45 protein-coding genes (1 of these 45 cut by a window edge) are annotated in these 57,671 nt (G+C 73.4%); 33 read left to right on the top strand and 12 right to left on the bottom strand.

Annotated features, from left to right (window positions below; all coding sequences use genetic code 11):
• Positions 1 to 324: the end of an aminoglycoside phosphotransferase family protein gene (locus AB0M43_RS05865; RefSeq protein ID WP_363721551.1), read on the top strand. 621 nt of this gene lie to the left of the window's left edge; only the last 324 of its 945 coding nucleotides appear in the window; its start codon lies off the left edge, out of view; its stop codon occupies positions 322 to 324.
• A gap of 125 nt (positions 325 to 449) precedes the next feature.
• On the opposite strand, the gene AB0M43_RS05860 is transcribed toward AB0M43_RS05865, so the two are convergent.
• The 5 genes from AB0M43_RS05860 to AB0M43_RS05840 form a co-directional block, all read right to left on the bottom strand.
• Positions 450 to 1,412 carry a hypothetical protein gene (locus tag AB0M43_RS05860; protein WP_363721550.1) on the bottom strand — a complete coding sequence of 321 codons (963 nt, stop codon included), beginning with the start codon at positions 1,410 to 1,412 and terminating at the stop codon, positions 450 to 452.
• Positions 1,413 to 1,616: 204 nt separating this feature from the next.
• Entirely contained in the window at positions 1,617 to 1,778 is a 162-nt protein-coding gene (locus AB0M43_RS05855) for a hypothetical protein (protein ID WP_363721549.1), read from the bottom strand.
• A 23-nt stretch (positions 1,779 to 1,801) separates the two neighbouring features.
• Positions 1,802 to 3,103 carry a serine hydrolase domain-containing protein gene (locus AB0M43_RS05850; RefSeq protein ID WP_363721547.1) on the bottom strand — a complete coding sequence of 434 codons (1,302 nt, stop codon included), beginning with the start codon at positions 3,101 to 3,103 and terminating at the stop codon, positions 1,802 to 1,804.
• 95 nt (positions 3,104 to 3,198) lie between these two features.
• Positions 3,199 to 5,301 (bottom strand): hypothetical protein, encoded by a 2,103-nt coding sequence (locus tag AB0M43_RS05845; RefSeq protein ID WP_363721545.1) that lies wholly within the window; start codon positions 5,299 to 5,301, stop codon positions 3,199 to 3,201.
• A gap of 270 nt (positions 5,302 to 5,571) precedes the next feature.
• A complete protein-coding gene (locus AB0M43_RS05840; protein ID WP_363721544.1) occupies positions 5,572 to 7,647 on the bottom strand; it encodes an alpha-galactosidase in 2,076 nt (691 codons plus the stop codon).
• A gap of 100 nt (positions 7,648 to 7,747) precedes the next feature.
• Between AB0M43_RS05840 and AB0M43_RS05835 the strand changes: the two genes are divergently transcribed.
• From AB0M43_RS05835 to AB0M43_RS05815, 5 genes are all read left to right on the top strand, one after another.
• A complete protein-coding gene (locus tag AB0M43_RS05835) occupies positions 7,748 to 8,911 on the top strand; it encodes an ROK family protein (RefSeq protein WP_363721542.1) in 1,164 nt (387 codons plus the stop codon).
• Positions 8,912 to 9,066: 155 nt separating this feature from the next.
• The gene (locus AB0M43_RS05830; protein WP_363721540.1) at positions 9,067 to 10,326 is read left to right on the top strand and encodes a sugar ABC transporter substrate-binding protein; all 1,260 of its coding nucleotides are present in this window, start codon (positions 9,067 to 9,069) and stop codon (positions 10,324 to 10,326) included.
• A 5-nt stretch (positions 10,327 to 10,331) separates the two neighbouring features.
• Positions 10,332 to 11,291, top strand: a complete 960-nt coding sequence (locus AB0M43_RS05825) for a sugar ABC transporter permease (protein WP_363721539.1) — start codon at positions 10,332 to 10,334, stop codon at positions 11,289 to 11,291.
• A 2-nt stretch (positions 11,292 to 11,293) separates the two neighbouring features.
• On the top strand, positions 11,294 to 12,112 hold the full coding sequence (locus tag AB0M43_RS05820) for a carbohydrate ABC transporter permease (RefSeq protein WP_363721537.1): 819 nt from the start codon (positions 11,294 to 11,296) through the stop codon (positions 12,110 to 12,112).
• Positions 12,113 to 12,177: 65 nt separating this feature from the next.
• Positions 12,178 to 15,186 carry a carbohydrate-binding protein gene (locus AB0M43_RS05815; protein WP_363721536.1) on the top strand — a complete coding sequence of 1,003 codons (3,009 nt, stop codon included), beginning with the start codon at positions 12,178 to 12,180 and terminating at the stop codon, positions 15,184 to 15,186.
• Between the two features lie 315 nt (positions 15,187 to 15,501).
• On the opposite strand, the gene AB0M43_RS05810 is transcribed toward AB0M43_RS05815, so the two are convergent.
• Positions 15,502 to 16,509, bottom strand: a complete 1,008-nt coding sequence (locus AB0M43_RS05810) for a TrmH family RNA methyltransferase (protein WP_363721534.1) — start codon at positions 16,507 to 16,509, stop codon at positions 15,502 to 15,504.
• A gap of 269 nt (positions 16,510 to 16,778) precedes the next feature.
• Between AB0M43_RS05810 and AB0M43_RS05805 the strand changes: the two genes are divergently transcribed.
• The 6 genes from AB0M43_RS05805 (at position 16,779) to AB0M43_RS05780 (ending at position 25,050) form a co-directional block, all read left to right on the top strand.
• Positions 16,779 to 18,362: a GGDEF domain-containing protein gene (locus AB0M43_RS05805; protein ID WP_363721532.1), complete on the top strand. Its 1,584-nt coding sequence runs from the start codon at positions 16,779 to 16,781 to the stop codon at positions 18,360 to 18,362.
• Positions 18,363 to 18,400: 38 nt separating this feature from the next.
• Positions 18,401 to 18,775: a PadR family transcriptional regulator gene (locus tag AB0M43_RS05800; protein ID WP_363721530.1), complete on the top strand. Its 375-nt coding sequence runs from the start codon at positions 18,401 to 18,403 to the stop codon at positions 18,773 to 18,775.
• Positions 18,772 to 20,133 (top strand): permease prefix domain 1-containing protein, encoded by a 1,362-nt coding sequence (locus AB0M43_RS05795; protein ID WP_363721528.1) that lies wholly within the window; start codon positions 18,772 to 18,774, stop codon positions 20,131 to 20,133. Before AB0M43_RS05800 ends, AB0M43_RS05795 begins: the two co-directional genes overlap by 4 nt.
• 179 nt (positions 20,134 to 20,312) lie before the next feature.
• Complete coding sequence (locus tag AB0M43_RS05790) at positions 20,313 to 21,524, top strand: serine protease (RefSeq protein ID WP_363721526.1); 1,212 nt, start codon at positions 20,313 to 20,315, stop codon at positions 21,522 to 21,524.
• Positions 21,525 to 21,764: 240 nt separating this feature from the next.
• Positions 21,765 to 22,673 (top strand): hypothetical protein, encoded by a 909-nt coding sequence (locus AB0M43_RS05785; RefSeq protein WP_363721525.1) that lies wholly within the window; start codon positions 21,765 to 21,767, stop codon positions 22,671 to 22,673.
• Positions 22,674 to 22,935: 262 nt separating this feature from the next.
• A complete protein-coding gene (locus AB0M43_RS05780; protein ID WP_363721524.1) occupies positions 22,936 to 25,050 on the top strand; it encodes a hypothetical protein in 2,115 nt (704 codons plus the stop codon).
• A gap of 173 nt (positions 25,051 to 25,223) precedes the next feature.
• Here AB0M43_RS05780 and AB0M43_RS05775 read toward each other — a convergent pair whose 3' ends face one another.
• Positions 25,224 to 25,643, bottom strand: a complete 420-nt coding sequence (locus AB0M43_RS05775) for a hypothetical protein (protein ID WP_363721522.1) — start codon at positions 25,641 to 25,643, stop codon at positions 25,224 to 25,226.
• Positions 25,644 to 25,761: 118 nt separating this feature from the next.
• Here AB0M43_RS05775 and AB0M43_RS05770 point away from each other — a divergent pair, with 118 nt between their 5' ends.
• The 9 genes from AB0M43_RS05770 to AB0M43_RS05730 all read left to right on the top strand — a co-directional run bounded on the left by AB0M43_RS05770 (position 25,762) and on the right by AB0M43_RS05730 (position 34,863).
• Positions 25,762 to 26,901 carry a hypothetical protein gene (locus tag AB0M43_RS05770; RefSeq protein WP_363721521.1) on the top strand — a complete coding sequence of 380 codons (1,140 nt, stop codon included), beginning with the start codon at positions 25,762 to 25,764 and terminating at the stop codon, positions 26,899 to 26,901.
• Positions 26,882 to 28,537, top strand: a complete 1,656-nt coding sequence (locus AB0M43_RS05765; protein WP_363721520.1) for a substrate-binding domain-containing protein — start codon at positions 26,882 to 26,884, stop codon at positions 28,535 to 28,537. The genes AB0M43_RS05770 and AB0M43_RS05765 overlap by 20 nt, the downstream gene beginning before the upstream one ends.
• Positions 28,538 to 28,644: 107 nt before the next feature.
• A complete protein-coding gene (locus AB0M43_RS05760) occupies positions 28,645 to 29,409 on the top strand; it encodes a YndJ family protein (protein ID WP_363721518.1) in 765 nt (254 codons plus the stop codon).
• Positions 29,406 to 29,909, top strand: coding sequence for a DUF1990 domain-containing protein (locus AB0M43_RS05755; protein ID WP_363721517.1), 504 nt, complete (start codon positions 29,406 to 29,408; stop codon positions 29,907 to 29,909). Before AB0M43_RS05760 ends, AB0M43_RS05755 begins: the two co-directional genes overlap by 4 nt.
• A gap of 67 nt (positions 29,910 to 29,976) precedes the next feature.
• The gene (locus AB0M43_RS05750) at positions 29,977 to 31,194 is read left to right on the top strand and encodes a cytochrome P450 (protein WP_363721515.1); all 1,218 of its coding nucleotides are present in this window, start codon (positions 29,977 to 29,979) and stop codon (positions 31,192 to 31,194) included.
• 130 nt (positions 31,195 to 31,324) lie between these two features.
• Positions 31,325 to 31,579, top strand: coding sequence for a hypothetical protein (locus AB0M43_RS05745; RefSeq protein WP_363721513.1), 255 nt, complete (start codon positions 31,325 to 31,327; stop codon positions 31,577 to 31,579).
• The gene (locus AB0M43_RS05740) at positions 31,576 to 32,970 is read left to right on the top strand and encodes an L-serine ammonia-lyase (protein WP_363721511.1); all 1,395 of its coding nucleotides are present in this window, start codon (positions 31,576 to 31,578) and stop codon (positions 32,968 to 32,970) included. Before AB0M43_RS05745 ends, AB0M43_RS05740 begins: the two co-directional genes overlap by 4 nt.
• Positions 32,971 to 33,106: 136 nt before the next feature.
• Positions 33,107 to 34,099 carry a permease gene (locus AB0M43_RS05735; RefSeq protein ID WP_363722061.1) on the top strand — a complete coding sequence of 331 codons (993 nt, stop codon included), beginning with the start codon at positions 33,107 to 33,109 and terminating at the stop codon, positions 34,097 to 34,099.
• Positions 34,096 to 34,863, top strand: a complete 768-nt coding sequence (locus AB0M43_RS05730) for a TIGR03943 family protein (protein ID WP_363721510.1) — start codon at positions 34,096 to 34,098, stop codon at positions 34,861 to 34,863. The genes AB0M43_RS05735 and AB0M43_RS05730 overlap by 4 nt, the downstream gene beginning before the upstream one ends.
• Here AB0M43_RS05730 and AB0M43_RS05725 read toward each other — a convergent pair whose 3' ends face one another.
• Positions 34,864 to 36,315 carry a hypothetical protein gene (locus AB0M43_RS05725; protein WP_363721508.1) on the bottom strand — a complete coding sequence of 484 codons (1,452 nt, stop codon included), beginning with the start codon at positions 36,313 to 36,315 and terminating at the stop codon, positions 34,864 to 34,866. It abuts the gene before it with no gap.
• 126 nt (positions 36,316 to 36,441) lie between these two features.
• A complete protein-coding gene (locus AB0M43_RS05720; protein WP_363721507.1) occupies positions 36,442 to 37,386 on the bottom strand; it encodes a helix-turn-helix transcriptional regulator in 945 nt (314 codons plus the stop codon).
• A 289-nt stretch (positions 37,387 to 37,675) separates the two neighbouring features.
• On the opposite strand from AB0M43_RS05720, the gene AB0M43_RS05715 reads away from it, so the two are divergent.
• From AB0M43_RS05715 to AB0M43_RS05685, 7 genes are all read left to right on the top strand, one after another.
• Positions 37,676 to 39,223, top strand: a complete 1,548-nt coding sequence (locus tag AB0M43_RS05715) for a S8 family serine peptidase (RefSeq protein ID WP_363721506.1) — start codon at positions 37,676 to 37,678, stop codon at positions 39,221 to 39,223.
• 408 nt (positions 39,224 to 39,631) lie between these two features.
• Positions 39,632 to 42,658 (top strand): metallophosphoesterase, encoded by a 3,027-nt coding sequence (locus AB0M43_RS05710; protein WP_363721505.1) that lies wholly within the window; start codon positions 39,632 to 39,634, stop codon positions 42,656 to 42,658.
• A 253-nt stretch (positions 42,659 to 42,911) separates the two neighbouring features.
• Positions 42,912 to 44,291, top strand: coding sequence for an MFS transporter (locus AB0M43_RS05705; protein ID WP_363721504.1), 1,380 nt, complete (start codon positions 42,912 to 42,914; stop codon positions 44,289 to 44,291).
• Positions 44,292 to 44,415: 124 nt separating this feature from the next.
• On the top strand, positions 44,416 to 45,405 hold the full coding sequence (locus tag AB0M43_RS05700; protein ID WP_363721503.1) for a hypothetical protein: 990 nt from the start codon (positions 44,416 to 44,418) through the stop codon (positions 45,403 to 45,405).
• A gap of 140 nt (positions 45,406 to 45,545) precedes the next feature.
• The gene (locus tag AB0M43_RS05695) at positions 45,546 to 46,670 is read left to right on the top strand and encodes a hypothetical protein (protein ID WP_363721502.1); all 1,125 of its coding nucleotides are present in this window, start codon (positions 45,546 to 45,548) and stop codon (positions 46,668 to 46,670) included.
• Between the two features lie 142 nt (positions 46,671 to 46,812).
• Complete coding sequence (locus tag AB0M43_RS05690) at positions 46,813 to 47,310, top strand: NUDIX domain-containing protein (RefSeq protein ID WP_363721501.1); 498 nt, start codon at positions 46,813 to 46,815, stop codon at positions 47,308 to 47,310.
• A gap of 16 nt (positions 47,311 to 47,326) precedes the next feature.
• Complete coding sequence (locus AB0M43_RS05685; protein ID WP_363721499.1) at positions 47,327 to 47,992, top strand: HAD family hydrolase; 666 nt, start codon at positions 47,327 to 47,329, stop codon at positions 47,990 to 47,992.
• Here the strand turns inward: AB0M43_RS05685 and AB0M43_RS05680 are convergent.
• Together AB0M43_RS05680 and AB0M43_RS05675 are read right to left on the bottom strand one after the other, a co-directional pair.
• A complete protein-coding gene (locus AB0M43_RS05680; protein WP_363721497.1) occupies positions 47,986 to 49,137 on the bottom strand; it encodes a CAP domain-containing protein in 1,152 nt (383 codons plus the stop codon). The two genes, AB0M43_RS05685 and AB0M43_RS05680, sit on opposite strands and share 7 nt — an antisense overlap.
• Positions 49,138 to 49,285: 148 nt before the next feature.
• Positions 49,286 to 49,744: a DUF4440 domain-containing protein gene (locus AB0M43_RS05675; RefSeq protein ID WP_363721495.1), complete on the bottom strand. Its 459-nt coding sequence runs from the start codon at positions 49,742 to 49,744 to the stop codon at positions 49,286 to 49,288.
• Positions 49,745 to 49,792: 48 nt separating this feature from the next.
• Here AB0M43_RS05675 and AB0M43_RS05670 point away from each other — a divergent pair, with 48 nt between their 5' ends.
• Both AB0M43_RS05670 and AB0M43_RS05665 read left to right on the top strand, forming a co-directional pair.
• Positions 49,793 to 50,404 carry a TetR/AcrR family transcriptional regulator gene (locus AB0M43_RS05670; RefSeq protein ID WP_363721493.1) on the top strand — a complete coding sequence of 204 codons (612 nt, stop codon included), beginning with the start codon at positions 49,793 to 49,795 and terminating at the stop codon, positions 50,402 to 50,404.
• A gap of 85 nt (positions 50,405 to 50,489) precedes the next feature.
• Positions 50,490 to 52,310 (top strand): SIP domain-containing protein, encoded by a 1,821-nt coding sequence (locus AB0M43_RS05665; RefSeq protein ID WP_363721491.1) that lies wholly within the window; start codon positions 50,490 to 50,492, stop codon positions 52,308 to 52,310.
• A 38-nt stretch (positions 52,311 to 52,348) separates the two neighbouring features.
• Here AB0M43_RS05665 and AB0M43_RS05660 read toward each other — a convergent pair whose 3' ends face one another.
• The gene (locus AB0M43_RS05660; RefSeq protein WP_363721489.1) at positions 52,349 to 54,580 is read right to left on the bottom strand and encodes a helix-turn-helix domain-containing protein; all 2,232 of its coding nucleotides are present in this window, start codon (positions 54,578 to 54,580) and stop codon (positions 52,349 to 52,351) included.
• A 160-nt stretch (positions 54,581 to 54,740) separates the two neighbouring features.
• Between AB0M43_RS05660 and AB0M43_RS05655 the strand changes: the two genes are divergently transcribed.
• The 3 genes from AB0M43_RS05655 (at position 54,741) to AB0M43_RS05645 (ending at position 57,345) form a co-directional block, all read left to right on the top strand.
• Positions 54,741 to 55,196: a carboxymuconolactone decarboxylase family protein gene (locus AB0M43_RS05655; RefSeq protein ID WP_363721487.1), complete on the top strand. Its 456-nt coding sequence runs from the start codon at positions 54,741 to 54,743 to the stop codon at positions 55,194 to 55,196.
• 87 nt (positions 55,197 to 55,283) lie between these two features.
• On the top strand, positions 55,284 to 55,739 hold the full coding sequence (locus AB0M43_RS05650) for a DUF1801 domain-containing protein (protein WP_363721485.1): 456 nt from the start codon (positions 55,284 to 55,286) through the stop codon (positions 55,737 to 55,739).
• A gap of 460 nt (positions 55,740 to 56,199) precedes the next feature.
• Positions 56,200 to 57,345 carry a helix-turn-helix transcriptional regulator gene (locus AB0M43_RS05645; RefSeq protein WP_363721483.1) on the top strand — a complete coding sequence of 382 codons (1,146 nt, stop codon included), beginning with the start codon at positions 56,200 to 56,202 and terminating at the stop codon, positions 57,343 to 57,345.
• Positions 57,346 to 57,671: the final 326 nt, after the last annotated feature.

Below are 57,671 nucleotides of genomic sequence, written 5' to 3'. Positions count from 1 at the left end.
CTGTGGTCGCGCGGGAGGATCACTGGACTGACCGACTGGAACTCCATCCATCGGGGGGCTCGCGCGATGGACGTCGGGCACTGCCGGCGATACCTGGCGGCGCTCTACTCGCCCGAATGGTCGGAGCAGCTACGGTCGCTCTATGAGTCGATCGCCGGGGTGACCCTCGATCCGTGGTGGGACCTGTATGCCCTGCTGCACCATGACGACAGCCAGCCGAAGTGGATCCGTGGTCAGGTCGCTGGGCGCCATCCTGTCGATGTGCCCGGCATGACTTCCCGGATCGAGGTCGCAATCGAGACAGCGCTACGGCGCCTCGGATAGCTGCGGGTTCCCTGCTGATCGCCGATCCGGTTCGGGCATACCGCACAGACCCCTACACGAAGGCCGGGCGCATCCGCGTCAACCACCGGCTAACAACGAGACACCACACGAGAGCTCGGCCCGCCTCACCGGTACCTGAACGGTGGGATGCCGTCGTTGGTGACGGGGAGCCGTTCGGTCACGATCCTGGAGTTCGTCGACGGTTTCAGGTAGAGCTCCAGTTTCGGGTCGAACTGGTCGTGCGCTTCGCGGCCGAACAGGATGATCGCGGCCACCAGGTCCCGGCGGGGGACGGCCCCCACCGCCGCGAGCCCCGTCCGGGCGTCCCCGGCCTGTTGGCGGTCCCGTTCGTCGCCGGTGGCTTCCTGTACCCCGGAGGGACGCAGTCCGGCGTCGAGTGCCTGCCGACGGGCCTCCTCGAACACGGCGGCTCCCCGGCCGGTGGTCTCCGGCATGTAGAGGTAGACCCTGCGCTCCCGCGCGGCGTAGACGACGATCCACGTCCCCCCGAAGGCCATGAGCAGCACGAGCACGGGTCGGGCGTACGTGTCCAGCGACAGCAGCCATACCGCCACCGGCAGCGCCAGGGCGCACATCCCGCCCAGCCAGCCCAGGCGGGTGATCGGCAGGTCGAAGAACTCGCCCACCCACTTCCGCACGTAGCCGCGCTCCTCCAGCGGACCCCGCAGATCCTTCAGGGACTCCCTCATCGACATGTACCGGTCGGAGCGGCGCACGGTCGGGTCGTTGGCGACCTCCCACACCTCGCGCTCGGGCGCGGTGGCGTCCGCCGGCAGCGGCAGCACCGCGACCAACGGCAGCCGGCCGTCGTACCCCGACCCGAAGAACTGGACGTACCCCCCTGCCAGCAGCCCCGCTACGACCGCCTCCCGGATCCACCCCGACAGCACGCCCAGCGACAGGATGTCCAGCGACCCGGCCTCCCCGGGTTCGAGCACCGCCTCCTCGATCTCGCGGGCGTAGGCCCGCGCGACCAGTCCCGCGCGGAGCCTGCTGCGCCGGACCGCCGCGGCGCGGAACACCGGCACGAACAGCGTCACGTAGCCCAGGAACAACAACCAGGTCACCGACGAACCCCTCTCCACACCGGTCCACCGTGTACCGACCGTCCGAGCGCGCGTCTCCCCGTGGGCGGCCTGCGGCCGTGACCTGTCCTCCGGTGTCGAGCCTCGCACCGATCGGCCCCGGCCACCTGTCGGGCGTTTGCCGGACAGGTGGCCGGGGCCGCTGATCGCACGGCCCGGAGTCCGACCGTGGGAAGGAACGCCGGTTCAGCGGTACCCGTCGCGGGTGCGGGCGAGGCTGAAGACGCCCTCGCCGCCGAAGGAGGCCACCGCCAGCCGCGCCGGGTCGGTGGCCAGCAGCCCGCGCGGCAGGTCGGCGCCGTCGTTCCCGGGGGTTGTCTCCGGCCTGGACGGGCTCGGCCCGACCAATGACGAGATCGGCAGGACGCTACCTAGACCCGCCTGGCCCGGATCACCTCGTCGTCCTGGCTGATCGTCAACCCGGTCGCCCGACCGCCCGAGCCGAGCTGGAACTCGATGTCCACGCCCCAGAACGTCGGCGGCGACACCGACGTGTACGACTTCGGCTCCAGCGGCAGCGGCGGCTGGCCGGGCAGGGTGATCGACCAGCGCCAGCCGGTACCCGTCAAGGTGATCTTCTCGCCCTTGGGGGTCTCGTAGTCGCCGCCGTACAGCTTCGTCAGCTGCTCCATGTCCGCGCCGGAGGGCCGGTATGCGGTGGCCGTCGGCGTCTTGGGCGGGTCGGGCCAGCTCAGCTGGGTACGGATCTCCGGCACCAACCGGTCGATCAGCTGGCTGCCCTTGTCCGTGGCGGTCATCACCGCGATCGTCGGACCGGGCGCGACGGTGGCGGTGACCTCGCACCGGTAGCCCTCGTTGCTGCCGGTGTGGCCGAACCGCCGGCCGGCCCCGGTGCCGGCGAGCTCGACGCCGAGCCCCCAGCCGGGCAGCTGCTCGGCGAACAGCTCCTTGGCGATCTTGACGGGCAGCAGCGGGGGCTGGTTCGGGACCGGGCCGGTGCCGGCCAGCGCGCTCTGGAGCGCCGCCGCGAACCGGACCAGGTCCGTCGGGGTGCACCACAGCCCGGCGGCGGCCAGCTCCGGGTGCACGTTCCAGCCGTTGGGCACGGGAAGGCCCCCGGCGATGGCGGGCGCGGCGACGGCCGGTTCGGGCTGGGCGTACTGGGCGGAGAACATGCCGGCCGGCTTGAGGACCAGGTCGGTCACGAGCTTGCCGAACTCCGTGCCGGTGGCGTCCTGGAGCAGCAGCTGGAGGGCGGTGTAGCCCCCGCCGGAGTACCGGGGGACGAGGCCCGGCAGCCCGGTGACCCGCACGGCGGAGCTGTTCGCCGGCGCGAGCCCGCCGAGGATCTGGGGCAGGCTCGGCAGCGGGGTGTTGTGCCGGTAGCCGGGGAACGCGCGCACGGTCAGCGCCCCGCCGTGGCTGAGCAGGTGCCGCAGGGTGACGCGGACCGGCCAGTCGGCGGGCGCGGGCAGCTTCCAGGACCGCAGCTTGGCGTTGACGTCCTCGTCGAGGTCGAGTTTGCCCTGCCCGACCAGGACGAGGGCCGCGACGGCCGCGACCGGCTTGCTGATCGAGGCGGCCTGGAACAGCAGCGACGGGCGGCAGCTCTGGGTGGCGGTCTCGACCTGCCCGTTGACGAGGGTGGCCACGGAGTAGACGGGGACGGCGGGGTCGGTGGTTCTGGCGACGAGACTGGCGAGCAGGGTCATACGACCGACCCTAGAGCCAATGCTCCATTGTGGAATGTCGGATGGGGGACCGCGCGGTGGCCGGGCCCCCGGAGGGTGCCCGGCCACCGGTCCGGTCAGGTCGTGGTGACCGTCAGGGAGTCGACGAGGAAGTCCGTGCGCAGCGACGCGTCCTCCACGCTGACGAACTTCAGGGTCACCGTGCGGCCCCGGTAGCCGCCGAGGTCGACCGTGCGGGCCACGTACCCGCCGCTGGGGTTGGTGTTCGACCACGTGGCCAGGGTCGTGGTGGTCGTGCCGTCGACCACCTGCACCTTGAGCGTGTCGTACACGGTCGGCTCGGTCTCCAGCGTGACGACGCGCAGGTAGTAGGTGAGCGTGGCGGTCGCCCCGTTCGGGACGGCGAACGACTGGGACAGCGTGTCGGTGTTGGTGCTGCCGTTGCCGCCCATCCGCGCGTACCAGGAACCCGCCTGGGCCGGGTAGGTCGTGGCGTTCGTGACCACGCCGCCGGTGATCGTCCAGCTCGCCGTGCCGCTCTCGAAGCCGCCGTTGGCCGGGGCGCCGCCGGGCGGGGCGGTGCGGTAGTCGATCGTGTGCGTGTACACCAGGTCGCGGGCCGCCGCCGAGGTGCTCAGCCCGGTCAGCGGCCGGTCGTCGTTGAACTCCTCGCGGAACGAACTCGACCGGTACTGCCGCATGTTGCTGAACGTGCCCGCGGGCCCGCCGTCCACCTGCCGCCACAGGTCGATCAGGGCACCGGCCACCCGGCACTCGACCTGGTCGCCGTCCTCGATGTTCGTCCGGCTCGCCGGCTGCGAGGAGTCGAACGGCGTCGTGGACATCAGGTCGATGAACGCGCCGTTGGGCCAGTAGAACATGCCGTCACCCTTGGCGAAGCCGGCGACCGCGTTGGCGAACCCCTCGGTCCAGGCGCAGCTCGCGCCGCTGCGCTTGTGCAGGTAGTGCGGCGACGGGCAGTCCGACGGCGGCCACCAGCCGGCGTAGAGCAGGTCCATGAAGTGGTGCCCGGTCTCGTGCAGCACCAGGTGCTCGGAGTCCGGGTCGGCGTCCATCAGCGCCACGTACTTGCCGCTCGGGCTGAAGTACGTGCCGTCGGTGCTGCCCGGCTGCCAGTGCACCGTGACCCGCGAACAGTTGCTGGTCTCCCGCGCGGTCCAGCAGTTCGTGCCCGACGCGCGGATCCCCCACAGCAGGTTCACCGTGTCGAAGGCGTGCCAACCCCGCATCTGGGTACTGGCCGGCGAGGTCGTCCCGAAGTCCTGGTCCCCGGCCGGCACGTTGCTCTTCGTCGCCGTGGTCACCGTGTACGCGGTCGAGCCGGCGTTGTTGGTGACCCGCCACAGGGCCGAGTCGGAGGTGAACTTCACCTGCACCGCGTACATCTGGGTGACCGGCGAGGTGAAGCACAGGTTGTACTTCCCGTCCGTCCCGGTCAGCCCCGACGCGTACGTCACGGTGGACGCCGACGACGTCGACTTCCCGGTCACGGCCACCGGGACGTTGCGCCCGGCGAGCCAGGTACCCGCCGGGTTGGAGAACGTGAACGTGCCCTTCGCGCAGATCTGGCCGGCCAGCGCGGCGGAGGTCGACGCCGGGGCCAGGGCGAGGGCGGTGCCGTTGCCGACCGGGCGCGCGGAATCCACGGCCACGGCCGCCCCGTCGGTGCCGACGATGCCGGCGTGCGAGCCGCCCGCCCGGTCGCCGACGGTGAACACCGTCGTCGCGTGCGCCGCGCGCTCCGCGTCGGGCCGCGCGGCGTCGGTCAGGTCGGCCTGGATCTGGGCCGGCCCGGCGGCGACGGCGGTGACCCGCAGCGACAGGGTCCGGCCGCGGGTCGACAGCGCGAACGTCTGCTCGGCGACCTGGTCGAGGCCGACGGTGCGCGGGGCGGACAGGCCCGCGCCGGTGGTCAGCCGCAGGTTCGGGGACAGCCGGACGGCCAGCCTGGCGGCGTCGACCGGCAGCTGGGACCGCAGCCGGATCCGCAGGGTCGCGGACCCGCCCACGGCGGGCAGCCGGTCGAGGGTCACGTCGGCGGCGACGCAGCTGGGCGCGACCTCGCTGCGGTGGTCGGGGGAGGGGGTGGCGGTGCATACGGTGGGGGACGCCGGATCGGCCTGCGCCAGGGAGGCGGGGGCCAGGACGACCGCGAGGGCGAGTGCGACGCCCACGGGTAGCCAGCGGGAGGGTTGCATGAGGGGGCCTCTCTGCACGGTCCGGGCACGCCTGGACCGGTGAACCGTCAAGGAGGGGCCAGCTTCCACGAATCATCGATCAGACGCAATATCACACCTCAGTCGCCGGCCCGCCCGGACTGGGCGCGGGGCCGGGTCCGTCCTGCGGGGACCCGGCCGGGCACGCTGCTGAACTGCGCGTTCGCCCAGGATGTCCGGCGGCGGCGACTGTGGATGGTTGTGAAAAACTTGGCCGGCCCACCCGCCGGCACGGGGCGCCGGTGGTCGGCGTCAGACGCGCCGGAGCCGGACCAGCGCGCTGGAGTAGTCCCCCGGCGGCAGCGGCGGCACGAGGCCGTGCGTGCGGAGCGTGTGCCCGTGGTGCACCCGCCCGGTGTCCTCGTCCCGGTAGCGCGCGCCGGGTTCGAGCCCCGCGAGCCGCACCGCCACGGGCTGGTGCGGGGGCCGCGACGTCAACCGCCAGACCAGAACCACGACCCGGTCCCCACGCTGGTACTGCACCGCGTCGTCCCCGAGCCGGTACAGCTCCCCGTGCTGCACGACCGGCCGGATGTCCTTGTACGTGGCGATCATGGCCCGGGACGCGGAGAGGTCCGGCTCCGACCAGCGCAGCAGGTCGCCGCCGAGCCCGAGCACCCCGCTCATGGCGACGTGGAAGCGGAACGCCAGCGGTACCTCCCGGCCGGTGTGCGGGTTGGGGCTGTCGGTCACCCAGGCGGCCATGGTGCGCGCGGGGTAGAGCTGGCCGTAGCCGCGCTGGATGGCGATCCGGTCGACGGCGTCGGTGTTGTCGGAGATCCAGGCCTGGTCGGTGCGGGCGAGGATGCCGAGGTCGACGCGCCCGCCGCCCCCGGCGCAGGTCTCGATCCGCAGGCCGGCGTGCGAGGCGCGGAGCCGGTCGATGATGGCGTACACGTTGGTGATGTGGTCGATCCACAGCCGCTCGCCGTCCGCGCCCCGCTGCGGCCAGCCGGGTTCGGTGAACGCCCGGTTCATGTCCCACTTGAGCATCTCGATGTCGTGCTGGCCGACGAGCTCGTCGAGCCACTTGTACGCCCAGTCGGCCACGTCGTCGCGGGCGAAGTTGAGCACGAGCTGGTGGCGCATCGTGGTCCGGGTGCGGTGCGGCATGTGCAGCACCCAGTCGGGGTGCGCGCGGTACAGGTCGCTGTCGGGGTTGACCATCTCCGGTTCGACCCACAGCCCGAACCGCATGCCCAGCCGGCGGACCTCGGCGGCCAGCGGGCCCAGGCCGCGCGGGAACCGGGCGGCGTTGGGGGTCCAGTCGCCGAGTCCGGCGGACGCGTCGCGCCGGCCGCCGAACCAGCCGTCGTCCATGACGAACAGTTCGACGCCCAGGTCGGCGGCCACGGCGGCGAGCCGGCGCTGGTTGTCCTCGTCCACGTCGAAGCCGGTGGCCTCCCACGAGTTGTAGGTGACCGGCCGCAGCTCCCCGGCCTGGGGGAGGACGTGTCCGGCCTGGTAGGCGTGCCACTGCCGGCTGGCGGCGCCGAAGCCCCCGTCGGTGTAGAGGCCGGCGAACACCGGGGTGTGGTGCCGCTGGCCGGGGCGCAGGGTCCAGCTGATGCCCTCGTGCCCGGCCCCGCCGGTCCAGCTGGCCCGGCCGTCGGGGTCGTGGTGCACGGCGATCCGCCAGCTCCCGCTCCACGCCAGCGCGGCGCCCCAGACCTCGCCGTGCTCCTCCGTGGCGTCGCCGGCGTCGAGCATGACCCAGGGGTTGGCCTGGTGGCTGGTGTGCCCGCGCCGGCTGGTCAGCACGGTCTCCGCGCGGGCCAGCGGGACCCGTTCCAGCTGGCTCTCGGCGGACCAGCCGCCGGTGACGTGGCTGAGCCGGTAGCCGTCGCGGGGCGGTGCGGTCCAGGCCGCCGCGTCGCAGCGCAGCACCTCGATCGGGTGGTCGGCGCCGGTGTTGTGCAGGGTGGCCCAGCGTTCGATCACGTCGCTGTCGTCGTGCACCCGGTAGTGCAGGGTGATCTCCAGCGGGTAGTGGTCGTCGCGGAACCGCAGGGACAGCCGGCCGCCGTCGGACTCCTGGCCGAGATAGTGCCACTGCACGCCCCGGGCCCCGCCGTCGAACCGGACCTGCAGCGACGGCGGGCCGAACCGCGCGGGCCCCTCCGCCGGGTACTCCTCGTCGATGACGCCGTCGAAGCTGCTGTCCCCGCCCGACGGCACCGAAACGGACAGAGCCTGCTCGAGGGTGAGGCGCGGGCCCCAGGCGACGTGCCGGGGGCTGTCGTCGGGGGCGAGCCGGAGCACGTACCCGCTGGACGGGGTGCTCAGCAGCCACAGCCGGTTGTCGGGGTCGTGGACCAGGGGTTTCATGCTGCTCCTCACGGGGCGACGGGTTCGAAATCAGCCTATGTTTCGGGCTCGTGAAATTCAATTCTTGACGAAGTTAATTTATGTGCCTAGTGTTCGGCCTATGAGCCCCAGACGCCCGCCGATCACCACCCAGGCATCCACCGCCGTCTTCACCCAGGTCCTCACCCAGGGCCCCGTGTCCCGGGTCGACCTCGCCCGGCGCACCGGACTGTCCTCCGCCGCGATCACCAAGGCCGCCCGGCCCTTCCTGGACGCGGGCTACCTGGAGGAGCTGGTCGCCGGCGAGCGCACCGCCCCCGGTGCCGGCCGCCCCGCCAGCCCCCTGGTCGTCCGGGCGGACCGCGAGTTCTTCGTCGGCGTGAAGATCACCACCGAGGACCTGATCGGCGTCGTCGGGGACCTGCGGACCCAGATCCGCACCTCCGCCCACCACCAGCTCGCGGCCGGGGACGTCGAACACGTCGTCGGCGCCCTCGCCGAGCTGGTCCGGGACCTGCTGGCCCGCTCGCCCGAGTACCGCGAGCGCACCCACGTCATGGGCGTCGCGGTCTCCGGCGACGTGGACCGCGCGACCGGCATGGTCCGGTACTCGCCGTTCCTCGGCTGGCGCGACGTGCCCCTGGCGGACCTGCTCGCCGAGGCCACCGGCCTGACAGTGGTGCTGGAGAACGACGTCAAGGCGCTGACCGTCGCCGAGCAGTGGTTCGGCGAGGGCGTCGGCCTGTCCTCGTTCGCCCTGGTCACCGTCGGCACCGGCATCGGCTGCGGGCTCGTGATCGGCGGGAACCTGGTCGCCGGCGCGCACGGCGTGGCCGGCGAACTCGGCCACCTGGCCGTCGCGGCGGAGCCCGCCTGCCACTGCGGGGGCGCCGGATGCGTGGAGGCCATCGCGAGCACCGACGCGATCGTGGCCCGCGCCCGGCTCGTCACGGGCACGCCGTCGCTGAGCATGGAGCAGGCGGTGACGGGCGCGCGCGGGGGCGACCCGCTACTGCGGGGCGTCTTCGACCGGGCCGGGCACGCGATCGGACTCGGCCTGACCGCCGTGGCCAACCTCGTGGGCCCGGAACGCATCGTGGTCTCCGGGGAGGGCCTGGCGGCCTACGACCTGTTCGAACCCCAGATCCGCGAGACGTTCGCCCGGCAGGCGTTCGGGGCGGCCGCCGAGTGCGCGCTGATCATCCGGCCGCTGCCGTTCGAGGAATGGGCACGCGGTGCCGCCTCGGTGGCCGTCCAGAGCCTGTTCTCGGGCCACGACAACTAGCGGGCCGGTGATCCCCGACAACTGAATTGGGATCGCATCCTCCCAAAGCGGAGGTGTGACCGGCGGAAACGTCCATATCATTGCGGATGCCCCTGACCTGGGTGATCCGTAGAACAGACTCGCCCATTCTGGGTCACCTGAACGGAGAACCCCCCGTGAGTAGCACCTTTTCCCGTCGTCGTTTCCTCAGTACGTCGCTCCTGTTCGCCGGCGGCGTGGTCGTGGCCGGCTGCGGCTCGGACCCCAAGAAGGCTCCCGGGGTGAAAGTCACCCTGAACCAGTGGTACCACGCGTACGGGGAGAAAGGCACCCAGGAGGCCGTCAAGCGGTACGCGGCCGAGTACACCAAGGCCAACCCGGAAGTCGCGATCAATGTGTCGTGGGTGGCCGGCGAGTACGAGACCAAGCTGAACTCCGCGCTGCTCACCGACGCCGCCCCGGACGTCTTCGAGATCGGCGACTTCCGCCACCAGATGGTCAAGAACGGCCACCTGGCGCCGCTGGACGACGTCCTCGGTTCCGCCAAGGGCGAGTTCAGCAGGACGGCCCTGGACCTCGTCACCGTCGACAACAAGATCTACGGCATCAAGATGATCGACGACATCATGATGCTGTACTACCGCAAGTCCGTCCTCGCCGCCGCCGGGGTCACCCCGCCGCGGACGTTCGCCGAACTGCTCGCCGCCGCGAAGAAGCTGACCACGCCCAAGCAGAAGGGCCTGTTCGTCGGCAACGACGGCATCGGCGACGTGCCCTACCTGCTGCTGTGGTCGGCCGGGGGAGACCTGCTCGACGGGAACAAGGTCGCCTTCAACTCGCCCGCCGTCCGCGAGGCCATCGGCGGACTGCGGCAACTGCACGACGCCGGGGTCCTCCTGGAGGGCTTCAGCACCGACTGGTACGACCCGGGCGCGATCACCCAGAACGCCGCCGCGATGCACTGGTGCGGACTCTGGGCGCTGCCGGCCATCAGCAAGGAACTCGGCGACGACTTCGGGGTCGTGCCCTGGCCGGCCTTCACCTCCTCCGGCACCCCGGCCGCGCGGCTCGGCGGCTGGTACGAGCTGGTCAACGCCAAGGGCAAGCACATCGACGAGGCCAAGAAGTACGTGCAGTGGCTGTGGGTGCGGCAGGAGGAACTCCAGAAGGACTGGTGCGTGAAGTACGGGTTCCACGTGCCCCCGAAGTCCGGCGTCGCGGCGAAGACCACCGAGTTCTCCGCCGGTGCCGCCAGGGACGCGGTGGAGATCTCCCAGAAGTACAGCCACTCCTTCCCGTCCCTGTGGAACACCGCGACGGGTACGGCGTTCGGCGAGGCGGCCGCGAAGATCGCCAAGCAGAAGGCCGACCCGGCCGCCGCGTTGGCCGACGCCGCCACCCGGGTGCAGGCCGAGATCGACAAGCAGCTCGGCTGAACGACATGACGACAACGACCCGTCCTCCCCAGGTCCGGACCGTGGCCACCGCCACCCGGACCCGGCGGCGGACCGACAGATCCGCGATCCTGGCCTTCGTGGTCCTGACCGCGCCCATGGTCCTCGGGCTCGGGTTGTTCAAGTACGTGGCGATCGGCTGGAGCTTCCTGCTCAGCCTGAGCGAGGCCCGGGGCACCATCGACGTCGGGTCGTGGGTGGGGCTGGACAACTACGAGTTCCTGCTCCGCGACCCGGGGTTCCGGTCCTCGCTGGTCACCATCCTGCTGTTCACCGTGTTCATCGTGCCCGTGACCTTCGCGGGCGCCCTGGGGCTCGCCGTCCTCGTGCACCGGGTACGGCGGGGCCGGGCCTTCTTCCGCACCACCTTCCTGATCCCCGCGGCCGTGTCCTACGTCGCCGCCGCGCTGGTCTGGAAGATGGCCCTGTTCAACGGCCTGCCCGCGGGGATCGCCAACACGGTCCTCGGCCTGTTCGGGCTGGACACGGTCGCCTGGGTGTCCACCCAGGACCCGCCGCTGTACTGGGTCGTCCTGGTGACCCTGCGCCTGTGGCTCCAGGTCGGCTTCTACATGGTCCTGTTCCTGGCCGGCCTGCAGTCCATCCCGCCGCACCTGTACGAGGCGGCGGCGCTGGACGGGGCCGCCGGCTGGTCGATGTTCCGGCACATCACCCTGCCCATGCTGCGCAACACGTCCGTGGCGGTGCTCATGCTGCTGCTGATCAACGCGCTGCAGGCGTTCGACGAGTTCTACAACATCTTCAGCAGCGGACTGGGCGCCAGCGCCACGGCCCCCGTCCGCCCCCCTCTGGTCTACCTGTACGGCGTCGCGCTCGGCGACCAGAACTACGGCGTCGGATCGGCCGGTGCGTTCCTGCTCACCCTGATCATCGTCGTCGTCACCCTGGTCCAGGGCCGCGTGGTCGGCTTCGGGCGAAAGGACTGACCATGGCACGCGTCCTTGTCCGCTACCTCGGCCTCGGCGCGCTGAGCGCCCTGTTCCTGCTGCCGTTCTACGTCATGCTGCGCAACTCGCTCATGACCACCCGCCAGGTCACGTCCCCCGACTGGCAGTGGCTGCCCCTCCCGTTCACCTTCGACAACTTCACGGAACTGTTCACCGACCCGTCGGTACCCATGGGCAGTGCCCTGGCGAACTCACTGCTGATCGCCGTCGTCACCGCCCCCGTCTCCACCCTGCTGGCGGCCATGGCCGGCTACGCGCTGGCCCGGATCCAGGTCCCGGGGCGCGGCTTCATCACCGCGTTCGTCGTCGCCACCCTGATGATCCCGGGCTCGGTCACGTTCGTGCCGACCTTCGTGGTCGTCGACGCGCTCGGCGGAGTGAACACCCGGTGGGGGATCATCGCCCCGGGCCTGTTCAACGCCTTCGCCGTCCTGTTGTTCCGCAGCTTCTACCTGCGGTTCCCCACCGAGATCGAAGAAGCCGGCCGGCTCGACGGGCTGGGCCACCTGGGTGTCTTCCGGCGCCTGGCCCTGCCCAACTCCACGACCATGATCGCCTCCATGGGAGCGCTGTCGTTCATCGACAGCTGGAACGCGTTCCTGTGGCCCCTGGTCATCGGCCAGGACCCCTCCACCTGGACCGTGCAGATCGCGCTGTCGACGTTCCTCACCGCGCAGACCATCAATCTGCCCGGGCTGTTCGCCGGCGCGGTCATCACCGTCCTGCCCCTGGTGGTCATGTTCGTGGTGGCCCAGCGCTACATCGTGCAGGGCATCACCATGAGCGGCCTGAAGGACTGACCGCCCGCGCGGCCGTGAGCCGCGACCGCACCTCCCCCCTCATCGCACGGAAGGACTTCCCGGACATGAAACCGTTCCCCTTACGGCGCCGTCTCCTCGCAGGAGCGCTGACCGCCGGCCTGGTACCCCTCGCCGTCGTGCTCGTCAGCAGTCCCGCCAGCGCGGCCAGCTACGAGGCCGAATCCACGGCCAACACCCTGATCGGCCGCGCCGGGGTGCGCGACTGCGCGGGCTGCTCCGGCGCCAAGAAGGTCGGTGACGTCTACGGCGGCGGCGCACTGGAGTTCCGGGGCGTCTCGGCCGCCGCCGCCGGCGGCTTCCGGCTCCGGATCCACTACACGGCCGGGGACGCCCGGTCCGCGCAGGTCAGCGTGAACGGCGGCACCGCCGGCACGGTCTCCTTCGCGTCCACCGGCGGCTGGAACACCGTCGGGATCCAGGAACTCACCGTCCCCCTCGCGGCGGGTTCCAACGTGATCAGGATCGACAGCGGCACCGGGTACGGGCCCGACCTCGACAGCATCGAGATCGACCCGCTGCCGTCCGCGACGTCGTACGAGGCCGAGTCCGCCGCCAACACCCTCGCCGGCGGCGCGGCCACGGCCAGCTGCGGCGCCTGTTCCGGCGGCGCCAAGGTCGGCTACATCGGCGGCACCGGCACGCTGCGGTTCAACACCGTGACCGCGCCGGCCACCGCCGACTACCGGCTGAGGATCTCCTACGCGACCGCCGACCAGCGCCAGGCCACCGTCACGGTGAACAGCGCGGCGGGCGTACCGGTCACCTTCGCCCCCAGCGGCGGCTGGGACAAGGTCGCCACCACGGAGCTGACCGTCCGGCTCACCGCCGGCGGCAACACGGTCACCCTGGCCAACCCGTCGGGATACGCCCCCGACATCGACCGGATCGAGCTGACCGCGAGTGGCTCGACCCCCAGCCCGACGCCGACCCCGACCCCGACCGCCACTCCCACCCCCGGCGGTGGCGTCGACATCGCGGCGGGCAACATCCGGATCAACTACAGCCTGACCACGGGCCGCGCCGACGTCTACTACTCGGGGGTCCGCCGGATCACCGGCATGTACAGCGGCGCCGACGTCGGCTCGGCGTTCGTGTCCACGAAGGACGCGGGGGCCTCCTGCTCCTACGCCAGCCTGACCGTGACGTGCACCCGCCCGGGACAGCCGACGCTGAGGCAGCGGTTCACGTTCGACGGACCCGACCACTTCCTGATCCAGCTCGAGGCCTCGTCCTCGTCGGCCGTCAGCACCAACAGGATGATCCCGATGCTGGTGGACACGGCCGGCGGCGTCGACCTCGGCGTGACCGGCGACAACCGCGTCCTGCTGGTACCGGTCGACAACGACGCCTGGGTCCGGTACGAGGCGAAGCCGGTGGACACCGTCACCACCGCGCACCGCAGCTTCGAGGTCACCTCGTTCTACGACGACGCCAGCCGCGCCGGTTTCGTGTTCGGTTCCGTCGACCACGACACCTGGAAGTCGGCGACCGTGGCCGCCGGGGGTTCGGGGAAGCTCAACCGCCTGGAGGTCACCGCCGGCCTCACCGACTACCAGTACGACTACGGTTCGGCGGACAACCGGTACCAGTTCAACCGGGAGGAGCGGGCGCACCGCGCGCTGTCGGGTACCACCGTGTCCTCGCCCCGGATGCTGATCGGGTACTACTCCGACTGGCGCGCCGGCATGGAGACCTTCGCGCGGACCAACGCCAGGGTCGTGCCCTCGCGGACCTGGAACAAGGGTGTGCCGTTCGGTTTCAACTCGTGGGGCGGGCTGGGCGCGCGGGTCGCCGACCCGAACCTGATGACCCAGACGAGTGACTTCCTCGCCGACCAGGTGCCCGCGTGGCGCAACACCGCCCCCGGCGCGGCGGCGCCCTACGTCGGCATCGACTCCTACTGGGACGCGCTGCTGGAGCCGCAGTGGTCCTACGAGGACCCGAACACGAGCTGGGCGAAGCTGGAGAACTACGTCAGCACGGTGCGCGCCAACGGCCAGGAGCCGGCGCTGTACTTCCAGCCCTTCGCGCACTTCTGGCTCGAAGGTCTCAACGAGCAGATCGGCGGCACGAAGCTGTGCCCCACCTGCCCGAACCAGACCCTCAAGCAGATGGCGCTGAAGGTGAACGGCGTGCCGATCCAGCGGGACGGCGCCTGGGCCCTGGACCCGACCAACCCGGGGGTGCTCAACCGGGCGCGGCTGGCCCTGACCAAGTTCCGTGAGCTGGGCGTGCGCTACGTGAAGATCGACTTCATGACGCACGGCACGCTGGAGGCCGACGGCTGGTACGACACCACCGCGAGGACCGGGCTGCAGGCCTTCCACAAGGGCATGGGCCAGTTCATGGGCTACGCCGGCCCGGACATGTTCGTCGACGCGGCGATCTCCCCGCTGTTCATGGCGCAGTACGCACAGGCCCGCCGGATCTCCTGCGACGCGCACGGCAGCATGAACAACTGGCACGAGAGCGAGCCCGACCGGTACCAGAAGAGCACCGAGTACATGCTCAACTCGCTCACCTACGGCTGGTGGCTCGACGAGCTCTACGCCTACAACGACGCCGACCACATCCAGTTCGGCAACTACGTCTACCAGAACAACAACGCCCAGCTGATCGGCGTCTGGCCGGAGAGCTACAACCGGGCGCGGGTCACCTCCGCCGTCATCACCGGCGTGTACCTGATCAGCGACGACTTCTCGGCCGGCGGTAACGCCGAACTGAAGGTCCGGGCGAAGAAGTTCCTGCAGAACCCGCAGGTCAACGGCATCGCCCAGCTCGGCCGGTCCTTCCGGCCGGTGGAGGCCGACACCGGCTTCAAGGCCAACAACATGTACGTGCTCCAGGACGGCGGCACCACCTACCTGGCCGTCTTCAACTTCGACAAGACCGGGGCGCGCACGTTCACGGTCGACGCGGCCCGGCTGGGTCTCAACCCGGCCACGACGTACACCATGACCGAACTGTGGTCGGGAACGTCGGGCACCTTGAGGACCTCCACCCCGGTCAGTGTGCCGACCGAGGACGCGAAGATCTTCAAGATCACAGGCTGAGGGGGGTACTCCGCGCGGAGGCCCGCCTCTCGGACGGCCCGGCCGGTCACCCCCTGGGACGAGGGTGGCCGGCCGGTGCTCCAGCGGTGCTCCGACCGTCAGAGCCGGACGGGTACTCCGGCCCGCTGGACAGAGGTCGGGGAGGTCACCTCCTCCCTCCCCGACCTCGCCGGTCCCGCCCGGGCCGCCCGGGCCCGCGACCGGATCGGAGCCACTTCCCGGAGCGCTACCGCGCCACCGTCCCGCCCACCGCCCACACCGCACCCGTCGTCCACCTCGCCCGTGCCACCGGCGCGGGCCTGGTTCGCGTCCGGGTCAGCCCGACCGTCCGTGCCGGCGGACCCGCCCGCCCCGGATCTGGGGGCGGCCCGGGCCCGGCCGTGGTCCGCGACGTCGACGGGGATCCACCCGGTGGGTCGGGGCGCCGTGCGCCGTCGGGAGCCGGATCGCCGCGCCGCGCCGCGTCGCCCGGTCGGGCGGTTCGGCCATGAGGTGCCCCGGGCCGCCGGGCCCGCCGCGCTGCACCCGGGCCGCGTACAACAGCACGGAGGCGCTGACCGCGACGTTGAGCGAGTCGGCCCGGCCGTGCATCGGGATGGTGACCCGTGGCAGCCCGAGGTCCCGCCACCCGGAGCCGACGCCCACCCGCTCGTTGCCGACCACGAGAGCGGTCCGGCCGCCGAACCGGACCTCCGGGAACGGCACGGCGTCCCCGGGGACCGTCGCCAGGAACGTGGTGAAACCGTTGCCGCGCAACCAGTCCTGGGCGGCGGCCGGCGCGCCGAACTCGAGGACGGGCACCCGCAGGTTCATGCCCCGGCTGCCCCGGAACACCATCGGGTGCGCCAGCCGGGTCCGGCGGTTGGTCACGATCAGGCAGTCGGCACCGCACGCGTCGGCGGTGCGCAGCAGCGTACCCAGATTGCCGGGGATCTCGATCGCGTCGGCGACCAGGACGAGGGCCTCCCCGGCCAGCGGGACGTCGGCGGGCCCCCAGGTCGGCACCGTGACCAGGGAGATCATCCCGTCGGGCTGTTCGCGGTCCCGGAGCCGGTCGAGGGTCCGCTCCGAGATCCGCACCGCCGTCCCCGCGTGGGCCGCGACCCGGGCGGCGAGCGCGCGGGCCTCGGTGGACGTGCCGGACTCGGGGCACCACAGGAAGGTGTCGACGCGCGCGCCCAGCTCGACGAGCATCCGGTGGGCCCACAGGCCCTCGGCGACGAAGCGCTGGTGGCGCCCCGGACCCAGGTTGCCGGCGATCTGCCGGACCTGGCGGACGAGCGGATGCCGCGCGCCGACGCGCGGCAGGTCGGAAACGTTCATGACGAGCCTTTCGGGGAAGCCGGAAGCCGCCCTCGGCCGTCGCGGCCGGGCGGATGGGGGAGCGCGACCGGCGGTCGGGCCGGCGGCGGGAAGGGGCGAGGCTCGTCACAGCACCATGGGGGTGACGGTACGGCCGCCGTCGAAGGCGCCTCAACCGAATTACCGCCGGCCCTCGCGGTGGTGCCGGCGCGCACCCCAGTACCCCCTAAAAGGGCTCTTAATATGCCACAGCGGGCGTAAACTTCAACCGTGGTGGAAGGGGCTGGCTGATGGCGGTGCCCGTCGCGGATCCCGGCCGGCGGTGGACGTCGGGCTGGTGGGGCGACTGGCGGCTCGCCGCGCTCGCCCTCGGCGTCCTCGCCCTGACCGGGTGGTACGTGACCGACAGCGCCGGCCTGCCCGCGCAGAACCGGGTGTGCTGGCTGGCCCTGCTCGTCCTGCACGGCTGGGCGCTGGCCCTCGCCCCGCGGATCGCCCGCCGGGCCGTGCCGCCCGGCCACCGCCGGCTGTGGTGGGTGGCGACGGCGGCGCTGGCCTGCTTCCTGCTCGGCGACGTGGTCCAGCTGGCCGCGATCCTGACCGGGCCGACGACGATCGCCACCGTGACCGGCGTGCCCGGCCAGGCCGTCCTCGTGACCGCCGGGGTCGTGATCTTCCTGCTCGGGATGCTGGCCACCCCGCTCGGCCTCGCCACGCCCGGGGAGCGGCTGCGCCACTGGTTCGACCTGGCCACGGTGATGGCCGCCGGGCTGGCCTGGGGGTTCTACCTCGTCGCCCGGCCCACCCTGGACATGCGCTCGGCGACCGGGCTCGTCGGGACCCCGGTGCTGTTCCTGGTCGAACTGTTCGCCACCACGAGGCTCGTCTTCAGCCGGGTACCGCCGTTCACCCGGGCGGCGGGGACGCTGTCGGTGGGCGCGGCCGTGCTGGAGACGTCGATCCAGGCGACCGGCGGGCTGGCCTGGGTGGAGAACGACCGGCTGAACCTGCTGCTCGCCGCCACCGTGGTCGCCAACGCGCTGGTCACCGCCGCCGTCGTGGTCCAGTTCCACCAGCTGCCGTCCGTCGTCGACCGGCGGGGCCAGTCGCACCGGCGCCGGTTCAGCCTGCTGCCCTACGCCGCCATCGCCAGCGTGTACGTCGTCCTCGTGCTCACCCTCGTGCGCAACGGCCTGGACCTGCGCGCCTGGGCGGCCGTCGCGGGCGCGTTCCTCTGCACCCTGCTGGTCGTCGTCCGGCAGGTCCTCGCGTTCCGGGACAACGAGCGCCTGGTCCACGAACTCAGCGCCGAGGTCGGCCGGCGGCAACGGCTGGCGGCGGCGCTGCGCCACCAGGCCTACCACGACAGGTTGACGGGGCTGGGCAACCGGGCGTTGTTCACCGAGTTCCTGACCGAGGCCGTCGCGCGCGGCGGCACCGCCGTGGTCATCGTCGACCTGGACGACTTCAAGCCGGTCAACGACCGGTTCGGTCACCGGGCCGGCGACGAGCTGCTGGTCACGATCGCCGCGCGGCTGCGGCGGTGCGTCCGGGACACCGACGTGCTGGCGCGGCTCGGCGGGGACGAGTTCGGCGTCGTGGTCACCGACCCGGACCCGGTGGTGGTCGCGGCCATCGCCGAGCGGATCGTGGCGGCGGTCGCCGTCCCGTGCCCGGTCGCCGGAGCGCGGGTGGTGGTGGGCGCGAGCGTCGGCGCCGCGATCGACCGCGCCGGGCGGCAGGACGCCGACGCGCTGCTGCACGCGGCGGACTCGGCGATGTACGCGGCGAAGAAGGAGGGCAAGAACTCCGCCCGGGTCGTCACCCTGGACGAGCCGGGCACGCCGGCGGGATTGCGGGCCCGCGATACCTAGAACTACTATGCATAGTAGTTCTAGGGTCAGGGAGTCGCATGCGCATCACCAAGGACCTCGTCGCCGCCTCGGCCACCCCCCTCGTGCTGGGCATCCTCGCCGAGGGGGAGAGCTACGGCTACGCGATCCTCAAGCAGGTCAACGAGCTGTCCGGCGGCCAACTGGAGTGGACCGACGGCCTGCTCTACCCACTGCTGCACCGCCTGGAGCGCCTCGGGCACGTCGACGCCACCTGGGACACACCACCCGGTGGCCGCCGCCGCAAGTACTACCGGATCACCGACCAGGGCCGGGCGGAGCTCGCCGAACAGCGCCGCCAGTGGGCCGCGGTCATCGACACCCTGCGGGGCGTCTGGAACTCGGCACAGTCCATCGGGCCCCTCGCGGCACCGGCATGGGAGGCGGGACGATGACCGTCGACAACGACCTCGAAGGCCAGATCGCCGAGTGGCGGGCGTACATGCACCGCCGGCGGGAGCTGGACCACGCCGACGCCGAGGAGCTGGAGGACCACCTGCGGAGCCGGATCGCCGAGCTGACGGAGGCGGGCCTGACGTCCGACGAGGCGTTCCTGATCGCCGTCAAGCGGATGGGCGGCCTCGACGAGCTGTCCCGGGAGTTCGCGCGAGAGCACTCCGAGCGGCTGTGGAAGCAGCTCGTGCTGCCCGGGGAGCCGGACGCGCCCGCCGCCGCCCGTACCCGTCGCGAACTGCCCGTGATGGTGCTCTGCGCGGCCCTCGCGGCCCTCGCGGTCAAGCTGCCGGGCTGGTTCGGGGTCGACATGGACGACGACGCCGGCTTCTACGCGCGCAACGCCAGCCTCTTCGCCCTCCCGGCGCTGGCCGGCTACTTCGCCTGGCGGCGCCAGGTCGGGGCGCGCGTCGTCGCGGTCCTGGCGGCCCTGTTCGTCGTCGGCGCGTTCGGCGCGAACGCCTACCGGCTGGCCGACGACTCGCAGTCCGTCGCGCTCACCGCGATCCACCTGCCGCTCGCGCTCTGGCTGGTCGTCGGTCTCGGCTACGTGGGCGGGGACTGGCGTTCGGGCCGGCGCCGGATGGACTTCATCCGGTTCACGGGCGAGTGGTTGATCTACTTCGTCCTGATCGCCCTGGGCGGCGGCGTGCTCACCGCGTTCACCGCGGGCACCTTCCACGCGATCGGCCTGGACGTCGAGAGTTTTATCTCCTCCTGGCTGGTGCCGTGCGGGGCCTCGGCCGCGGTCGTCGTGGCGGCCTGGCTCGTGGAGGCCAAGCAGAGCGTCATCGAGAACATGGCGCCGGTGCTGACCCGGGTGTTCACGCCGCTGTTCGCGGCCGCCCTGCTGGCGTTCCTCGTCGCCATCGTGTGGACCAACAACGGGATCGACGTGGAGCGCGAGGCGCTCATCCTGTTCGACCTGCTGCTCGTCGTCGTCCTCGGCCTGCTGCTGTACTCCCTCTCGGCCCGAGACCTCACCGCCCGGCCGGGTGTCTTCGACCGGCTGCAGCTCGCCCTCGTCGTCAGCGCCCTGGTCATCGACATCCTGGTGCTGCTCGCGATCACGGGCCGGATCACCGAGTTCGGTTTCACACCCAACAAGTCCGCGGCGCTGGGCGAGAACGTCATCCTGCTCACCAACCTGGCGTGGTCGGCGTGGCTGTTCCTCGGCTTCGTGCGCGGCCGGATGCCGTTCGCCCGCCTGGAGAACTGGCAGACCCGCTACGTGTTCGTGTACGCGGCCTGGGCCTGGACGGTCGTCCTCGTCTTCCCGCTGGTGTTCCGCTTCGCCTGAGCCGCCCGACCGCGCGGGTGGTGCCGCCCGCCCCCCGCGCGGGCCGGGCCGCCGGACGGGCGCCGCCCGGGGATCGACCGTGCCCAATAGTTCACGTTGTCTTGACTCATGGAAGTGTGAACGGACAACGTAGCCGTCACCCCTTTCATTCACGTCTGTGGATTTTCTGGAGGACGGCGATGAGAACAACCCCTGCTCGACGCCTGCTCTGCGCCCTCGCCCTGGTCGTACCCGTGCTCGCCGCGATCGGCCCCTCGGTCGCGCCGGCCGCCGCGCCACCCGCCGGGGCGGTACCCCAGGCCTCGACGGTCGGCGAGGAACTACCCCTGTCCGCGCGGATCGACTACACAGCCGGCGTCCGGGCCGGCACCCAGGAGGTCCGCCATCCCGGCGCGGCCTACGTGAAGGTGCACTTCTCGGCCCTCAAGCTCGCCCGGGGCGACTACATCACGGTGGCCAACCCGGCCGGCACCGAGGTGCACACCTACCACGGCACCCGCACCGACGGGGACGCCGACGTCACCCTGCACGGCCGCGCCGGCTTCGCGGCCATGTCGGTCGACGGGGACACGGCCGTCGTGACCCTGCACTCCACCCGGCGCGGCGCGGACGCGGCGGACCTGGCCCGGCGCGACTACGGTGCCCGGATCGACGGCTACTGGCGGGGCCTGACCCCCGCCGAGGTCGTCGCCGCGAACCCGAGCCTGTCCAGCGTGTGCAGCACCGACGCGCGCCGCGACGCGGTGTGCTACCAGACCAGCCACCCGACCGAGTCGACCCGGTCGAAGGCGGTCGCGCGGCTCCTGATCGGCGGCGGCGGCCTGTGCACCACGTGGCGGGTCGGCTCCACCAACCGGCTGCTCACCAACAAGCACTGCTTCTCCACCCAGTCCGAGGTGTCGAGCAGTGAGGTGCAGTTCAACTACCAGTGCGCCACGTGCGGCGGGAACAACCCCGGCGCGGGCACGAAGGTCAGCGGCGCGACCCTGATCAGGGTCAGCCCGGGCAGCTCCAGCCAGCTCGACTACACGCTGTACTCCGTGAACAACTTCGCCAACATCACGAGCTTCGGCTACCTGGTGCTGGAGACCACGGCCTCGACGACCGGCACCCGGATCTACATCCCCGGCCACGGTGACGGCACGGCCAAGCGGGTGTCCATCTACGAGGACACCCAGGGCGGGGCGAACTGCACGATCAAGAACGGCAACTTCAACACCTACAACATCTCGTACTCGTGCGACACGTCCGGCGGCAACTCCGGCTCGCCGGTGCTGAACGCGAACCACAAGGTGGTCGCGCTGCACCACCTGGGCGGCTGCCCGAGCAACCAGGGCGCGAAGATCCACCTGATCTACAACGAGATCCGCAACGACATCGTCAACAGCTGACCGCGACGCCCTCCTCCCGGGCCGCGAGTCCGGGGGGAGGGCCCGGGTCCCCGGTGGGCGCGGCCGGGCGGATCGCCCCCGCCGCCGGCTCGCGCAGTACCCATAAGCGCAGGTTAAAGGCAGTTCGGAATGCGGGAACGGGTGGACAGCGGGACCCGATCCGACGATATTGGGGGAGCGCGACCGCCCCCGGCGGCGGTCACCACGGGGCGCGACCGTTGCCGATCCCAGGGGGCCGCGATGCCGCCGATTCCGCCGACCGGACGCCACCTGGCCAGGGTGCTGCGCACCGGGACGTTCGCCGAGGCCCTCGACGCCGCGATCACCGCGCGCGGCCTGACCCTCGACCGGCTGCGGTACCACCTCGCCGAGCGCGGGGTCGCGGTCAGCCAGACCACACTGAGCTACTGGCGGCGCAACCGCTCCCGCCCCGAACGCGGCGCGTCACTGCGGGCCGTGGGCGAACTGGAGTCCCTGCTGGGCCTGCCGGCGGCCTCGCTGGTGGCGCTGCTCGGCCCGCCCCGGCCCCGGGGCAGGTGGCTCAACGGCAGCGACCGCGACTACCTGTGGCCCAGCGGCGCGCCCGTCATGGCCCAGCTGGACGCCGAACCGCGCGGGCGCTTCGACCTGGTGTCCACCCACGAGGTGCTGACGGTGGCCGCCGACCGTTCGGAGCACAGCGTGCGGTGCCGGCCGGTGCTGCGTTCCCTGCGGGACCGGGCGGACCGGTGCCTGGTGTTCCACCAGGCGGAAGACCCCGACCAGGCGCCACCGGACATCGTGGACACCCGGTCCTGCGCCGTGGGCCGGACCCGCTACGACCCCGAACTCCGGCTGCTGGCCGTGGAGCTGCTGTTCGACCGGACCCTGGCGGAGGGGGAGGACACCGTCATCGAGTACGAGTACCGGTTCGCGCCCGGCAAGCCGATGGACTACTTCCACACCCGGCTGCACAGCGCGACCCGGGAGTACGTGCTGCAGACCCGGTTCCTCGGCGACGCGCCCGCCCGGTGCCGCAGCTACCGCCGGTCCAGCCTCGCGGGGCCCGACCAGGACTCCCGGCCGCTGTCGATCGGTACGTCCAACACGGCCGTCCTGGTCGAGCGGGACGTCTCCCCGGGCCTGTGCGGGATGCGTTGGGAGTGGTGAGGGCCCGACCAAACTTTCCATGTCCGACGTCCCGCCCCCGACGCGGTACCCAATCTGTGGAATTGCGAGTCCTTGACCTGCTTGAACACCACAGAACTGTGAACATCGCCGGGGTTTGGGTGCGCCGGGATCACAGTATTGACCGGACCGCAAGTTGGGCGAGGTGTGATATTGCACTGAGCTGAGCGCGGTGCGCATCATGATGCGTCCACCCCTCAGTCGGACGGCGGTGCTCGGACCGCCGTCAGGAAAGGCACCCCTCATGTCTTCCAGACACCTCCGGCGCGTCGTCGCCACGGCGGTCGCGGCGGCGTTCTGCGCCGTCCTGGCCCCGCTGGCCCCGGCCTCCGCCGAAACCCCCCGGTCCTGCGCGGCGCCGGACGGCGCCCACCCCCGTTCGGAGGCCCCGCGCCCCTGCGTGACCGCCGACGTCACCCTCGACCGGCTGCCCGCCGTCGGCGAGTCCGCGACCGTGCGGGTCCGGCTCGGCTCCCAGATCGACATCTCCCGGGCCCGACTGTCCGTCCAGCTGCCCGCCAGCCTCCGGCTGAGCAACGGCGGATCCGGCCTGTCCGCCCCCCGGACCATCGGCCTGAACCAGGTGGCGGAGCGGACGTTCGCCCTGTCGAAGGCCGGCCGGACCGTCACGTTCCAGGTCACGGCGCTGGCCGCCGGTCCGGCGCAGGTCGAGGCGGCGGTGACCGACCTCGACGCCGTGACCCCCGACCGGTCCGGACGCGGCTCCGCCCTCCTCACCGTCGGCGACCGCCCCGGCACCTCGCGGGCCGGCGTGACCGGCGAGGACTCCGCGGCCGTCACCCTCGCGCCCGGCACCGGCCCGGCCGCCAGGGTCGCGCCGTCGCTGGCGCCCTCGGCCGTCCCGGGCCAGATCTGCGCGAAGGGCGCCTTCTCGGTGTCCGACAAGGCCGGTACGTGGCTGGCCGGGCGCAACCTCCCGGTCACCGTCCTGGGCAAGGCCACCTCGTCCTCGGCCACCCAGACGTACGGCACGGGCCTGACGTCGAGCACCGACGGCTCGTACTCCGTCTGCTTCAACGCCTCCTCGACCCTGTATCAGCTGTGGGTGCAGTTCAGCACCAACGGTTCCCTGTGGCGGGTCACCAACAACGCCGGCAGCAGCACGTACACGGTGACCACCGCGGCGAAGTCCAACGTGCCCTCCGGCACCGACGCGGCCTTCGGGACGACCACCCCCAGCGCGACCCACATGCGCGGCTGGCACGCGTTCGACACCCTGAACCTGCTGTGGTTCGCCCGGGGTTCGAGCACCAACTGCTGGACGGCGCGGGAGTCCAGCGCCTGCACGAAGATCACCCTGCACTGGCAGCCGGGCAGCACCGACGGCACGTACTTCGACAACTCCAAGCCGGTCGGGCAGCGCCACGTGGCGTTCGCCGACGCGGACCCCGACTCCGAGCACCTGGTGCTGCACGAGTCCGGGCACGCGTTCATGGACCTGCTCTACGGCGGCTGGTGGCCGGCGAGCGACTGCCCGAGCCCGCACTACCTGCACGCGGTCACCGGTTCGATGTGCGCGTGGACCGAGGGTTTCGCCAACGCGATCACCGGCTACCTCAAGGGTGACGGCCGGTTCTACTGGCCCGACGGTCAGTGGGCCGACCTGATGCAGACCGCGTGGAACAACCCGAACCAGGCCGCCAGCCGCACCAACCCGCAGAACGGGGACAAGGTGGAGCTCCGGGTCGCCGGCGCCCTGATCGACCTGTGGCGCAACGTCGACGGCGGGCCGTCGGGCACGTTCGACAACATGCGGCAGTACGCGTCGAGCTCGTTCAACGAGTGGTTCACCGTCGACCGGCCGCAGTCGGGGCTGAGCACGACCGCCGCCACCCGCGACCTCGTGTACACCCACACGATCGACTACCGCACCACCACCCCCGGCGGCGGCCTGGTCAACGGCGGCTTCGAGAGCGGCACCGCGAACTGGACCATCACCGGCGGCGTCGTCGGCAACTGGACCACCTACCCGGCCCAGGCCGGCTCCTGGTACGCGTGGATGGGCGGCAACGGCTCGGCCAACACCGACACCCTGAGCCAGCAGGTCACGGTCCCGTCCACGGGGACCACGGCGACCCTCGGGTACCAGTTGCGGATCGTGACGGAGGAGACCGGCAGCACCGTGTACGACACGTTCAAGGTGCAGGTCGTCGACGGCTCGACCACGACCACCCTCGCGACGTTCTCCAACGCCAACCCCAGCGCCGGGTACGTCGCCCGCACCGTCAACCTCAGCAGCTACCGGGGGAAGACGGTGACCCTGAAGTTCGTCAGCGTCGAGGACACCAACCTGCGGACCGACTTCCTGCTCGACAGCCTCACCCTCACCACCGCGTGACCGGGAGCGGGCGGGCCACCCGGTCCGCCCGCTCCCGCGACGGACCCGGGAACCTCCGCCCGGTCCGCCCGGACACGACCGGCCCGGCTCCGTTTCGACGGGGCCGGGCCGGCCGTGCTAGGACGGGACCGGTCGGGCCGGCGTGCTACGACGGGTTCGGTCGGGCCGGTGGGCTACGACGGGGTCGGGCCGGCCGCGATGAACGTCGCCACGACCGCCGCCACCGCCGCCAGGATCCCGGCCGCGGGGACCAGCGGGGACGGGGCGGACCGCCCGCCCGACAGGCTCCGGACCCCGAAGAACACCGCCAGGGCCACGGGCACGGCGATCCCGTACGCCAGGACCGTGACCGCGACCGGGCGCGTCCCCGGACCGGCCGTGCCGACGACGGCGACGAGCACGGCGGCCACCAGCCACGCGAACAGGCCGAAGCCGAGGGCCAGCCAGTCGCCGCCGGCCCGGCGCGCCGGCGCGGGCCGGGGCGCGGTCCCCTCCGTCGGGGGCCGGCGCAGGGCGTTGACGAGCCCGGCGGCGGCGGCCAGCACCCCGCTCAGCGCGGTGGCGAGCGCGGCGACCCCGTCTACCGTGAACATGGGCCCATGATCCCAGGCGGACGGGCCGGTGTGGTCCGTCGGCAATCCGACCCGTCGCCAGGCACGGTTCCGGCGACGGAATCCACTATAGACAGCCGGCTCGGATTAGACTGTGTCGATGGCGGTACGCAATGCCAGGCCCCGGCAACCTGCCCCTCCTCTCCCCCCACCCCCTCCCGTCGCACCGTCCGGCCCCCGGCACGTCGGCCTGATCTTCCTCGCCGTGCTGGTCCTCGCGGCCACCGTCATCGTCGGGGCCGTCCTGGTCAGCCGCCCGGAACCGGCCACGGTCCGCATCGCCGGCAGCCTGGGCATGTTCAACGACCCCGAGGTGCGCCGCGTGCTCGCGGGGCACGGGCTGCGGGTCGAGCAGACCGAGTTCGGCACCCGGCAGATCGCGGAGAACGTGGACCTGTCGCAGTACGACATCGTGGTGTCCGCCAGCACCGTGGCCGCCGAGCACCTGGAGAGCAGGCTCGGTCGCCGGACCGCCCGGTACTCGCCGTTCGCCTCCCCGATGGCCGTGGCCAGCTACACCCGGATCGTGGAGCTGCTCCGCAGGGTCGGGGTCGCCGAACTCCAACCGGACGGCACCTGGGTCTTCGACGTGTCCGCCTATCTGCGACTGGTGGCCGCGAAGACCCGGTGGTCGCAGATCTCCGGCAACACGACCTACCCGAACCCGAACCGGGTGCTGCTGGCGACGACGAACCCGGCGTACTCCAACTCGGCCGAGATGTTCGTCGCGATCGCCAGCCACGTCCTCAACGGCGGCGAGGTGATCGCCGACGAGGCCGCCGCGGACCGGGTCCTACCCCAGATCGCCCCGTGCTTCGCGGCCCAGGGCAATCTGCCGGTCAAGACCGCCGACCTGTTCCGCGAGTTCCTGGTCGGGCGCGACCTGGGGCCGGCGGTCCCGATGGCGCTGGTCTACGAGAACGACTTCACGGCCGGCCGGATCACCGACCCCGGCGCCATGACCAACGACATGGTGCTGCTCTACCCCCGGCCGAACATCCTGCCGGCCCACGTCTTCACCCCGCTCACCCCGGTCGGCGAGAAGCTGGGCCGGCTCCTGAACTCCGACCCCGACCTCCAGCGCATGGCCCGCAACCGGTGGGGCTACCGCACGAACACCGGCGACTACCCGGCCGACATGGCCCAGCACGGGCTGACCGTCGCCCGCACCCTGACCACGGTCAACCCGCCCAAGGGCCACCTCCTCGAACGGCTCGTCGATGCGATCGTCCCGAGGTAGCCGCGCCTGGTGGCGGGCCGGACTGGCCGCGCTGCTGCTCGTCGGGGTGTGCGCGGTCCGCGGCGACGGGGCCGTCGAAGGACCGGCCGGCGAACCCTGGACGCTGCGGGTGCTGGCCGGCGACGAACTGGCCGACCTGGCACCGGTGCTGGACCGGGCGGCCGCCGCCACCGGGGTCACGGTCCGGTTCGGGCACGCGGGGAGCCGGGAGATCGCCCGCCGGGTGGTGACGGGCCGCGACCTCGACGGGTACGACGCCGTGTGGCCGGCCTCCGACGACTACCTGACCGTGTCGCCGGGCGCGATGGGGCGGCTCGGCGCGCGTACCCAGATCACGTCCTCGCCCGTGATCCTCGGTCTGCGGACCTCCGTCGCCCGCCAGCTCGGCTGGGACACCCGGCCGGTGAGCTGGTCGGACATCGCCGCCGCCGGGGGAGCGCACCGGTTCGGCTTCGCGATGAGCGACCCGCACGACTCGCACTCGGCGGTCTCCGCCCTGCTCGGCGCGGCCACCGCGCTGGCCGGTGAGGGGGCGGCGCTGCGGCGCGACGACGTGGTCCGGGCCAGCCGGCCGGTGCGGGACCTGTTCGGCGCGCAGACCCTGCGGGTCGCCGGGTCGGGGGAGCTGTCGGACGCGTTCGCCCGGCACCAGGGTCAGGTGCCCGCCGTCGACGGCCTGTTCGACTACGAGTCGGAGCTGCTGGCCCTCAACGCCTCGGGGGCGCTGCGCGAACCCCTGACCCTGGTCTACCCGACCGACGGGGTCGTCACCGCCCACTACCCGCTGAGCCTGCTGGCCTCCGCGTCGCCCGGCGCGAGGAACGCCTACGTCCGGCTGGTGCGGTACCTGCGCTCCCCGGCCGTGCAGCGCGAGATCATGGCGGAGACCCGGCGGCGGCCCGCGGTGCCGGCGGTCCGCCCGGACGCGGGGTTCGGCGACCGCCGGATCTTCGAGCTGCCGTTCCCGTCCACCGCCGCCGTCATCGACGACCTCGTCGACGCGTACGAGGGCACCCTGCGCCGGCCCGCCCGCACGGTGTACGTGCTCGACACCTCCGGCTCGATGGCCGGCCCCCGGCTGGCCGACCTGCAGGCCGCCCTGAACGTCCTGACCGGCGCGGGGCAGGGGGTGGGCCCGGTCCCGGGCTCCGGTCCGGGGGTGGGGCCCGGGGCACGGTTCCGGGAACGCGAGCAGACCACCCTGCTGCCGTTCGGTGCCCAGCCCTCCCCGGCGACGACTTTCGACCTGCCGCCGGAGAACCCGGGGCCGGTGCTGGACCGGATCCGGGCGTTCGGCGCGGGGCTGGCCGCCGCCGGGGGCACGGCCATCTACGACGCGCTGGTCGAGGCGTACCGGGTGCTGGCCGGCCAGGCGGCGGCGGACCCGGACCGGATCACCTCGATCGTGCTGCTCACCGACGGGGAGAACAACACGGGCCGGGATCGGGCCGCGTTCGTGGCGTTCCACGGCGGGCTGCCGGCGGGGCTGCGGTCGGTGCCGGTCTTTCCGGTGCTGTTCGCCGACAGCGACGCCGCCCGGATGCGGGACCTCGCCGCGCTGACCGGGGGGCGGACGTTCGACGCCCGGACGGAGCCGCTGGGCGCGGTGTTCGCGGCGATCCGGGGTCACCAGTAGCCGCCGCTGTCGACGGACCCGCGGCGAGCCGGATCGGCGACCCGGATCACATTGAACGCGTTCAACTGCCGATGGTAACTTGAACGCGTTCAAGAAAAGGGGACGCCATGACCATTCTCGTCAACCTGATCGTCACCCTCGGCATGCTCGTCATCCTGCCCCTCGGCCTCCGGCTCCTCGACCTGCCGCCGGCCCTGCGCACCTTCTGGCCGCTGGCGGCGGTGCCCGGCGCGATCAGCCTGTGGCTCCCGCGCGGGGAGACGGCGGCGGCGCTGGCGGCGGCGTACCTGGCGATGACCGTGGTCGTCGCCTTCCAGGCCGCGCGGCGGGTCGGCTGGGGCCCCCGGGAACTCGCGATCCGCACCGCCCTGGTCAGCCCCGTGATCGCGGCCACCGCGCTGCTCGCCGAACGCGCCGGGGTCGCGCTGTTCGGCTTCGACCTGGAGATCCTCGCGCTCACGGTGCCGCACTTCCACTACGCCGGGTTCACCGCAGCCCTCGTCGCCGGACTGGTCTGCCGGGCCGAACGGGACTCGACGGTCGCCCGGATCGCCGCCCTCACCGTCCCGGTCGGCACCGAGATCGTCCTCATCGGGTACTTCGTCAACGACTACGTCGAGCTCCTCGGCGCGCTCGTCCTCACCGCCGGCATGTGGCTCGTCGGCTGGATGCTGTGGCGGGACGGGATCCTGTTCCGGATCAGCTCGGCCGTGCTCGTGGTCACCATGGCGCTCGCGGTGCTCTGGGCGGCCGGCGAGGCGTTCGGCACCCCGCACCTCGGACTGACCTGGATGGCCGCCACCCACGGGCTCGGCAACGCGCTCGGCTTCGCCCTCTGCGGACTGCTCGCCTGGAAGAAGGAACTGGCATGACCGGCTACAGCTACGCCGAGGTCGGCGCGACGGAACACTGGCCGCTCCCCGAGGGGTACGGGCACCTGCGGGTCCGCACCGCCCTCGGCCGGATCGACCTCGACGCCGCCACCGAGGACCTGTTCGGCTGGCGGATGCACCGGGCCGTCCCGGTGGGGATCGCGACCACCGGGCGGGCCGCCCCCGGGGTGGCCGTCACCGTCCGGCTGGGGTTCGTGCTCGCGCCGTGCCGGGTGGTGTGGACCGTGGAGGAGCCCGACCGCCGGGGCTGGGCGTACGGGACCCTGGCGGGGCATCCGGAGCACGGCGAGGAGTCGTTCGTGCTGGAGCGCGACGGCGACGGGCAGGTGTGGCTCACGGTGACGGTGTTCAGCCGGCCGGCCGTCTGGTGGGCCCTGCTCGGCGGGCCGCTGGTGCCGGTGGCGCAGCGGATCTACGCGCGGCGGTGCGCGGCGGCGTTGCGGGGGCTGGCGCGGCGCCGGGTGGCCCCGGCTTCCTGACTCCACAGTCGACAGTGAGAGATCATCACCCTACGCTGAGGGTTCGCTCACTGACAGGAGTGGTCCGATGCCCTCAGGTACCCCCGAATCGGTGTTGTCCTTCCCGCCGCCCGCGTCGCTGGACCCGTTCGACCACCCCGACGCGCTCTACGACGAACTGCGCCGGACCAGCCCGGTGCGCCGGATCGTGCTGCCCGACCTGACGCCCGCCTTCCTCGTCACCGGCTACGAGGAGGTCCGCAGGGTCCTGGTCGACCCCCGGTTCTCCCGGGCCGCCGCTGCCGCCCCCGACACGGGCAAACTCGTGCCGGGCCGGATCGTCGACGAGTCCCTGCTCGGGCTCGACCCGCCCGACCACACCCGGATCCGCCGGCTCGTCGCGCGCGCGTTCACCCACCACCAGGTCGAACGGCTGCGGCCCGGCATCCGCGCCATCATCGCCGAACTGCTCGACACCGTCGCCGGCCGGACGTCGGCGGACCTGATGGCCGTCCTCGCTGTGCCGCTGCCGGTGCGGGTGATCTGCCTGATGCTGGGCGTGCCGCCGGAGGACGACGAGCGGTTCCGGGCCTGGTCCAACGCCCTGGTCAGCAGCATGGACGGCGACATGGACCTGGTCGCGAGGGCGGGAGCGGAACTCGACGGGTACCTGCACGGGCTGCTCGCCGCCAAACGGGCCGCCCCCGGCGCCGACCTGATGTCCGCGCTGCACCTGGCCCAGGAGGGCGACGACCAGCTCACCGACAAGGAGATCGTCAACCTGGCCTCGATCCTGCTCGTCGCCGGCAACGAGACCACCACCTCCCAACTCGGCCTGTACATCCTCGAACTGACCCGGCGCCCCGACCTCGCCGACCGGCTCCGCGCCGACCCGGCCCTGCTGCCGGCCGCCGTGGAGGAACTGCTCCGGCTCCAGCCGCTGAGCACCATCGGCGGCGCGCTGCCCCGGATCGCCCTGGAGGACATCGAACTGGCCGGCACCGTGATCCCGGCCGGTTCCGTCGTCCTCCCCGCCACCGAGTCCGCCAACCACGACCCGGCCGTGTTCACCGACCCGCACACCCTCGACATCGGGCGCGCCGACAACCGGCACCTGTCGTTCGGCAACGGCGCGCACCACTGCCTCGGCGCGCAGCTGGCCCGGCTGGAGCTGCGGGAGGCGCTGGGGGCGGTGCTGGACCGGCTGCCCGGGTTCCGGCTGGCCGTGCCGGTGGGGGAGGTCCGGCTGCGGGCGAACAGCCTGATCCGGTGCCCGGACGCGCTGCCGCTGGAGTGGGACGCCTAGGGCGCGTCCAGAGCTATCCAGTTGCCACGCGGGACTTCGTTGGCCGACACCCGAACGTGCGGGTTAATCAACGTGTCACGCCGGCGCGGCCGATCCGCGCCACGGGCGGCAGCGGAGTCGGGAGCGCGCGATGGCGATCGTGGTGGAAGGTCGGGCACCGGCCGTGGACTTCGGGTCCGCGCCGGCGCTCGCGCTACTCCTGGCCGGTGCGCACCGGCCGGACCGGCCGCCGTGGCGGTGGGCGTGGCACGTGCCGGTACCGCAGCGGCAGACCTGCGACGGCTGCGCCCGCCCCTGGCCCTGTCCGGCCGGCCGGTGGGCGCGCCGGGCCCTGGCCCTGCACGCCCTGGAGTCCTGGCGGCGCGGGGACGGGATGTCCCGGTGATCAGTGTCTTCGACCTGTTCACGGTCGGCATCGGCCCGTCGAGTTCGCACACGGTGGGCCCGATGAGGGCCGCCCGCACGTTCGTGGGCGGCCTGAAGGCCGACGCGCTGCTGGCCGATGTCGCCACGGTCGACGCGCAGCTGTTCGGCTCCCTCGGCGCGACCGGTCGGGGCCACGGCAGCGACAAGGCCGTGCTCCTGGGCCTGACCGGCGAGGCACCCGAGACCGTGGACACGACGACGGCGGACGCCCGGGTGGCCGGGATCCGGGCCGCCGGGGTCGTCGACCTCCTCGGGGTGCACCCGGCGAGATTCGAGCTGACCCTGCACCGGCGCAAGTCGCTGCCGCTGCACCCGAACGGGATGCGGTTCACGGCGATCGACGCCGAGGGCCACGTGCTGCGCGCCCGGACGTACTACTCCGTCGGTGGTGGGTTCGTCGTCGACGAGCAGCGGGCCCGGTCCCGGTACACGGTCGGCGGCGGGTTCGTCGACGGTTCCCCGGTCGCCCACCCGTTCCGGACCGGCGACGAGCTGCTGCGGATGACCCGGGAGACGGGGAGGTCGATCTCGGAGATCGTGCTGGCCAACGAGCTGTCCTGGCGCTCCGAGGCCGACGTCCGGGCGGGCCTGCTGCACATCTGGCAGGTGATGCGCGACTGCGTGCGGGCCGGCTGCTCCACCGAGGGTGTGCTCCCCGGCGGGCTCAAGGTCCGCCGCCGCGCCGTGGAACTGGCCCGGGAACTCGGCCGCGAACACGACGCGGAGGGCGGCGGCTGGCACAGCGTGGCCGACCCGCTGCGGGCGATGGACTGGGTGACCCTGTTCGCGCTGGCCGTCAACGAGGAGAACGCCGCCGGCGGCCGGGTCGTCACCGCGCCGACGAACGGGGCCGCCGGGATCATTCCGGCCGTCCTGCACTTCTACTGGCGCTTCGTGCCCGGCGCGGACGAGGACGGGATCGTCCGGTTCCTGCTCGCAGCCGGGGCCGTGGGGGTGCTGTTCAAGGAGAACGCGTCGATCTCCGGTGCCGAGGTGGGTTGTCAGGGTGAGGTCGGGTCGGCGTGCTCGATGGCCGCCGCCGGGCTCGCCGAGGTCCTCGGCGGCACCCCTGACCAGGTCGAGAACGCCGCCGAGATCGCCATGGAGCACAACCTCGGCCTCACCTGCGACCCGATCGGCGGGCTCGTGCAGATCCCCTGCATCGAACGCAACGCCGTCGCCTCGATCAAGGCCATCACCGCCGCCCGACTCGCCCTGCGCGGCGACGGCGACCATTTCGTCTCCCTCGACAAGGTCATCAAGACCATGCGGGAAACGGGCGCCGACATGAAGGACAAGTACAAAGAGACCGCCCGCGGCGGCCTCGCCGTCAACGTCATCGAATGTTAGGCAGATCAATGACATCCGGTGGGTACGGCGGCCCCGGCGGCGACACGCAGGACGTCCCGCGCGGGGACGAGCCGTGACGCGCCCCGGGCGCCCGGGCGGGTCCGCGTCGGGGGCCGTGGATCGCCCGGTCGGGTCGGTGTCCGGCACGGCCCCGGACGGCGCGGGGCCGGCGGTCGGGCGGTGGCGGCCCGGGTCCGTCGAGGTGCTCGTCGTCGTACTCCTCCTCGTCGTGCTGTCCCGGGGCTGGCTCGCGGACCTGCTCGACGCGCCCCGGCTCCGGACCTGGTCGACCGTCTTCGTGTCCATCGTCGTGCAGGCCGTGCCGTTCCTCGTGTTCGGCGTCGCGCTGTCCGCCGTGATCGCGGTGTTCGTCCCCGCCGGCTTCCTCGCCCGGGCGCTGCCGTCCCGCCCCGTGCTCGCCGTGCCCGTCGCCGCGGCGGCCGGGGTGGTGCTGCCCGGCTGCGAGTGCGGGTCCGTGCCGGTGGCGGGGGCGCTCGTCCGCCGGGGGGTCACGCCCGCCGCCGCGTTCGCGTTCCTGCTGTCCGCGCCGGCCATCAACCCGATCGTGCTCACCTCCACGGCCGTCGCGTTCCCGGGCGCGCCCCGGATGGTCGTCGCCCGGGGACTCGCCGGCCTGATCACCTCGGTACTCGTCGGCTGGTTGTGGCTCCGGCTCGGCCGCGCCGACTGGATCCGGCTCCCGGGTCGGCCAGACCTGGCGGGGCTCGCCCGGTGGCCGGCGTTCTGGGCGTCCTGCCGGCACGACGTGGTGCATGCCGGCGGGTACCTGGTGATCGGCGGCCTCGCGGCGGCCACCCTGAACGTGACCGTCCCGCCCCGGTGGCTGACCGCGCTGGCCGACAACCCGTGGCTGTCGATCCTGGTGCTCGCCGCCCTGGCCGTCGTGCTGTCGATCTGCTCGGAGGCCGACGCGTTCGTGGCAGCGTCGCTGAGCCAGTTCTCGCTGACCGCCCGGCTGGCGTTCCTCGTCGTCGGGCCGATGATCGACCTGAAACTGTTCGCGTTGCAGGCCGGCACGTTCGGCCGGGGATTCGCGCTCCGGTTCGCGCCGGCCACGTTCGTGACGGCGGTCGCGGTGGCCGTGGCCGTCGGGGCGGTGCTGCTGTGAACCGGGCGGCGGAGTCGGTGGTCGTCGCGCTGGTCGGGGGCGCGGTGCTGCGGATCAGCCTGACGGACCAGTACCTGAGCTACGTCCGGGAGGGGCTGCGGCCGTTCCTGGTCGCGGCCGGGGTGCTGTTGCTGGCCACCGCCGGGGCGACGCTGCGGTCCGAGGTGTTCGGCCGCCGCCGCCCGGCCGATCCGCACGGGACCGATCCGGGTCAGGTCGAGCCGGTGCGTGCCGGCGCGGCCCGGGGTGGCCACGGGCACGCGCACGGTCGTACCCCCGTGGCGTGGCTCCTGGTTCTTCCGGTCGTCGCCCTGGTCCTGGTCGGGCCGCGACCGCTCGGCGCCGACGCCGCCGGCCGGGCCGGGACCGCGCTCGGCAGCCGCGCCGACGCCGACTTCCCGCCGCTGACCGCCGACGACCCGGCCCGGGTGGGCCTGCTCGACTACGCCTCCCGGGCGGTCTTCGACCAGGGCCGCACCCTCGACGGCCGGCGGGTGCTCCTGACCGGCTTCACCACCGACGGGCCGGGCGGCGAGGTGCAGCTCACCCGGATGATCCTGACCTGCTGCGCCGCCGACGCCCGACCGGTCAAGGTGGGGCTGGCCGGGGACGTGCCCGGCGGGCTGGCGCCCGACACGTGGATCGAGGTCGTCGGACGGTACTCGTCGAGGACCGCCCGCGACCCGGTCAACGGGGAAACGGTGCCCTACCTGCTGGTGGAGTCGTTCCGCGAGGTACCCGCGCCGGCCCGGGCCTACGAATAGCTACAAGCGCCGACGCAGCCGGGTCGGATCCAGCGGAGTGCCGCCCGGGGCCGCCCGGTGGGTCGGGACGCCGGCCACGGTCGCCAGCAGGCCCGTGGTGTCCGCGCGCAGGAAGGCCGGCACGAGCTCGTCGTTGAAGACCATGCCGGACGCGCTGTGGCCCAGCGTGTGCGCGGCCAGGTGCAGCCGCCCCTTCACGATGCCCGCCTCCACGTTCGCGGCCCGGTAGCCGCGCTCACCCAACCGGTCCACGGTGGCGGCGAGGTCCGCGCAGTGCACCACCAGGTACGCGGCGTCGCGGGCCAGGTCCGAGCCCAGACAGAACCGGTGCGCGGCCTCGCGCTGGTCGCCGTCCGTGCCGGGCAGCAGGTCGCCGTCCCAGCGGTACACCCCCGGGTCGACGGGCTCGACCGCGTGCGCGACCACGTGATGGGTCAACAGGCCCGGGCCGGCGTCCCACGGCACCGGCCGGGTGGCCACCGCCATCGCCCAGCGCAGCTGCGACGCCGGCAGCGACGCGTCGGGGTCGAACCGGCGGGCGGAACCCCGCCGCGCGATGACCTCGTCCAGGGAGTCCCACGAGGCCCACGGCGGCCCGGGAGCCACCTCCGCCCGGCCCGTGAGCCACAGGCCCGACGCGGCCTCCGTCGCCCGGTGCGTCGCCCCGATCAGCGGGAACTCCGCCGGCGCGGCGGGCAGCCGACCCGGCACCGCCGGCCGCGCCGGGCGCAGCGCGGGCTCACCCGCGCCCAGGACGAGCAGCACCAGGGGGTACTCCCGGTCCTCGGCCGCCCCCACCAGCTCCCCGACCAGCCGGTCGGGGAACCGCAGCCGCACCCGCGCGGGGATGCCCGCGTCCGCGGCGAGCGCGAGCAGATGCGACAACACGGTGCCGCTGTCCCACCACAGGTGCCGCCAGGACCGCTCGGCGTACCGCCACGCGGACCGCCACGGCACGCCCGTGAGGACGAGGAACGTGGGCCCGTCGCCGGGGGCCGGACCCACCCGGCGCAGGCGGTGCCCCAGGGGGTCGTGGTGCCAGACGCCGCCGGGGAGGCCGGGCAGGCCGGCGGTGACGACGTACACCTCGAGGGGGTGGCGGTTGCCCGCCGAACCGACCGCCCGGTAGCGCACCGGGCCGTCGGGGGTGTCGCGGTAGCGCACGACGCCCGCCGAGCGGAACAGCAGCCGGGCGAGGTGGCCGAGATCGGGGACCCGGGCCGGCCCGGAGCCGCCGGACAGCACCGCCGCCGCCGAGCCGCCCGGCCGGGGCAACGTGACGGGAAGCTCCACAGTGGGCAGTTCCTCGTCGTACTCCTTGAACGCCGCCGGCCGCAGCGCCGGATCGCTGGCCACGAAGCCGCCCGTGATCCGGGGATCGTCGATCGGCTCGTACCAGGGCCGCTCCGGGGAGTAGCTGGTCAGCTGGTGGAAGGTGCGGCTGTCGGACATGCGCGAGTGCCTCCCGGCGGCCGGACGGACCCCGGATCCGTCGCTGGCACCGACCCTGCGGCACGCGGGCCCACCGGTCAACGGGACCGGGCGGCCTACTGAATAACTCTGGATAACCCGGGCGGGTCAGGTCCACTGCCAGGCGATGCCGTACTGGCCCGGCGCCGGATCCAGGTTGATGAACTGGAACGACCGCGCCTCGCAGTCCAGCGCCCGCTCCTCGCGCTTCTCGGCCGGCTGGCTGACATGCCCCTGCCAGTACGCGTAGCAGCGGGTCGGCAACCGGCGCGGGTCGAACGTCACCTGGAGAACGAGGTCGCGGACGGGCCGGTAGATCGCGATCTCGGCGTGCCGGTCGGTCTGCCCGGGCGGGTACCGCAGGCCGAACTCGACGGCCGCCATCTCGCCCGCCCGCAACGGCCGGGGCAGGAGGAACTCGAACACGCAGGTGTTGGTGGGCACGTCGGCCCGGAACCGGCCGGGCTGGCAGCCGTCGGCGAACGTCACCATGGGCGGCTGGGGCAGGGTGCTGCACCGGGACACGAAGATGACCCGGGTGGTGTTGTCCCGGTCGGCGCGGATCAGGCGGCGGACCCGGACGGACTCCTCGTGGCCGCTCGCGTCGACCCGGTAGGACAGATGCTGGGACACCTTCAGGGGGTGGTTGAGGTCGTCGGGGGTCGCGTCGACCTTCGCCAGGGCGCGGACCACGGCGTCGGGGAGCCGCCACAGTTTCTCGAAGCCCATGCCGCTGGTGCGCGGCACCCAGCGGCCCCGGGGGCGGCGGGGGCCGATCAGCTCGCTGAGGGCGCCGGCGGGCAGGTCCAGGAGGTCCTCCAGGACCGTGACGGCGGCCAGGGAGCGGGCGCGTTCGGGCTGGTTGTCGCCGTTCTGCCAGTAGCTCAGGGCGCTGGCGCTGACCGGGGTGCGACGGTCCCGCAGCCGCTGGGACAACTCCTCCAGGCTGAGCCCGCTGTGTTGGATGGCCCGGCGCAGGGCGGCGCCGAAGGCGCTGGTGCCGGCGAGCAGCGTACCCGTCGCGGTGGTTGTGGTTTGTGAGGTTATGTCCATGTGGGGGACCTCGTTCAGCCATGGACGCCGGGACGGTGGAGGGGAGGTGCGGGCGTCCGGTACCTCGGCACTGCGGGCTCCATTCTAAGACCAGGATCGATCATCGCGGGTGGGTACCGCCGCATCGTGGGAACCGAGACTGGACACTCTGGCGGCCGTTGACCTGCGGTGGAGCGCTTCGTATAGTGGCGCCTTACCTGGCCGACCGCACGGCGGACCGGCCAGGGATCGAGGGGCGGAATCCACGGTCACGAGACGTGCCGTGTCGATCCCCCCTGAGGAGACATCCGTGAACACCCGCCGCTCCCTCGCGGTCCCCGTGGCGCTGCTGGCCGCCCTCGTGGTCGCAGCCCCACCCGCCGTCGCGCAGACCCCGACCCCCACCGGACCGGTACTCGTCCCGGCCGGCGCCGAACTCGTCCCCGACAGCTACATCGTCACCCTCAACGACACCGCGGCGAAGCTCAGCCGGTCGCCGGCCCGGGCGGTGGTCGGCTCCGTCGCCGGTGACCTCGCCGGCCGGCACGGCGGGACCGTCCGCCGGGTGTACTCCGCGGCCCTGCACGGGTACTCCGCCCGGATGACGGCCGCCCAGGCCCGGGCGCTCGCCGCCGACCCCCGGGTGGCCGGCGTCCGGCAGGACACCGTCGGGCACTCCGCCGCCGCGCCCTGGAACCTCGACCGGATCGACCAGCGGTCGCTGCCCCTGTCGACGACCTACACCGCCCCCAACGCCGGGGCGGGCGTGAACGTGTACGTCATCGACTCCGGCGTCCGCATGTCCCACCAGGACTTCGGCGGCCGGGCGGTCAGCGGCTACGACTTCGTCGACGACGACACCGACGCCAGCGACTGCCTGGGCCACGGCACCCACGTGGCCGGCACCGTCGCCGGCGCGACCTGGGGCGCGGCGAAGGGCGCGAAGGTGTACTCCGTCCGGGTCATCGACTGCGACGACAACGCCTCCGACTCCAACACGCTCGGGGCCATCGACTGGGTGACCGAACACGCCGTCAAGCCCGCGATCGTGAACATGAGCATGCACAGCTCCGCCGGCGGGCTGGACCAGGCGGTGAAGAACTCGATCGCCACCGGCATCACGTACACGCTCGCGGCCGGCAACCAGGGGGCGTCCGCCTGCGGGCAGTCGCCGGCCAAGGTGGCGGAGGCGATCACGGTGGGCAACACCACGAAGACCGACGCGCGCCGGTCGGACTCCAACTACGGCACCTGCCTGGACCTGTTCGCCCCGGGGTCCGACATCACGTCGACGAGCTCGGGGTCGGACACCGGGACCTCCGTCAAGACGGGTACCTCGATGTCCGCGCCGCTCGTCGCCGGGGCCGCGGCGATGTACCTGGCCACGAACCCGACGGCCAGCCCGCAGCAGGTCCGCGACGCGCTGGTCGGCTGCGCCACCCCGGGCAAGGTGACCGGCGCCGGAACGGGTTCGCCGAACCTGCTGCTGTACGTGCCGTGCGGGGCACCCGTCCCGGTGAGTTTCGAGAACGCGACCGACGTGCCCGTACCCGACTGGTCCACCGCCACCGGGGCGATCACGGTGACCGGTCGGTCGGGCCCCGCGCCGGCCGCGTTGAAGGTTTCCGTGGAGGTGCGGCATCCCTACCGGGGCGACGTGGCCCTGACCCTCGTCGCGCCGGACGGCAGCACCTACGCCCTGAAGGCCGCCCTGGTGTCCGACCTCGCCGACGACGTGGTCGCGACCTACACCGTGGACGCGTCCTCGGAGGCGGCCGACGGGGTCTGGCAGTTGCGGGTCCAGGACACCGTCGGGTTCGACACCGGCTATCTGGACCGGTGGGTCCTGACGTTCTGACGCGTCGTGGGCGGCGTTCCGATCCGACGCGAGGCGGCCGGCCGACCCCCTGTGGGACGGCCGGCCGGCCCGGCGTGCGGACGCGTCCGGCCGGTCAGCGGACGTGATCGGCGGCCCGACCAGACTTATCCAGTACCGGTGCGGAAGTCACGGACACCTCGCATCGACGCTGGTTATGGTCACGGCACCGGTGATCCCGGGACTTCTCCCGAGGAGGTGACCGACACCCCCACAGAGTTTCCCAGGCGTCCGACCGGTCCGTGGGGGCCGCCCCTCGGCGGGCCGCGGACGCACCGATCGCACCACCCGACAAGCGTTCCCGCCGCGGCAACCCGCGGCGCCCTCTCCGGTGGCCGGGCCACTCCTCCGGCCCGGCCACCGTCATTCCCCCCTCACCGAAGAGGACCCATGCGAACCACGAGAACAACCAGAAGGACGACGCTGGCGGCAGCCCTCGGCTGCGCGCTCGCGCTGGCCACGGTGCTCACCGTCGCCAGCACGTCGGCGGCCACCGGCCCGCGACCCGACCTGGCGGCCATGGCCGCCCCCGAACCCGCCGACCAGACCCCCCAGCTGGCGGAACCCAACACCGTGACCGGCCGGGCGGCGGTCACCGGTGCCCCCGGGGCCGCGCCCCGCACCGTGTGCCACCAGGGCGCGCGCTGGCTGCGGCTGCGGTTCACCGAGCTGTCCCTGCGGGGCGCCGACTCCGTCACCGTCACCGGCACCGCCGGCGGCGGGCACACGTTCACGGCCGCGAACTGGCCCGGCCGGGCGTTCACCACCCAGGCGTTCGGTGGGGACTGCGTCCAGGTCAGTCCACAGTTGACGGACCCGGGCAGCCGGTTCGCCGTCGACTCCTACCAGGCCGGCGCGACCTCCCTGACGGACGCCTCGGTGACCGTCGCGGCCGTCGGCGACCTGTGCGGCAGTTCGTGCAACCAGACGGCCGCCCTGGTGACCGCGATGAACCCGGCGGCGCTGATCCTGGCCGGGGACATCGCCTACGACAGCGGCAGCACCTCGGACTTCAACAACAAGTACGACCCGTACTACGGCAAGTTCAAGTCGATCACCTACCCGTCGCCGGGCAACCACGAGTACAAGACCTCGGGGGCCAGCGGCTACTTCGGCTACTTCGGCACCCGGGCCAAGCCCGCAGGCTTGAGCTACTACAGCTTCGACGTGGGCGACTGGCACTTCGTGTCGCTCAACTCCAACATCGACATGGGTACCAGCTCCGCGCAGACGACCTGGCTGAAGAACGACCTGGCCGCCAACACCAAGCCGTGCACCGCCGCCTACTGGCACCACCCCCGGTTCAGCGGCAGCAGCCACGGCGACCAGACGGCCGTGAACCCGCTGTACACGGCGTTGTACAACGCGCGCGCCGACCTCGTCGTCGTCGGGCACGACCACAACTACCAGCGGTTCGCGCCGTCGAAGCCGGACGGCACCCGCGACGACGTCAACGGCATCCGCCAGCTGCTGATCGGCACCGGCGGCACCGGCACCTACTCGCTGGACTCCAACACGGCCGCCGTCCGGGAGAAGGGCGACGCCAACACCTTCGGCGTGGGCAAGCTGACCCTGTCGGCGACCGGGTACAAGGCCGACTTCGTGCCGGTGGCGGGGCGGACCTTCACCGACACCGTCTCCGGCACCTGCCACAAGGCGACCACGACCGCGGACTTCGGCGTCACGGTCAACCCGACCTCGCTGTCGGTGCCCCAGGCCGCCAGCGGGTCCGCGACAGTCTCGGTGGCCAGCCTCAACGGGTTCGCCGGCGCGACCACCCTCACGGCGTCCGGGCTGCCGGCCGGCGTGCAGGCGTCCTTCTCGCCGAACCCGGTCACCCCGGCCGCGAACGGCACCGCCACGGCCACCCTGTCGCTGACCGCCTCGGCGTCGGCGGCCACCGGGACCAGCACCGTCACGGTCACCGGCACCTCCGGGGCGCTCACCCACACCGCGACCCTGCAACTCACGGTCACCCCGGCCGGGGGCGGCGGCGGCACGGTGTTCGCCGACGACTTCGAGTCCGACAAGGGCTGGACCGTGAACGCGGCCGGCACCGACACCGCCACGTCCGGCCGGTACGAGCGCGGCGACCCGGAACAGACCACCGACCCGACCTCCGGCATCGTCGAACAGCGCGGCGACACCACCAGCGGATCGAACTGCCTGGTCACCGGCCGGCTCGCCGGAAGCGGCGACGGCGCGAACGACGTGGACGGCGGGGTCACCTCGATCCGGTCGCCGCAGATCACCGTACCGGCGACGGGTAGTTCCGCCCTGTCCTTCTCCTACACCTACTCGTTCGGGGACAACACCACCTCCGCCGACTACCTGCGGGTGAAGGTCGTCGACGGCACCACCGGCAGCACCGTGCTGGAGAAGCTGGGCGCGGGCGCCAAGGTCGCCGGGGTCTGGCAGCAGGCCACCGTCAACCTGTCCTCCTACGCCGGCCGCACCGTGCACCTGCTCGTGGAGACCGCGGACGCCTCCGGCGGCAGCCTCGTCGAGGCCGCGGTCGACGACGTGCGGGTCACCACCACCGGCACCGGGGCGGCGGACTTCACGGTCACGGCGGCCCCGACGACCCTGAGCATCCCGCAGGGCCAGAAGAACGTCAGCACGGTGAGCGTGACCAGCCTCAACGGGTACTCGGAGTCCACGGCCCTGACCGTGTCCGGCGCCCCGGCGGGCGTGTCGACCCTGTTGCAGAACAACCCGGTCACGCCCGCCGCCAACGGCACCGCCACCGCACAGCTGGCGATCGCCACCACGGCCACGGCCGCCGCCGGCACCTACGACCTGACCGTGACGGCGGCCGGCGGCACCCTGTCGCGCACGGCCACCGTCCGGGTCACCGTCACCGGGGCCACCAGCGCCGGGTTCGCCGACGACTTCGAGACCGACAAGGGCTGGACCGTGAACGCGGCCGGCACCGACACCGCCACCTCCGGCAAGTGGGAACGCGGCGACCCGGAGCAGACCATCGCCACGAACGTCAACCAGGTCAAGCAGCTGGGCGACACCACCAGCGGGTCGAACTGCCTGGTCACCGGCAGGCTCGCCGGGGCCACCGACGGCGCGAACGACGTGGACGGCGGGGTCACCTCGGTCCGGTCACCGCAGATCCTGGTGCCGGGCGCGGCGAACCTGACGTTCCAGTACAACCTCGCGCACGGCGGCAACGCCACCGCCGACGACTACCTGCGGATCACGGTGATCGACGGCGGCACGGCGACCACGGTGTTCGAGAAACTCGGCACCGCCAGCACCGAGGTCAACGGCGCCTGGCGCGCCCAGACGGTGAACCTGTCGGCCTACGCCGGCCGGACGGTCCAGATCCAGATCGAGACCGCCGACGGCGGCACCACCAGCCTCTGGGAGGCGGCGGTCGACGACCTCGCGGTCACGGCCGGCTGACAGCGGCCCCGGGTCCGTGGCGTGCCCACGGACCCGGGGCCACCCCGACGAAAGGAGCTTCCGGGTGTACCTGTCCAGCGCGCGCGCCACTCCCGTTCCACCCACCGAACCCGCTCCGGGCGCCGATGCCTCACGGGTCGGCGCCGACGGTCCACGTGCTTCCGGCGGCCAGCCTGCCAGCGCCTCGCCCGCTGGCGCGTCGCCCGCCCACGGCGGCGGTCCACTCGCGACCGGTGACCTGGCCGTCGAGGGCTTGACCGCCACCGACGGCCGTCCCGGCACCGACGGCCGCCCCGCCGCTGACGGCCGCCCCGCCGCTGACGGCCGCCCCGCCGCTGACGGCCGTCCCGCCGCCGGGAGCGGGCCCGGTGCGCGCGCCGCGACCCGGGTCTCCGGCACCGTCGTCGGACTCGGCCTGGTCAGCATGGTCACCGACATGTCCGCCGAGATGGTCACCGCGATCCTGCCCCTGTACCTCGTCTACCGGGTCGGCGTCGGCTACGCCCAGCTCGGCGCGATCGACGGCCTCTACACCGGGGCGACCGCCGCGCTCCGCCTCGTCGGCGGCCACCTCGCCGACCGGCTCCGGCGGCCCCGCCTGGTCGCGGCCTTCGGCTACGCGCTGTCCGCGCTCACCAAACTCGGCTTCCCCCTCGTCGGCGGATCCCTGGCCGGCATCTCCCTGGTACTGGCCGCCGACCGGGCCGGCAAGGGCATCCGCACCGCGCCCCGCGACGCCCTGATCACCCTCGCCACCCCGCCCGCCGCCCTGGGCCGGGCGTTCGGCGTGCACCGGGCACTGGACACCGCCGGGGCGCTCCTCGGGCCGGTGCTCGCGTTCGGCCTGGTGGCGGGCCTGGCCACCGGGTACGACTCCGTGTTCGCCGTCAGCTTCTGCCTCGGCCTCGTCGGCGTCCTGCTCCTGTTGTTCCTCGTCCCCATGCCCGCCACCGGCCGGCGTCCCGACGGCGCCACCCCGGTCACGCGTGGCGGGCCCGGTCTGCGGGCCGGGCTCGCCGTCCTCGGCCGCTCGGGCCCGCGCCGGATCGCGGTCGCCGCCGGGCTGCTGGGACTGTGCACGGTCGGCGACATGTTCCTCTACCTGGCCCTCCAGCAGCGCGCCGGACTCGACCCGGCCGTCCTCCCGCTGCTCCCGCTGGGTACCGCGCTGACGTTCATGCTCGCCGCCGCCCCGGTCGGGCGGATCGCGGACCGGCTCGGCCGGTGGCGGGTGTTCCTGGCCGGCCACGTGCTGCTGCTCGCCGGGTACCTGCTCGTCGCGGGCGTGCCCGGCTGGCCGGTCGCCGCCGCCGTACTCGCCTGCCACGGTCTCTTCTACGCCGCCACCGACGGGGTCCTGATGGCCTGCGCGGCGCCCCTGATCCCCGAGCCGGTCCGCGCCACGGGCCTGGCCGTGGTCCAGACCGCCCAGGCGCTCACCCGGGCCGGCGGCGCGGTCGCGTTCGGACTCCTCGCCCAGAGTCTCACCCTGCGCCCCGCGTTCCTCGTGTTCGCCGCGGCCCTCGGCGTCGCCCTCGTCGCCAGCGCCCGCATCGGCCGCCAGGGCACTACCCGCCAGGGAGGCGCCCACACCGGCCACCAGGACATCGGCCGCCCCGGGACCGCGCTATGACCGCCACATGCAGCACGGCGACCGCCACGTGCCGCACCGCGCGGCGGGGCCCGGATCCCTGCTCCTCTCCTGAGGTCACCGGCGACCGCCACCCTCGTTCCACCGACCGCCCGGAGGCACCCCGGTGACCGCAACCCTCGCCCCGCCCGCCCGAGCCACCCGCCCCGACCGCCGCCGCCCCCTCCTCGGGATCGCCCTGATCGTCACGACCCTGCTGGCCGGCGGCGCGTACGTCGCCCTCCGCCCCGGCCACGACACGTCCGGCGGCCCCCCGGTGGACCTGACCCGGCCGGGCACGATGCTGTACGTGGCCGGATCCCCGGGCAGGGTCACGCAGGCGGCACTCGCCGAACCGGGCCGCGTCCTGGGCTCGGGCCCGGCGTGCGAGCGCGCGTACGCCGCCGCCGGCATCCTCGTCTGCCTGCGGACGGACGCCGCCCCGGGCTCGACCCGCATCGTCGTGTACGACGCCCACCTGGCCGAGCGCCGCACCCTTTCCGCGTGGGGCACCCCGAGCCGGGCCCGGGTCTCCCCGTCGGGCCGGTTCGTCGCGTGGACCGTGTTCCGCGACGGCGACTCGTACCTGAACGAGGGGCGGTTCTCCACCACCGCCGGCCTCTACGACCTGGAGACCGGCACCCACCACGGCTCCCTGGAGGACTACGCGGTCACCGTCGACGGCCGCCCGTACTCCGCGCCCGACATGAACTTCTGGGGTGTCACCTTCGCCCGCGACGACCGCACCTTCTACGCCACGATGTCCTCGGCCGGCCGGACCTGGCTGATGCGCGGCGACATCGGCACCCGCCGGATGACGGCCGAACGCGGCAACGTCGAGTGCCCGTCGCTGTCCCCGGACGGCACCCGGATCGCCTACAAGTTCCGGACCGGCGACCGGTGGCGGCTGCACGTGCTCACCCTGGCCACCGGGGCCGACGTGCCGCTCGCGGAGCCCGCGCACGTCGACGACCAGCCCACCTGGCTCGACCCGGCCACCATCGCCTACAGCCGTCCCGAGGCCGGCCGGCCGACCCTGTTCGCGGTGCCCGCCGACGGCACCGGCACCCCGCGCCTCCTGCGCGCCGACGCGACGTCCCCGGCCCCACTGCCATGACACCCCGCACCCACGAAGCGGATCCGGCCGAGGTCCCCGGCTCCGTGCCGTCCGGCGCTCCAGGAGCGGATCCAGCCGAGATCCCCACCGCTGTGCCATCCAGCGCCCACGAAGCCGTCCCAGCCGAGGAACCTGCCGCCGTGCCTCCCGGCATCCACGAAGCCGGCCCGGTCGAGGTCCCCGCCGCCGTGCCGCCCCGCACCGTCACCCCGGCCCGGCTCCGGAAGGCCGCGCTGACCGTCGCGCTCGTCCTCGGCGCGGTCGTGGTCGCGCTGCCGTCCCCGGTGCGCCCGGGACCCGCGCCGCGCGGGGGAGAGCCGGCCGGCCTCGGCGACGTGTGGCCGCACGCGAGGCCCGTCGAGCTGCGGGGGAACCTGGACGGCGGGGCGCCGTACACCCCGATGGTCGTCGGTTCCGGCACTTCCGTGGGCGTGTCCCCCTCGGCCGACGGCACCCAGGTGCGCCTGATGTTCCTGCCCGAGGGGGGCCCGCCGCGCGTGGTCCGGGCGCTGCCCGCCGACCGGTCCCCGCGCTTCGTCGGCGTGACCGCCACGGCGGCCGGCCTGGTCTGGGCGGAGACCTTCGAAACCGAGACGACGGGTACCGGCGAGATCTGGCGCGCCGGACCCGACGGCACCGGACCGGCCCCGGTGACCGCCGACACCGGGCGCATGGTCGTGTTCGGCGCCCAGGGCGACCTGGTCGTCCACGACGCCACCGTGAGCTGGGCCGCCAGCGTCCCGGGCCCGGCCACCGAGATCCGTTCCGTGGCGCTGGCCGGGGGAGCGGTGCACCGCACGACCCTCCCCGGCCGGTACTCGCTCGCCGCCTGGCCCTGGGCCGTCAGCGCCGCCGTCGAACAACCGGGTTCCACGGACCTGGTCGACGTCACCACCCTGCGGAGCACCCCGGTGCGGGGCGAGGCCACCGAGATCCTCGACTGCGGCCCGGTCTGGTGCCGGGTCCGGGTGCTCCGCCAGGACGGCGTCGCCCGGCACGAACTCATGCGCCCCGACGGCGGGGACCGGCGCCGGCTCGCCGCCGGGGACCTGCGCCCGGCCCTGCGGGACGTCGCGCTCCTCGACCGTTTCGAGATCCTGCTGGGGACGACCGACGTGTACGTCTACGACACCACCCGCCGCCGCCTGGTCCGGGTGGCCGGACCGGTGGGCACCGTACTCGGCCACGGCGCGGCCCTGTGGTGGTCCACCGGCGACAACGACCGGCTGACCTGGCACGTCCTCGACCTCGGCGCCCTGGACTGACCCGGCGGCGCGCACAGCGGAAACGACGCGGCCGTGCCGGTTCACGGCGGGCGAGGTGCCGCCGGTCCTCGCGGAGGGGAGCGGCCCGGAGCGGAGGCGGCGGGACTGCGGCCGGACCCCGACCCCGGGTAGGTTGGCCGGCATGGAACCCCGCCTCCGACCCGCCGCCCGCGCGCTCGTCGTCGACGACTCCGGCCGGGTCCTGCTGTGCCGGTTCACGTTCGACAAGCCGGAGGGTCCCCTCGAGGTGTGGGCCACCCCGGGCGGCGGCGTCGAACCCGACGAGTCGCCCCTGGAGGCGCTGCGCCGCGAGCTCGACGAGGAGATCGGCCTGCGGATCACCGGGGACGACCCGCCGCACGTCTGGCACCAGGTCGTCGTGGCCGAGGGCCACGCGAAGGGCTACGACGGGGTGATCAACGACTTCTTCCTGGTCCGGACCGGCCCGTTCGAGCCCCGGGGTTCGATGACGGACGCGGAACTCGCCGCCGAGAACGTCACCGGCTTCCGGTGGTGGACCCCCGAAGAACTCGACGGGTACGAGGGGCCCGCGGTGTTCGCCCCGCGCGCCCTGTCGGCCGGGCTGGCCGCCCTGCTCGCGGGTGGCGCACCCCGGCAGCCGATCCCGATGGGCCTCTAGGGCCGGAGGTACGCCAGTGATCGACGCGGTCTTCTTCGACGTCGGCGGGACGATCGTCGACGAGTCCTACGAGTTCGAGGGCTGGGCGGACTGGTTCGGCGTACCCCGGCACACGATGTCGGCGGTCCTCGGAGCGGTGATCGCCCGGGGGCAGGACTGGCGGGAGACGTTCCGGACCTTCCGGCCCGGGGTGGATCTCGCGGTCGAGCGCGAGCGCCGGGCGGCCGCCGGCAGGTCGGAGTCGTTCGGCGAGGCCGATCTCTACCCCGACGCGCGGGGGTGCCTGTCCGCCCTGAGGGACCAGGGCCTGCTCGTGGGCCTGGCCGGCAACCAGCCCGCCCACGCGGAGACGATCCTCCGCGGCCTCGACCTCCCCGTGGACGTGATCGGCACGTCGGACGGCTGGGGCGTGGCCAAGCCGGAACCGGCCTTCTTCGAGCGGGTGGTCCGCGAGGGCGGCGGCGACGCGTCCTCGATCCTGTACGTCGGCGACCGGCCCGACAACGACGCGCGCCCGGCGATGGCGGCCGGTCTGGCGGCGTGCCTGATCCGGCGCGGCCCGTGGGGGCACATCCTCGACCTGCCGGACGTGGCCGGGCGGTGCCTGTTCCGCGTGGACTCGCTGGCCGAACTCCCGGGCCTGGTCGCGCGGCACAACGCCCGGGCCCGCGACGACTACTGAGTGCCGAACATCTGCGTCCAGTAGATCCGGCCGGCGCCGGACGCCTTGCCCACGCCCATCGCCTTCGACGCGCAGTTGAGGATGTTGGCCCGGTGCCCGGCCGAGTTCATCCACATGTCCATGGTGCTCTGGGCCGTGGTGCTGCCGGACGCGATGTTCTCGGCCGACGGCGTCAGGTACCCGGCCCGCTTGGCGCGGTCCCACGGGCTGACCCCCTCGGGGGTGGTGTGCGAGAAGTAGTCGCGGGCGACCATGTCGGCGCTGTGGTCGTAGGAGGCCTGGGCGAGCTTCACCTCGTAGCGGACCGCCGAACAGCCCGCTTCGGCGCGGCGCTGGTTGACGAGCGCGAGGACCTCGGCCTCCACGTCGCTGATGCCGGACGGCCTCGGCGGCACCGGAACCGGCTTCGCCGACGTGGGCTTCGCCTTCGTGGGCGACGGCTTGGCCGGCGTGGGGCTGGGCGCCACGGTCGGCGTCGGCGAGGGGGACGGCGTGGGCGACAGCGACGGCGTGGGCACCGGGTTCGTGCTGGTCTCCGCCGCGGGTTCCGGGACGGACAGCGACGGCGGCGGCCCGGACAGCGCGTCGGTGGGCCGCAGCTTGTACGCCGCCGTGCCGCCGAGGACCACGAGGACGGCGGCCGCCGCCAACCCGCCGACCAGCAGGGTCCGGGTGGCCCTGCCGCCGGCGGGGAGCGGTCCCAGGTCGACGGACGCGTGGTCGTGGCGGTCGGCCTCGGCGAACCGCGCGGCGAGCAGTTCGGGGGAACCGGTGAACACCCGGCCGGTCCGGAGCACGAGGAGCGCCGCGCTGACCCGGCTGATGTCGAGTACCCGGCTGATCTCCGGGGTGGTGAGGTTCCAGTACACCGAGAGTTCGAGGACCGTGCTCCGCCGGGGGCTGAGGTTCTCGGAGCGGGCGGTGGCCCGGCGGCGGGCGGTGCCCAGGAACCAGGGCAGCAGCGGGTAGGTCAGCGGCCGGTCGGTGGTCTGGTGCCACGCGTCGCGGAAGGACTCCCGGGTCGCTTCCTCGGCGAGGCGGCGGTCGCCGGTCAGTCGGTGCAGGAAGCCCACCACCCCGTGGTAGTGCCGGGCGTGCAGGGCGTCGATCGCGGAACGGTCCCCGAAGGACGCGTCGGTCGGCATCGTTACCTCACTCGGGTTGTCTGCCCCGCGAAGCTATGTGCCCGGAGGGCCGACCGGAAGGAATCCGCCGAATATTTAGGGAACTTTTGAGGTACGGGGACGCCGACTGCGACGTCACAGCTCCGCGCCCCCCGCCGGACAGCCGGCCCTACACGTCGTCCCACGCCATCGAGCACATCCGCCACCCGGCCGGCGTCCGCACGAACTGGGTGCTCTTGTGGCCGGCGCCCTCGAACCACGCGCCGTGCAGAAACCCCTTCTTGTGGTACTCGCTGAACCGGTGCGCGACGCCCCCGAAGATCTCGGTCCGCTCGGCGACCTCCCATTCGGAGAACTCCGTCAGCGTCCCGTCGGTGAGGATCTTCCGCCGGGGCGCGATGAAGCCGTCGAGGTCGTAGAGCACCGGCTCGGGTCCGACGTTGCTGATGATCCGGCCCTCCGGGATGAACACGTCGCGGATGACGTCGACGTTCGGGAGGGTGCCGCCGGTGTTGGTGAACGCGCCGAGGAAGGTGTGGGTCAGCCGGTCGAGCTCGGCCTTGACCCCGGGGTCCGGCGCGGCCCCGGGCCACTCGTCGGCGTTCTCGCGCGGTGGGATGACGACCATCGGCCCTCCATTTACATAACAGGTGTTTCGCGAATGTATCCTGGCCGCATGCCACGCCACAAGGGAGATCACGACGCCCGGCGCCGCGACGTGTCGGCGGCCGTGTGGCGGGTGCTGGCCGCGCACGGGTTCGGCGGGCTGACGATGCGCGCGGTCGCCGCCGAGATGGGCGCCACGACCGGCCTGCTCACGCACTACTTCCCCAGCAAGAAGGACCTGCTCGGCCACGCGTTGGCGCTGCTGGAGGAGCGCCGGGCGACCCGGCCGCGGCGTACCCCTCAGGAAGGGCTCGAAGGGTTTTCCGCGCTGCGCGCCGCGCTGGTGGACATCCTCCCGCTGACGCCCGAGGCCGCCGCCGACAACCGGATCTGGGTCAGCTCCTGGGACGCCGCGCTGGCCGACCCGGAGCTCGCGGCCGGGCACGCGGCCCGCTACGCCCGGTCCCGCGAGCGCCTCGGTCTGCTGGTCCGGGCGGCGCAGGCTCGCGGGGAGCTGGCGCCGGCCGACCCGGACGAGCTCGCGGCGGACATCCAGTCGTTCAGCCTCGGGCTCATCGTCCAGGTGCTGCTCGGCGGCGCGGACGCCTACCCGCCGGAGCGCCAGATCCGACTCCTCGACGGGTACCTGGCGCGCCTGACCCCCGCGCGCGCCATCGAATAGGCAAGGCTACCCTAAGTCGGCGTCGTCGGGTCGGGGTACGCTGCCGGTCGGGGCGCCCCGCGCCACCCCGCCCAAGGAGCACCGGATGCCTGGCCGCAGTCCCCGTACCCTCGTCACGTTCCCCATCGTCCTGCGCGAACTGACCGTCCTGCGGGTCACCGACGTGCACCCCGGGCTGCGGCGGATCACCCTCGGCGGCGCCCAGCTCCGGGCCTTCCACCGCGACGGCCTCGACCTGCCCGCCCTGCGCACCGAGGGCTTCGACGACCACGTGAAGTTCTTCTTCACCGCCCCCGGCGAGGACCACCCCGTGCTGCCCACCCAGAACGTCAGCCACCTCGACTGGCCCGCCGACGCCCGGCCGATCGGCAAGGACTACACCCCGCGCCGGTACGACCCGGAGGCCGGAGAGATCGACTTCGAGTTCGTCCGGCACGGCTGGGGCCACGCCGCCACCTGGGCCGAGCGGGCCGCCCCCGGCCAGACCGCGTGGATCGCCGGCCCGAAGATGTCGCACAGCCACCCGGCGGGCGTGGACTGGATCCTGGCCCTCGGCGACGAGACCGCCCTCCCGGCGATCGCCCGCTGGCTGGAGGAGATGCCCGCCGACACCGTGGCCCGGGTGTTCGTCGAGGTCGCGGACGCCTCGCACCGCCAGGACCTGCCGACCCGGGCCGCCGCCGAGATCACCTGGCTGTACCGGGACGGCGCGCCCGCCGGCACCACCGACCTGCTCGAACGCGCCGTCCGCGGCATGGACTGGCTGCCGGGTGCCGTGTTCGTCTGGGCCGCCGGGGAGGCCGGCACCCTCAAGGGCGTCCGCCGGCACCTGAAGGTCGACCGCGAGGTGCCCCGCGACCACACCGACATCACCGGGTACTGGCGGCGCACGGAGGCGGCCCGGGACGACGCCACCCACGAGCGGCTGCACGCCCTCACCGACCTGGCCCCCGGGTTCGCGATCCGGGCCGCCGTGACCCTCGGCCTGGTCGACCTCGTGCACGCCGGGGTCGCCGACGTGGCCGCGCTGGCCGACAGGACCGGCTCCGATCCCGCCGGCCTGGAAGCCCTGCTCGCGTACCTGGTCGCGATCGACGTGTTCGCCGTGGACGGTTCCGGTCGGCACCGGCTGACCCCGCTCGGCGAGGAGCTGGCCGAGGACGACCACTCCCATGAGGAGTACCACCTCGACGGCGCCCGGGCCGCCCTCGACCTGTCCCTCGCCGGCCTGGTGGACACCGTGCGCACCGGCCGCGCCGGCTACCGCACCTCCGCCGGGGTCCCGCTGGCCACCGCGATCGGGACCACCCCGGCCCTGGCCGTCTCGGCCCGCTCGGCGGTCGAGGAGACCGCCCTGTGGGTCGCCCCGGCCGTGGTCACCGGGTACGACTGGTCGACCGTGCCCGATCTCACCGGCGTCGGCAACGGGGCCGGCGCCGTCGTCAACGCGCTCGTCGGCGCCCACCCGGGCCTGCGCGCGACGATCGCCGGCCTGCCCTCCGCCCTGGACGCGGTCCGGATCCACGCCCTGGACCCGGGTTCGGCCGACCGGATCGAACTGACCCCGCGGAGCGGGCTGACCCCGCCGGCCGGCGCGGGGCTGTACCTGTTCGTCCGCGCCCTGGACTGGCTGACCGACGCCGACGCCGTCCTGGTGCTCGCCGAGACGGCCGGCCTGCTCGACGCCGCCGGCCGGGTGCTCCTCGTCGAGGAGTGCCGCCCCGAGGCCGTCGACGACGTGGACGTGCTGCTGCACGACCTGCGGCTGCGGTGCGCGTTCGGCTCCGGGCTGCGCGCGCCGGGGCAGGTGGAGGCGTTGGCCGGGCGGGCCGGGCTGACGGTGCTGTCCAGCCGGGACCTGGGCTGGGACCACCGGCTGTGGGTACTGGCCCGGGCGGCGGCCTAGCCGGGGCGTGGCTGGGCGGCTTCGACAGTGGCGGGCCGCTACCGGATGAGGTCGACGGCTTCCCGCGCCATTTTCTCGTCGTACGGCCGCCCCAGCTCCCGGGCCAGCTCGATCGTCCGGTCCAGCAGCCGCAACGCCTCGTCGCGGCGGCCGGCCACCCGGCACGTCTCGGCGTAGCTGTGCAGGACGTTCAGCTCCAGCTGCACCTCGGCCAGCGGCTCCAGCAGCTCGAAGGCGCGCCGGTGCTGGTCGAGCGCCTCCTCGTACGCGCCCGTGATCCGCAGCGCGACGCCGAGGTAGTTGCGGCACCACGCCTGGTTGTGCGCGAGGTTGTTCCGCTCGGCCAGCTCCACGGCGTCCCGGAGCAGGCGCAGGGCCTCCGCCGGTTCGTCCGGGGCCAGGGCGAGGCCGAGGGTGACGAGCCCGGGGATCCGGGCGGGCCCGTCGGCGAGGGCCAGCGACGCGCGGGCGAGGTCGACGGCCTCGCCGGGCCGCCCGAGGCCCAGGGTCACCCAGCCCTCGAACGCCAGCGCCTGGGCCCGCCCGGCGGGCCGGCCGAGCCGTTCGAACAGCGCGCCCGCCCACCGGAACCGTTCCCGGGCCGCCTCCAGGTCGCCGAGGTCCCGGAGCGCGAAGCCGGTCCGTAGCGCGAGACCCGCCGCGAGCTCGTCGTCGTCCGGGCCGGACCGCGCGGCCCGTCCGTAGGCGGCGAGGGCCTCGGTGAGGCGGCCGGCGGCGGCGCGGGCGAAGCCGAGGTCCGCGAGCAGCGCCGCCCGTTCCCGGTCGCGGCCGAGCCGCTCCGCCGCGGCCGCCGCGCCCTCCAGGAGGCGGGCCTGGTCGTCGGTGCCCCGGTGCCGGAAGAACCAGACCCGCATGGCCTGCGGCAGGGCGGCCACCACCTCGTCCGCGCCGAGGCGCACGGCGGCGTCGAAGCAGGCGACCAGGTTCACGTACTCCAGGTCGAACCAGGCCATCGCCTCCGCCGGATCGCCCGGCGTGGGCCGGGGGCGGTGCGGGGCGGGCAGGGTCGCGTCGTGGGCGACGGCTCGGGCCAGGTAGTGGTCCAGGACCCGGCGCAGGGCCGCGTCGGACTCCGGTCCCCGCTCGGCGGCGAGGTCGGCCGCGTACCGCCGGATCAGGTCGTGCGTCCGGTACCGGCCGGGGGACAGCTCCTGCACCAGGTGCGCGTCGACGAGTTCCTCCAGCACCTGGTCGGGCGCGGTGTCGGCGAGCGCGCCCGCCGCCGCCGCGTCGAAGTCGGTGCCGGGCAGCACGCCCAGGAGCCGGAACATCCGGCGCTGTTCGGTGTCGAGCTGCTGGTAGGACATGCCGAACACGGCGTCGAACCGGCCGGCGTTGTCCCGCAGCCGCTCGGCCAGCACCGCCACCGTCCAGCCGGGGCGGTGCCGGAGCCGGGCGCCGGCCATCCGCAGCGCGAGGGGGAGCCCGCCGCACTGCCGCAGTACCTGGCCGACCGCGTCCTGCCCGGTGAGGGTGAGCCCGGCGGCCCGGCCGAACAGGTGCGCGGCGTCCGCGTCGGCGAGCGGCTCCAGGGACACCGGGGGCACGCCGTCGAGGCTGACGAGCCGGTGCCGGCTGGTGACGAGGACCGCGGACCGCCCCGCGCCGGGCAGGAGCGGGCGCACGTGTCCGGCGTCGGCGGCGTTGTCGAGCACGACGAGGGCCCGGCGGCGGGACAGCTCGGACCGCCAGAGCGCCGCGCGTTCGGCGGCGCCGGCCGGCGGGTGCGTGATGTCCAGCGCGGCCAGCAGCCGGCCCAGCGCGGCCTGCGGCTCCAGGGGCTCCTGGCCGGGGGTGAAGCCGTTCAGGTCGATGTAGAGCCCGCCGTCCGGGTAGGCCGGGGCGAGCCGGTGGGCCACGTGCACCGCGAGGCTGGTCTTGCCGACGCCGCCCATCCCGTCGACCGCGACCGCGCCGGCCGTGCGCAGCAGCTCCTCGACCAGCGCGGCCTCGGTCTCCCGGCCGGTGAAGTCGAACAGGTCGGCCGGCAGGTCGTTGCGGCGCGGGGCGGGGGCCGCACCGGCCCTGGTCGCCTCGGCCCACCCGGCGCGCAGTGGCCGGGGGTCGCGGCCCACGACCCGGCACAGCGCCACGACGGCCTCCCACGGCGGCACGAGCCGACCGGCCAGGTACCGCGACAGCGACGAGCTGCTCAGGCCCGCCTGGAGGGCGAGGGCGCGCAGACTGAGACCGCTCAGCTCCTTGATCCGGGAGAGCTGGCCGACCAGGTGGTCGTGGGGGCTGGACACGTGCAACACCGTACCCGTCCCGCCCGGCGATTTCGGTTCAGCGCGGAGTCTGCCCTGGTGGAGGGGGTCGCGGGTGTCCCACGGTGTCCCACGGGCGGCGCGGGGACGGCGGCGTCGATGGTGGGATGACTCCTGTCAGCGACGCACGGAGGAGGACACGATGTCGACGGAGCGGATGCCGGACCCCGCGATTCTGGTCCCCGGGGCGAGGGAGGCCCTGCTGGGCGTCAACAAGGTCATCGCCGGTACCGGGATGGACGGCGGGCTGTTGGCGCTGTGCCGTCTGCGGGTCAGCCAGATCAACGGCTGCGGGCCGGGGGTGGCCGGGGGCGTCGGCGAGGCGGTCCGGCACGGCGCGACCGCCGGGCAGGTGCACGCCGTCGCCGCGTGGCGGGACACGCCCTGGTTCAGTGGACCCGAGCGGGCCGCGCTGGCCCTGACCGAGGCCGTGACCCGGCTCGCCGACCGCGCGGACCCGGTGCCGGACCCCGTGTGGGACCTGGCCGCCCAGCACTTCGACCAGCGGGAACTGGCCGCGTTGCTGCTCACCGTCGCGCTCGCCAACGCCTGCGACCGGCTCGACGCGCCGACCCGCCGGCAGGCCGGCTGTTCCTGAACCAGACCAACCGCAAGATCAACAATGCCACAATCGGTGGGTACGCCCGCCGGGCAGTCCGTCCGCACCTCTGAGAGGAACGTAGTCATGGCGACCACCAAGAAGACCCCCGACGCGACCGGCGAGAAGTACGACGGCTTCACCGAGGAGGAGCGCGCCGCCATGAAGGAGCGCGCCAAGGAACTGAAGGCGGGCGCCAAGCGCGTCAAGGTCGACCCGGAGGTCGAGGTGCTCGCGAAGATCGCCGAGATGTCGGACGCCGACCGCGCGATCGCCGAGGGCCTGCACGCCCTGATCAAGGCCCACGCCCCGGTCCTCACGGCGAAGCTGTGGTACGGCATGCCCGCCTACGCCCGCGACGGCAAGATCGTGTGCCACTTCGTGGCCGCGGGCAAGTTCAAGACCCGGTACGCGACGTTCGCCTTCAGCGACGAGGCCAACCTCGACCACGGCACCCTGTGGCCGAACTCGTTCGCGCTGACCGAGCTGACCCCCGCCGCCGGGAAGCGGATCGCCGCGCTCCTGAAGCAGGCCGTGAGCTGAACTCCCGGAGTGGCCCTCAGCGGGATGCCGGAACCTCCCGCTGGGGGCCGCTGTCCTTCGCCGGGGCTCTCCGCCAGCCACGGGCCCGGTGCCCGGCAGCGAGCGGGAGTACGCACCTGATCGTGCCAGCCGCAGGCCCGGTGCCCGGCGGCGAGCGGGAGCACGGCACCTGACCGTGTCACCGCGCGGACCCGGTGCCCGGTGGCGAGCGGGAGTACGCACCTGATCGTGCCATCGCGCGGACCCGGTGCCCTGCGGCATCGTCGAGGAAGTCACCGGCCCAGCGGCTCAAGCTGTCCTCGGCGGAGCCGCGAGTGTCCCGGGGAAGTCACCCGCCGGAGCCCGACCGTGCCTTCGGGCGGCCTTTCCGGAGAGTCCGACACCCGACTGTGTCCTCGGGCGGCGCGGGGGACCCGCGTGGGAGACTGGTGTCCCACGTCGCGAAGGCCACCTCCAGACGATGTCACCGATTCCCCCCACCCTCGCCGACCGGCTGTACGCCCTGCGCCGGCAACGCGGTTGGAGCCAACGGAAACTGGCGGCCCGGGCCCAGATCAGCAACGCCACCGTGTCGCGGATCGAGTCCGGCACCGGGCACGGCGTCAGCCTCACCATCGTGACGATGCTCGCCGACGCCCTGGGGTGCGAGGTCTCCGCCCTCCTCCTCGGCGGCCCGCCCACCCGCCAGGCGATCGACGACCTGGCCCACCGGGTGTACCGGTCCCTGCTCCCCCTGACCGCCCCCCACCGCGCCGCCGCCCCGTACCCGCAGCTCGCCGCCGACCTGGCCGCGCTCCGCACCGCCCGGGTGGCCTGCGACTTCGTCCAGGTCCTGGCCGTCGCGCCGCCGGTCCTGCGCGCGCTGTCCGTCCAGGACCGACCCGACGACACCACGCACGCGTGCTACGACGTCGCCCTGGCCCTGCGGATGCTCGGCCACCTCAGCACCGCGTTCATCGCCCTGAACATCGCCCAACAGGCCGCCGACCTGGCCGTGGCCACCGCCGCGCTGTCGCCGGTCGTCACCGCCCTGCGGGGTATCTTCGCCATCGAGGACGAGGAACCCGCCACCGCCCTGGCCCTGGTCGAACACGCCCGCCCGGCCCCCGTCGACGGTCCGGCGGCGGCGGCCGGCCACGCCACCCTCGCGATCGTCGAGGGACTCACCCACGCCCACACCCGCCGGTCCGACGGCAGCGACCAGGTGCACCGGGCCCGGCGGCTCCTGGCGCGGTCCGACGGCACGGCCGACCTCCTCGGTACCGGTATCTTCCGCCCTTCCGATCTGGACCTGTGGCACATGAAGATCGCGGTCGCCCGGCGCGACTTCCACGGCGCGCGCGCCCTCGCCGGCACCCCGCCGCCGGAACCGTTCACGGCACTGCTCTGGCAGCTCAACATGTGCACGGTCAGCCTCCGGCTCAACGAGGTCGACCAGGCCGCCGGCGCCCTCCTCGCGGCCCGCGACCTCGCGCCGCAGCTGCTCCCGGGCCGCCCGGAGACGGCGGGCTCCGCCGACACCCTGCTCACGAAACGCCTCAAGCCGCGGGTACTGCTCCAGCTGCGCGCCATCCGCGAGGACGCCTCAGCGTTCGCGGCCCGCTGAGCGGGCACACACCGCCCGCTGAGGCAGGCACACGCCGCCCGCCGAGCCGGCACCAACCGTCCGCTGAGTCGGCGTCGGCGGCCTGCCGGGCGCGCAGAGCCGCCCGTTGCGTCGAGCCGGCGGCGGCGGACCTGCGAGCGGGCACGAGCCGCCCGTTGCGTTGAGCCGGCGGCGGCCCTATGAGCGGACACAAATCGCCCGTTGGACCGGCGTCGCTGGCCCGGTGGCCGGGCACAAGTCGCCCGTTGGGCCGGCGTCGCTGGCTCGGTGGGCGGGCACGAACCGCCCGTTGGGCCGGCGTCGCTGGCTCGGTGGGCGGGCACAAG

It is taken from the genome of Longispora sp. NPDC051575 (genome assembly GCF_040681875.1).
In the GTDB taxonomy this organism is placed as follows: Bacteria; Actinomycetota; Actinomycetes; order Mycobacteriales; family Micromonosporaceae; genus Longispora.
The sequence above is the reverse complement of the archived record's forward strand: the minus strand, read 5'-3'. Positions and strand labels throughout refer to the sequence as shown.

Coding starts and splice junctions, on each gene's coding strand:
- AB0M43_RS05850 (WP_363721547.1), bottom strand. CDS start 3,103: ATGACCCTGCTCGCCAGTCTCGTCGCCAGAACCACCGACCCCGCCGTC.
- AB0M43_RS05845 (WP_363721545.1), bottom strand. CDS start 5,301: ATGCAACCCTCCCGCTGGCTACCCGTGGGCGTCGCACTCGCCCTCGCG.
- AB0M43_RS05840 (WP_363721544.1), bottom strand. CDS start 7,647: ATGAAACCCCTGGTCCACGACCCCGACAACCGGCTGTGGCTGCTGAGC.
- AB0M43_RS05835 (WP_363721542.1), top strand. CDS start 7,748: ATGAGCCCCAGACGCCCGCCGATCACCACCCAGGCATCCACCGCCGTC.
- AB0M43_RS05825 (WP_363721539.1), top strand. CDS start 10,332: ATGACGACAACGACCCGTCCTCCCCAGGTCCGGACCGTGGCCACCGCC.
- AB0M43_RS05820 (WP_363721537.1), top strand. CDS start 11,294: ATGGCACGCGTCCTTGTCCGCTACCTCGGCCTCGGCGCGCTGAGCGCC.
- AB0M43_RS05815 (WP_363721536.1), top strand. CDS start 12,178: ATGAAACCGTTCCCCTTACGGCGCCGTCTCCTCGCAGGAGCGCTGACC.
- AB0M43_RS05810 (WP_363721534.1), bottom strand. CDS start 16,509: ATGAACGTTTCCGACCTGCCGCGCGTCGGCGCGCGGCATCCGCTCGTC.
- AB0M43_RS05805 (WP_363721532.1), top strand. CDS start 16,779: ATGGCGGTGCCCGTCGCGGATCCCGGCCGGCGGTGGACGTCGGGCTGG.
- AB0M43_RS05800 (WP_363721530.1), top strand. CDS start 18,401: ATGCGCATCACCAAGGACCTCGTCGCCGCCTCGGCCACCCCCCTCGTG.
- AB0M43_RS05795 (WP_363721528.1), top strand. CDS start 18,772: ATGACCGTCGACAACGACCTCGAAGGCCAGATCGCCGAGTGGCGGGCG.
- AB0M43_RS05790 (WP_363721526.1), top strand. CDS start 20,313: ATGAGAACAACCCCTGCTCGACGCCTGCTCTGCGCCCTCGCCCTGGTC.
- AB0M43_RS05785 (WP_363721525.1), top strand. CDS start 21,765: ATGCCGCCGATTCCGCCGACCGGACGCCACCTGGCCAGGGTGCTGCGC.
- AB0M43_RS05780 (WP_363721524.1), top strand. CDS start 22,936: ATGTCTTCCAGACACCTCCGGCGCGTCGTCGCCACGGCGGTCGCGGCG.
- AB0M43_RS05775 (WP_363721522.1), bottom strand. CDS start 25,643: ATGTTCACGGTAGACGGGGTCGCCGCGCTCGCCACCGCGCTGAGCGGG.
- AB0M43_RS05770 (WP_363721521.1), top strand. CDS start 25,762: ATGGCGGTACGCAATGCCAGGCCCCGGCAACCTGCCCCTCCTCTCCCC.
- AB0M43_RS05765 (WP_363721520.1), top strand. CDS start 26,882: ATGCGATCGTCCCGAGGTAGCCGCGCCTGGTGGCGGGCCGGACTGGCC.
- AB0M43_RS05760 (WP_363721518.1), top strand. CDS start 28,645: ATGACCATTCTCGTCAACCTGATCGTCACCCTCGGCATGCTCGTCATC.
- AB0M43_RS05755 (WP_363721517.1), top strand. CDS start 29,406: ATGACCGGCTACAGCTACGCCGAGGTCGGCGCGACGGAACACTGGCCG.
- AB0M43_RS05750 (WP_363721515.1), top strand. CDS start 29,977: ATGCCCTCAGGTACCCCCGAATCGGTGTTGTCCTTCCCGCCGCCCGCG.
- AB0M43_RS05745 (WP_363721513.1), top strand. CDS start 31,325: ATGGCGATCGTGGTGGAAGGTCGGGCACCGGCCGTGGACTTCGGGTCC.
- AB0M43_RS05725 (WP_363721508.1), bottom strand. CDS start 36,315: ATGTCCGACAGCCGCACCTTCCACCAGCTGACCAGCTACTCCCCGGAG.
- AB0M43_RS05720 (WP_363721507.1), bottom strand. CDS start 37,386: ATGGACATAACCTCACAAACCACAACCACCGCGACGGGTACGCTGCTC.
- AB0M43_RS05710 (WP_363721505.1), top strand. CDS start 39,632: ATGCGAACCACGAGAACAACCAGAAGGACGACGCTGGCGGCAGCCCTC.
- AB0M43_RS05690 (WP_363721501.1), top strand. CDS start 46,813: ATGGAACCCCGCCTCCGACCCGCCGCCCGCGCGCTCGTCGTCGACGAC.
- AB0M43_RS05680 (WP_363721497.1), bottom strand. CDS start 49,137: ATGCCGACCGACGCGTCCTTCGGGGACCGTTCCGCGATCGACGCCCTG.
- AB0M43_RS05675 (WP_363721495.1), bottom strand. CDS start 49,744: ATGGTCGTCATCCCACCGCGCGAGAACGCCGACGAGTGGCCCGGGGCC.
- AB0M43_RS05670 (WP_363721493.1), top strand. CDS start 49,793: ATGCCACGCCACAAGGGAGATCACGACGCCCGGCGCCGCGACGTGTCG.
- AB0M43_RS05665 (WP_363721491.1), top strand. CDS start 50,490: ATGCCTGGCCGCAGTCCCCGTACCCTCGTCACGTTCCCCATCGTCCTG.
- AB0M43_RS05655 (WP_363721487.1), top strand. CDS start 54,741: ATGTCGACGGAGCGGATGCCGGACCCCGCGATTCTGGTCCCCGGGGCG.
- AB0M43_RS05650 (WP_363721485.1), top strand. CDS start 55,284: ATGGCGACCACCAAGAAGACCCCCGACGCGACCGGCGAGAAGTACGAC.
- AB0M43_RS05645 (WP_363721483.1), top strand. CDS start 56,200: ATGTCACCGATTCCCCCCACCCTCGCCGACCGGCTGTACGCCCTGCGC.